This is a genomic window from Streptomyces chilikensis (assembly GCF_001642695.1).
Lineage (GTDB): Bacteria > Actinomycetota > Actinomycetes > Streptomycetales > Streptomycetaceae > Streptomyces > Streptomyces chilikensis.
The window spans coordinates 2530901-2586538 of record NZ_LWCC02000005.1; the positions used below are offsets into that span (position 1 = coordinate 2530901).

Annotated in this window: 55 protein-coding genes, 1 tRNA gene, 1 pseudogene and 1 riboswitch (1 of these 58 running past the window's edge); of the genes and pseudogenes, 30 read left to right on the top strand and 27 right to left on the bottom strand. The window is 74.0% G+C overall.

Annotated elements, in window-relative coordinates; all coding sequences use genetic code 11:
* A partial coding sequence (locus A2U95_RS11375) for a diacylglycerol kinase family protein (RefSeq protein WP_476756103.1) occupies nucleotides 1-492 on the bottom strand: 492 nt, incomplete at its 3' end.
* 205 nt (nucleotides 493-697) lie between these two features.
* Here A2U95_RS11375 and A2U95_RS11380 point away from each other — a divergent pair.
* Entirely contained in the window at nucleotides 698-1981 is a 1284-nt protein-coding gene (locus A2U95_RS11380; protein WP_166022018.1) for an adenylosuccinate synthase, read from the top strand.
* Nucleotides 1982-2009: 28 nt separating this feature from the next.
* Nucleotides 2010-2297 (top strand): annotated as a pseudogene (locus tag A2U95_RS11385) (diacylglycerol kinase); the annotation flags it as partial.
* A 46-nt stretch (nucleotides 2298-2343) separates the two neighbouring features.
* On the opposite strand, the gene A2U95_RS11390 reads toward A2U95_RS11385, so the two are convergent.
* On the bottom strand, nucleotides 2344-2844 hold the full coding sequence (locus A2U95_RS11390) for a GbsR/MarR family transcriptional regulator (RefSeq protein WP_166022019.1): 501 nt from the start codon (nucleotides 2842-2844) through the stop codon (nucleotides 2344-2346).
* An 87-nt stretch (nucleotides 2845-2931) separates the two neighbouring features.
* On the opposite strand from A2U95_RS11390, the gene A2U95_RS11395 reads away from it, so the two are divergent.
* The 4 genes from A2U95_RS11395 (at nucleotide 2932) to A2U95_RS11410 (ending at nucleotide 7578) form a co-directional block, all read left to right on the top strand.
* Nucleotides 2932-3948, top strand: a complete 1017-nt coding sequence (locus tag A2U95_RS11395; protein WP_166022020.1) for an ABC transporter ATP-binding protein — start codon at nucleotides 2932-2934, stop codon at nucleotides 3946-3948.
* Nucleotides 3945-5597, top strand: coding sequence for an ABC transporter permease (locus tag A2U95_RS11400; RefSeq protein ID WP_166022021.1), 1653 nt, complete (start codon nucleotides 3945-3947; stop codon nucleotides 5595-5597). The genes A2U95_RS11395 and A2U95_RS11400 overlap by 4 nt, the downstream gene beginning before the upstream one ends.
* A 149-nt stretch (nucleotides 5598-5746) precedes the next feature.
* A complete protein-coding gene (locus A2U95_RS11405) occupies nucleotides 5747-7189 on the top strand; it encodes a PP2C family protein-serine/threonine phosphatase (protein WP_166022022.1) in 1443 nt (480 codons plus the stop codon).
* Nucleotides 7190-7194: 5 nt separating this feature from the next.
* The gene (locus A2U95_RS11410) at nucleotides 7195-7578 is read left to right on the top strand and encodes an STAS domain-containing protein (protein ID WP_166022023.1); all 384 of its coding nucleotides are present in this window, start codon (nucleotides 7195-7197) and stop codon (nucleotides 7576-7578) included.
* Between the two features lie 21 nt (nucleotides 7579-7599).
* Here the strand turns inward: A2U95_RS11410 and A2U95_RS11415 are convergent, their stop codons facing one another.
* Nucleotides 7600-8823: a cytochrome P450 gene (locus tag A2U95_RS11415; protein ID WP_166022024.1), complete on the bottom strand. Its 1224-nt coding sequence runs from the start codon at nucleotides 8821-8823 to the stop codon at nucleotides 7600-7602.
* A 30-nt stretch (nucleotides 8824-8853) separates the two neighbouring features.
* The gene (locus A2U95_RS11420; protein ID WP_166022025.1) at nucleotides 8854-9726 is read right to left on the bottom strand and encodes an alpha/beta hydrolase family protein; all 873 of its coding nucleotides are present in this window, start codon (nucleotides 9724-9726) and stop codon (nucleotides 8854-8856) included.
* A 240-nt stretch (nucleotides 9727-9966) separates the two neighbouring features.
* On the opposite strand from A2U95_RS11420, the gene A2U95_RS11425 reads away from it, so the two are divergent.
* Nucleotides 9967-10806 carry a tryptophan 2,3-dioxygenase family protein gene (locus A2U95_RS11425; protein WP_166022026.1) on the top strand — a complete coding sequence of 280 codons (840 nt, stop codon included), beginning with the start codon at nucleotides 9967-9969 and terminating at the stop codon, nucleotides 10804-10806.
* The gene (gene kynU, locus A2U95_RS11430; RefSeq protein ID WP_166022027.1) at nucleotides 10799-12001 is read left to right on the top strand and encodes a kynureninase; all 1203 of its coding nucleotides are present in this window, start codon (nucleotides 10799-10801) and stop codon (nucleotides 11999-12001) included. Before A2U95_RS11425 ends, kynU begins: the two co-directional genes overlap by 8 nt.
* 80 nt (nucleotides 12002-12081) lie before the next feature.
* Here the strand turns inward: kynU and A2U95_RS11435 are convergent, their stop codons facing one another.
* From A2U95_RS11435 to A2U95_RS11450, 4 genes are all read right to left on the bottom strand, one after another.
* A complete protein-coding gene (locus A2U95_RS11435; RefSeq protein ID WP_166022028.1) occupies nucleotides 12082-12555 on the bottom strand; it encodes a hypothetical protein in 474 nt (157 codons plus the stop codon).
* Nucleotides 12555-13205: a hypothetical protein gene (locus A2U95_RS11440; RefSeq protein WP_166022029.1), complete on the bottom strand. Its 651-nt coding sequence runs from the start codon at nucleotides 13203-13205 to the stop codon at nucleotides 12555-12557. The genes A2U95_RS11435 and A2U95_RS11440 overlap by 1 nt, the downstream gene beginning before the upstream one ends.
* Nucleotides 13206-13310: 105 nt before the next feature.
* Entirely contained in the window at nucleotides 13311-14051 is a 741-nt protein-coding gene (locus A2U95_RS11445; protein ID WP_166022030.1) for a GntR family transcriptional regulator, read from the bottom strand.
* Between the two features lie 170 nt (nucleotides 14052-14221).
* Nucleotides 14222-15595, bottom strand: a complete 1374-nt coding sequence (locus A2U95_RS11450; protein WP_166022031.1) for an aspartate aminotransferase family protein — start codon at nucleotides 15593-15595, stop codon at nucleotides 14222-14224.
* 191 nt (nucleotides 15596-15786) lie between these two features.
* Between A2U95_RS11450 and A2U95_RS11455 the strand changes: the two genes are divergently transcribed.
* Nucleotides 15787-17691: a serine/threonine-protein kinase gene (locus A2U95_RS11455; RefSeq protein WP_166022032.1), complete on the top strand. Its 1905-nt coding sequence runs from the start codon at nucleotides 15787-15789 to the stop codon at nucleotides 17689-17691.
* 54 nt (nucleotides 17692-17745) lie between these two features.
* Here the strand turns inward: A2U95_RS11455 and A2U95_RS11460 are convergent, their stop codons facing one another.
* Nucleotides 17746-18594, bottom strand: coding sequence for an SLATT domain-containing protein (locus tag A2U95_RS11460; RefSeq protein ID WP_166022033.1), 849 nt, complete (start codon nucleotides 18592-18594; stop codon nucleotides 17746-17748).
* A gap of 551 nt (nucleotides 18595-19145) precedes the next feature.
* Here A2U95_RS11460 and A2U95_RS11465 point away from each other — a divergent pair.
* The 6 genes from A2U95_RS11465 (at nucleotide 19146) to A2U95_RS11490 (ending at nucleotide 24731) form a co-directional block, all read left to right on the top strand.
* Nucleotides 19146-19490, top strand: a complete 345-nt coding sequence (locus A2U95_RS11465; protein WP_166022034.1) for a YbaB/EbfC family nucleoid-associated protein — start codon at nucleotides 19146-19148, stop codon at nucleotides 19488-19490.
* Nucleotides 19491-19563: 73 nt separating this feature from the next.
* Entirely contained in the window at nucleotides 19564-20163 is a 600-nt protein-coding gene (gene recR, locus A2U95_RS11470) for a recombination mediator RecR (RefSeq protein WP_151773441.1), read from the top strand.
* Nucleotides 20156-20815, top strand: a complete 660-nt coding sequence (locus A2U95_RS11475) for a DUF5063 domain-containing protein (RefSeq protein ID WP_166022035.1) — start codon at nucleotides 20156-20158, stop codon at nucleotides 20813-20815. Before recR ends, A2U95_RS11475 begins: the two co-directional genes overlap by 8 nt.
* Before the next feature lie 266 nt (nucleotides 20816-21081).
* Nucleotides 21082-22374 (top strand): aspartate kinase, encoded by a 1293-nt coding sequence (locus A2U95_RS11480; protein ID WP_166022036.1) that lies wholly within the window; start codon nucleotides 21082-21084, stop codon nucleotides 22372-22374.
* Between the two features lie 438 nt (nucleotides 22375-22812).
* Nucleotides 22813-23517, top strand: a complete 705-nt coding sequence (locus A2U95_RS11485; RefSeq protein ID WP_166022037.1) for a SigE family RNA polymerase sigma factor — start codon at nucleotides 22813-22815, stop codon at nucleotides 23515-23517.
* 161 nt (nucleotides 23518-23678) lie between these two features.
* Complete coding sequence (locus A2U95_RS11490) at nucleotides 23679-24731, top strand: hypothetical protein (protein ID WP_206282862.1); 1053 nt, start codon at nucleotides 23679-23681, stop codon at nucleotides 24729-24731.
* 55 nt (nucleotides 24732-24786) lie between these two features.
* Here the strand turns inward: A2U95_RS11490 and A2U95_RS11495 are convergent, their stop codons facing one another.
* Nucleotides 24787-25695 carry an SURF1 family protein gene (locus A2U95_RS11495; RefSeq protein WP_206282863.1) on the bottom strand — a complete coding sequence of 303 codons (909 nt, stop codon included), beginning with the start codon at nucleotides 25693-25695 and terminating at the stop codon, nucleotides 24787-24789.
* Between the two features lie 211 nt (nucleotides 25696-25906).
* On the opposite strand from A2U95_RS11495, the gene A2U95_RS11500 reads away from it, so the two are divergent.
* Nucleotides 25907-27742 (top strand): S9 family peptidase, encoded by a 1836-nt coding sequence (locus A2U95_RS11500; RefSeq protein ID WP_166022039.1) that lies wholly within the window; start codon nucleotides 25907-25909, stop codon nucleotides 27740-27742.
* A 183-nt stretch (nucleotides 27743-27925) separates the two neighbouring features.
* The gene (locus A2U95_RS11505) at nucleotides 27926-28423 is read left to right on the top strand and encodes an ATP-binding protein (protein WP_166022040.1); all 498 of its coding nucleotides are present in this window, start codon (nucleotides 27926-27928) and stop codon (nucleotides 28421-28423) included.
* 238 nt (nucleotides 28424-28661) lie between these two features.
* Here A2U95_RS11505 and A2U95_RS11510 read toward each other — a convergent pair whose 3' ends face one another.
* From A2U95_RS11510 to A2U95_RS11550, 9 genes are all read right to left on the bottom strand, one after another.
* Nucleotides 28662-29543, bottom strand: a complete 882-nt coding sequence (locus A2U95_RS11510) for an energy-coupling factor ABC transporter ATP-binding protein (RefSeq protein WP_166022041.1) — start codon at nucleotides 29541-29543, stop codon at nucleotides 28662-28664.
* Nucleotides 29540-30286, bottom strand: coding sequence for a cobalt ECF transporter T component CbiQ (gene cbiQ, locus A2U95_RS11515; RefSeq protein ID WP_166022042.1), 747 nt, complete (start codon nucleotides 30284-30286; stop codon nucleotides 29540-29542). Before cbiQ ends, A2U95_RS11510 begins: the two co-directional genes overlap by 4 nt.
* Nucleotides 30287-30291: 5 nt before the next feature.
* The gene (locus tag A2U95_RS11520) at nucleotides 30292-30663 is read right to left on the bottom strand and encodes an energy-coupling factor ABC transporter substrate-binding protein (RefSeq protein ID WP_166022043.1); all 372 of its coding nucleotides are present in this window, start codon (nucleotides 30661-30663) and stop codon (nucleotides 30292-30294) included.
* Complete coding sequence (locus A2U95_RS11525; RefSeq protein ID WP_166022044.1) at nucleotides 30660-31358, bottom strand: energy-coupling factor ABC transporter permease; 699 nt, start codon at nucleotides 31356-31358, stop codon at nucleotides 30660-30662. The genes A2U95_RS11520 and A2U95_RS11525 overlap by 4 nt, the downstream gene beginning before the upstream one ends.
* Nucleotides 31359-31388: 30 nt before the next feature.
* Nucleotides 31389-31574, bottom strand: a riboswitch (cobalamin riboswitch).
* 136 nt (nucleotides 31575-31710) lie between these two features.
* On the bottom strand, nucleotides 31711-32259 hold the full coding sequence (locus A2U95_RS11530; protein ID WP_166022045.1) for a GNAT family N-acetyltransferase: 549 nt from the start codon (nucleotides 32257-32259) through the stop codon (nucleotides 31711-31713).
* A gap of 203 nt (nucleotides 32260-32462) precedes the next feature.
* Entirely contained in the window at nucleotides 32463-33452 is a 990-nt protein-coding gene (locus A2U95_RS11535; RefSeq protein WP_166022046.1) for an RNA polymerase sigma-70 factor, read from the bottom strand.
* 39 nt (nucleotides 33453-33491) lie between these two features.
* Nucleotides 33492-33965 (bottom strand): carboxymuconolactone decarboxylase family protein, encoded by a 474-nt coding sequence (locus A2U95_RS11540; protein ID WP_166022047.1) that lies wholly within the window; start codon nucleotides 33963-33965, stop codon nucleotides 33492-33494.
* A 151-nt stretch (nucleotides 33966-34116) separates the two neighbouring features.
* On the bottom strand, nucleotides 34117-34398 hold the full coding sequence (locus A2U95_RS11545) for a twin-arginine translocase TatA/TatE family subunit (RefSeq protein ID WP_166022048.1): 282 nt from the start codon (nucleotides 34396-34398) through the stop codon (nucleotides 34117-34119).
* 83 nt (nucleotides 34399-34481) lie between these two features.
* Nucleotides 34482-34748, bottom strand: coding sequence for a GlsB/YeaQ/YmgE family stress response membrane protein (locus A2U95_RS11550; protein ID WP_166022049.1), 267 nt, complete (start codon nucleotides 34746-34748; stop codon nucleotides 34482-34484).
* Between the two features lie 198 nt (nucleotides 34749-34946).
* Here A2U95_RS11550 and A2U95_RS11555 point away from each other — a divergent pair, with 198 nt between their 5' ends.
* Both A2U95_RS11555 and A2U95_RS11560 read left to right on the top strand, forming a co-directional pair.
* Nucleotides 34947-35333, top strand: coding sequence for a BlaI/MecI/CopY family transcriptional regulator (locus A2U95_RS11555; protein WP_166022050.1), 387 nt, complete (start codon nucleotides 34947-34949; stop codon nucleotides 35331-35333).
* A 4-nt stretch (nucleotides 35334-35337) separates the two neighbouring features.
* Nucleotides 35338-36273 carry a M56 family metallopeptidase gene (locus tag A2U95_RS11560; protein WP_166022051.1) on the top strand — a complete coding sequence of 312 codons (936 nt, stop codon included), beginning with the start codon at nucleotides 35338-35340 and terminating at the stop codon, nucleotides 36271-36273.
* A 166-nt stretch (nucleotides 36274-36439) separates the two neighbouring features.
* Here A2U95_RS11560 and A2U95_RS11565 read toward each other — a convergent pair whose 3' ends face one another.
* Complete coding sequence (locus A2U95_RS11565) at nucleotides 36440-37456, bottom strand: sporulation protein (protein WP_166022052.1); 1017 nt, start codon at nucleotides 37454-37456, stop codon at nucleotides 36440-36442.
* A gap of 318 nt (nucleotides 37457-37774) precedes the next feature.
* On the opposite strand from A2U95_RS11565, the gene A2U95_RS11570 reads away from it, so the two are divergent.
* Both A2U95_RS11570 and A2U95_RS11575 read left to right on the top strand, forming a co-directional pair.
* On the top strand, nucleotides 37775-39130 hold the full coding sequence (locus A2U95_RS11570) for a hemolysin family protein (RefSeq protein WP_166022053.1): 1356 nt from the start codon (nucleotides 37775-37777) through the stop codon (nucleotides 39128-39130).
* Nucleotides 39127-40146: a hemolysin family protein gene (locus A2U95_RS11575; RefSeq protein WP_166022054.1), complete on the top strand. Its 1020-nt coding sequence runs from the start codon at nucleotides 39127-39129 to the stop codon at nucleotides 40144-40146. The genes A2U95_RS11570 and A2U95_RS11575 overlap by 4 nt, the downstream gene beginning before the upstream one ends.
* 208 nt (nucleotides 40147-40354) lie before the next feature.
* On the opposite strand, the gene A2U95_RS11580 is transcribed toward A2U95_RS11575, so the two are convergent.
* From A2U95_RS11580 to A2U95_RS11590, 3 genes are all read right to left on the bottom strand, one after another.
* Nucleotides 40355-40428 (bottom strand) — tRNA-Pro (locus tag A2U95_RS11580).
* Between the two features lie 35 nt (nucleotides 40429-40463).
* Nucleotides 40464-41237, bottom strand: coding sequence for a Pr6Pr family membrane protein (locus A2U95_RS11585; RefSeq protein ID WP_166022055.1), 774 nt, complete (start codon nucleotides 41235-41237; stop codon nucleotides 40464-40466).
* A 279-nt stretch (nucleotides 41238-41516) separates the two neighbouring features.
* Nucleotides 41517-42452: a metallophosphoesterase gene (locus A2U95_RS11590; protein ID WP_166025079.1), complete on the bottom strand. Its 936-nt coding sequence runs from the start codon at nucleotides 42450-42452 to the stop codon at nucleotides 41517-41519.
* 78 nt (nucleotides 42453-42530) lie between these two features.
* Between A2U95_RS11590 and A2U95_RS11595 the strand changes: the two genes are divergently transcribed.
* A complete protein-coding gene (locus tag A2U95_RS11595) occupies nucleotides 42531-42992 on the top strand; it encodes a GatB/YqeY domain-containing protein (RefSeq protein ID WP_166022056.1) in 462 nt (153 codons plus the stop codon).
* A gap of 78 nt (nucleotides 42993-43070) precedes the next feature.
* Here A2U95_RS11595 and A2U95_RS11600 read toward each other — a convergent pair whose 3' ends face one another.
* Nucleotides 43071-45410 carry a transglycosylase domain-containing protein gene (locus A2U95_RS11600; RefSeq protein ID WP_166022057.1) on the bottom strand — a complete coding sequence of 780 codons (2340 nt, stop codon included), beginning with the start codon at nucleotides 45408-45410 and terminating at the stop codon, nucleotides 43071-43073.
* Between the two features lie 416 nt (nucleotides 45411-45826).
* On the opposite strand from A2U95_RS11600, the gene A2U95_RS11610 reads away from it, so the two are divergent.
* A complete protein-coding gene (locus A2U95_RS11610; protein ID WP_206282967.1) occupies nucleotides 45827-46168 on the top strand; it encodes a WhiB family transcriptional regulator in 342 nt (113 codons plus the stop codon).
* A gap of 100 nt (nucleotides 46169-46268) precedes the next feature.
* Here the strand turns inward: A2U95_RS11610 and bagB are convergent, their stop codons facing one another.
* Together bagB and bagA are read right to left on the bottom strand one after the other, a co-directional pair.
* The gene (bagB, locus tag A2U95_RS11615; RefSeq protein WP_240957286.1) at nucleotides 46269-47750 is read right to left on the bottom strand and encodes an ATPase BagB; all 1482 of its coding nucleotides are present in this window, start codon (nucleotides 47748-47750) and stop codon (nucleotides 46269-46271) included.
* Complete coding sequence (bagA, locus tag A2U95_RS11620; protein ID WP_166022058.1) at nucleotides 47747-48724, bottom strand: ATPase BagA; 978 nt, start codon at nucleotides 48722-48724, stop codon at nucleotides 47747-47749. The genes bagB and bagA overlap by 4 nt, the downstream gene beginning before the upstream one ends.
* A 116-nt stretch (nucleotides 48725-48840) precedes the next feature.
* Here bagA and A2U95_RS11625 point away from each other — a divergent pair, with 116 nt between their 5' ends.
* The 4 genes from A2U95_RS11625 to A2U95_RS11640 all read left to right on the top strand — a co-directional run bounded on the left by A2U95_RS11625 (nucleotide 48841) and on the right by A2U95_RS11640 (nucleotide 51599).
* Nucleotides 48841-48999, top strand: a complete 159-nt coding sequence (locus A2U95_RS11625) for a Sp36 family protein (RefSeq protein WP_107473408.1) — start codon at nucleotides 48841-48843, stop codon at nucleotides 48997-48999.
* Nucleotides 48996-49460, top strand: a complete 465-nt coding sequence (locus A2U95_RS11630) for a RidA family protein (RefSeq protein WP_166022059.1) — start codon at nucleotides 48996-48998, stop codon at nucleotides 49458-49460. The genes A2U95_RS11625 and A2U95_RS11630 overlap by 4 nt, the downstream gene beginning before the upstream one ends.
* A 433-nt stretch (nucleotides 49461-49893) precedes the next feature.
* Nucleotides 49894-50772 carry an NUDIX hydrolase gene (locus A2U95_RS11635; RefSeq protein ID WP_166022060.1) on the top strand — a complete coding sequence of 293 codons (879 nt, stop codon included), beginning with the start codon at nucleotides 49894-49896 and terminating at the stop codon, nucleotides 50770-50772.
* Complete coding sequence (locus A2U95_RS11640) at nucleotides 50769-51599, top strand: MBL fold metallo-hydrolase (protein WP_166022061.1); 831 nt, start codon at nucleotides 50769-50771, stop codon at nucleotides 51597-51599. Before A2U95_RS11635 ends, A2U95_RS11640 begins: the two co-directional genes overlap by 4 nt.
* A gap of 33 nt (nucleotides 51600-51632) precedes the next feature.
* Here the strand turns inward: A2U95_RS11640 and A2U95_RS11645 are convergent, their stop codons facing one another.
* Complete coding sequence (locus A2U95_RS11645; protein ID WP_108956964.1) at nucleotides 51633-52307, bottom strand: Crp/Fnr family transcriptional regulator; 675 nt, start codon at nucleotides 52305-52307, stop codon at nucleotides 51633-51635.
* A gap of 329 nt (nucleotides 52308-52636) precedes the next feature.
* Here A2U95_RS11645 and nth point away from each other — a divergent pair, with 329 nt between their 5' ends.
* The 3 genes from nth to A2U95_RS11660 form a co-directional block, all read left to right on the top strand.
* A complete protein-coding gene (gene nth / locus A2U95_RS11650; RefSeq protein WP_240957287.1) occupies nucleotides 52637-53521 on the top strand; it encodes an endonuclease III in 885 nt (294 codons plus the stop codon).
* Between the two features lie 331 nt (nucleotides 53522-53852).
* Nucleotides 53853-54569 (top strand): NUDIX hydrolase, encoded by a 717-nt coding sequence (locus A2U95_RS11655; RefSeq protein WP_166022063.1) that lies wholly within the window; start codon nucleotides 53853-53855, stop codon nucleotides 54567-54569.
* An 83-nt stretch (nucleotides 54570-54652) separates the two neighbouring features.
* Nucleotides 54653-55638 carry the 5' portion of a MarP family serine protease gene (locus A2U95_RS11660; protein WP_166025085.1) on the top strand. Its footprint extends 214 nt past the window's final position, so only the first 986 of its 1200 coding nucleotides appear in the window; its start codon is at nucleotides 54653-54655; its stop codon lies beyond the right edge, outside the window.

Genomic DNA, 55638 nt, shown 5'->3' on the forward strand with positions numbered 1-55638 from the left:
ATACCGGCGCCGCCGCACCGGGCCCCCGCCCCGGGACGGCGCCGGGGCGTCCGCCGCCGGGATGCGCAGCGCCCCCAGCACCAGCCCGCCCGCGTCGTCCGCCAGCAGGTCCAGCCGCCGCGGCGTCCCCTCCAGCACCGCCCGCGCCGCCGCCACCGTGCCCGGCGGCACCCCGAGCGAACGGGCCACCGACAGCGTGGCCGGCCGGGCCCCGACCGGCACCACCGCCAGCGCGCACCCGCCCAGTTCGCCGTGCCGCTCCAGCACGGCCACCGCCCGCAGCAGCGCGTGGTCGTCACCGACCACCACCGGACGCCGCGAGCCGCGGCGCTCCAGCTGCCGGACGAACTCCTCCGGCCCCTCCGGCAGGCACCACTTCACCCGTGCGCCCGCGCACAGCACGTCCTTGGCGATCCGGACGGACTCCCCGTCCGTCCTTCGGGCAAACGGGTCGACGACCACGAGAAGCTGGTCCGAAGCCACCTCGGTCATGCCTCGCTTCCTCGGGTCCTCGGGTAGCATCTTTGTGCAAGAGCCCCTTGCGCCGCGTTCCTCGTGCCAGGGGCTTCGTCTATTCCGGGGCATCCGGTCCGACGGGAACCGCGGCCGACGAGGGCCGCCGGGCGCACGGGGCACGGCATGGTCGTGCCGCGCGCCCCGACCCAGGACATGCCCCGCCCGGAAGGGGTGTACGCCTGTGCCCGCACTTGTGCTGCTCGGTGCTCAGTGGGGTGACGAGGGCAAGGGAAAGGCCACCGACCTGCTCGGCGGCTCCGTCGACTACGTGGTGCGTTACCAGGGCGGCAACAACGCCGGCCACACGGTCGTGGTGGGCGACCAGAAGTACGCGCTGCACCTGCTGCCGTCCGGCATCCTCTCCCCCAACTGCGTGCCCGTCATCGGCAACGGCGTCGTCGTCGACCCCTCGGTGCTGCTCTCCGAGCTGAGCGGCCTCAACGAGCGGGGCGTCGACACGTCCAAGCTGCTGCTCAGCGGCAACGCGCACATCATCACCTCGTACAACGTCACGCTGGACAAGGTGAGCGAGCGGTTCCTGGGCAAGCGCAAGATCGGCACCACCGGTCGCGGCATCGGCCCCACCTACGCCGACAAGATCAACCGCACCGGCATCCGCGTCCAGGACCTGTACGACGAGTCGATCCTCCAGCAGAAGGTGGAGGCCGCGCTCGAGGTCAAGAACCAGATGTTCTCCAAGCTCTACAACCGCCGCGCCATCACCGCGGAGCAGGTGGTCGAGGAGCTGCTCGGTTACGCGGACCAGCTGCGTCCGTACGTCGCCGACACGGTGCTGGTGCTCAACAAGGCGCTCGACGAGGACAAGGTCGTCCTCTTCGAGGGCGGCCAGGGCACGCTGCTGGACATCGACCACGGCACCTACCCGTTCGTCACCTCCAGCAACCCGACGGCCGGCGGCGCCTGCACCGGCGCGGGCGTGGGCCCGACGCGCATAAGCCGTGTCATCGGCATCCTGAAGGCGTACACCACGCGGGTCGGTTCGGGTCCGTTCCCGACCGAGCTGTTCGACGAGGACGGCGAGGCGCTGCGGCGCATCGGCGGCGAGCGCGGTGTCACCACCGGCCGCGACCGTCGCTGCGGCTGGTTCGACGCGGTCATCGCGCGGTACGCCACCCGGGTGAACGGGCTGACGGACTTCTTCCTCACCAAGCTGGACGTGCTCACCGGGTGGGAGCAGATCCCGGTCTGCGTCGCCTACGAGATCGACGGCGAGCGGGTCGAGGAACTCCCCTACTCCCAGAGCGACTTCCACCACGCGAAGCCGGTCTACGAGTACCTGCCGGGCTGGAGCGAGGACATCTCCTCGGCGAAGTCCTTCTCCGACCTGCCGAAGAACGCGCAGGCGTACGTGAAGGCGCTGGAGGAGATGTCGGGCGCGCCCATCTCCGCGATCGGCGTCGGCCCCGGCCGCGACGAGACGATCGAGATCAACTCCTTCCTGTAGGACCCGCGGGACGGAACGCCACGGCGGTCCGGGCCCGTCCCGCCTGCGCGTCGAGACCGACGGGTCCACCCTGGTCGACCTGGACCAGCCGGTCCGCGCGGTCACCGTGACCCCCGGCTTCACCGGCCGCGCCGACGTCGAGGTCCGCCCCGTCTCGGTGGGCGCCGAGGCCGCCCCCCTCCAGGCCGCGGCCCGCACCGTCACCGTCTCCGGCGCCGACTTCCGCTACCGCGCCGACGCCACCGTCGCGGGCCCGGTCCGCACCCGCACCTGGACGGTCCGCCCGGGGGCGTGGAACCTGACCCTTCCCCGCTGACGGCGGCGGCCGGCGGCTGATGGCGGCGTCCGCCGGTGGGGCGGTGTCAGCGCCCGGCGGCGGCCTCCCGCTTCTCGCGCCACCGCCGCATCATGTCGGTGAGCTCGACCTCGATGAATTCGAAGAACTCCAGCGTCTCCCGCAGCCGTCGCTCGGCCGGGGAGCCGGCGCCGACGGCCGTGACGCCCTCGCGGAGGGCGGACTGCCAGTGGCGGAGCAGGGCCTCGCGGTTGGTGACCGCCTCGTACCACTGGTCGCTGTGGACCCGGTACCGCTCCCGCCGCGAGCCCGGTTCGCGCTCGCGGGAGACCAGGTGCGTCTGGGAGAGGTAGCGCACCGCGCCGGAGACCGCCGCGGGGCTGACCCTCAGCTGGTCGCCCAGCTGGGCCGAGGTGAGGACGCCGTCGTCGGAGGCGAGCAGCGCGGCGAAGACCCGGGCGGGCATCCGGGCCATGCCGGCGTCGGTCAGCCGGCCCGCGAAGAGTTCCACGAACCGCGACACCGCCTCCGGGTCCCGTTCCTTCGGGGACTTCCCGGCCTCCGTCATGCGCAACCTCGTTCCTCGTCCTGGACCCCCGAGTTTATACGGTTCCTTAACTTCACAACTTTTTGAAGAAAGCGTAGCTTCAGAAGCATGACGCAGGAATCCCTCGCGATCGAGGTGTCCGGACTCCGGAAGTCGTTCGGCTCCACCCGCGCCCTCGACGGACTCGACCTGTCGGTCCGCACCGGGGAGGTGCACGGCTTCCTCGGCCCCAACGGGGCCGGCAAGTCGACCACCCTCCGCGTGCTGCTCGGCCTGCTGCACGCCGACGCCGGCGCCGCCCGCGTGCTCGGCCTGGACCCGTGGGACCGGGCCGTCGAGGCGCACCGCCGCCTCGCCTACGTGCCCGGCGACGTCGAGCTGTGGCCCAACCTCAGCGGCGGCGAGGCCATCGACCTGCTGTCGCGGCTGCGCGGCGGCACCGGCCGGCGGCGCCGGGACGAGCTGATCGACCGGTTCGACCTGGACCCGCGCAAGAAGGGGCGGGCCTACTCCAAGGGCAACCGGCAGAAGGTCGCCATCGTCGCCGCGCTCGCCTCCGACGCCGAGCTGCTGCTCCTCGACGAGCCCACCTCGGGCCTGGACCCGCTGATGGAGGTCGTCTTCCAGGACGTGGTCCGCGAGGCCAAGGAGGCCGGGCGGACGGTGCTGCTCTCCAGCCACATCCTGGCCCAGGTGGAGAAGCTGGCCGACCGCGTGTCGATCGTCCGGCGCGGCCGGACCGTCCAGTCCGGCACCCTCGCCGAGATGCGCCACCTCACCCGCACCACCGTCGAGGCCGAGACCGACCGGCCGGCCACCGGCCTGGAGGCGCTGCCCGGCGTGCACGACGTCACCCTCGACGGGGCACGGGTCCGGTTCGCGGTGGACGGCGGGCGGCTCGACGCCGCCGTGCGCCTCCTCGGCGAGGCCGGCGTCCGCAGCCTGGTCAGCCACCCGCCCACCCTGGAGGAGCTGATGCTCCGCCACTACGGGGACGAGCTCGCCGCCAACGGCCACCGGGGCGCCGACGGCCACCGGGACGCCGACGGCCGGACCGGCGCGGCGTCCCCGGCCGACGCGGCCGGTGCGGCCGGGGACGCCGGAGAGGCCGGGGCCGTCCGGTGACCACCACGGCGACCCGCCCCGCGGGCGTGACCGCGCACCCCGCCTCCCGCCCGGCGTTCACCGGCACCGGCACCCTGCTCCGCTTCGCCCTGCGCCGGGACCGCGTCCGCCTCCCCGTCTGGCTGCTGGCCCTGCTCGCCGGCACCCTGGCCACCGCCGACAGCTACGCCGCCCTCTACGACTCCCCCGAGGCCCGGGCCACCGCCGCCAGGACCATGGGGACCCCCGCCGCGCTGGCCATGACCGGCCCCCGCCACTACCTCGACGACTACACCTACGGCGCCATGCTCGGCCACGGGATGATCGGCTTCGCGGGCGTGCTGGTCGGCCTGATGAGCGTCCTGATCGTCACCCGGCACACCCGCGACGAGGAGGAGACCGGCCGCGCCGAGCTGATCCGCTCCACCGTCGTCGGACGCCACGCCCCGCTCGCCGCCGCCCTCGGCCTCGCCGTGCTGGCCGACCTGGCGCTCGCCCTGCTGCTCACCGCGGGCCTGGCCGGACTCGGCGTCGAGTCGCTCGACCTGTCCGGCTCGCTGGTCTACGGCTTCGCCCACGCCGCGGCCGGCGTCGTCTTCGCCGGTGTCGCCGCGATCACCGCCCAGATCACCTCCTCCACCCGCGGCGCCTCCGGGCTCGCCCTGGCCGTGATCGGCGGGGCGTACGTCCTGCGGGCGGCCGGCGACACCGGGAACGAGGCGCTGAGCTGGGCGTCCCCGATCGGCTGGGCCCAGCGCGCCTACCCGTACGTGGACGACCGCTGGTGGCCGCTGCTGCTCTGCCTGGGCGCGGCGGCGGCCTGCGCGGCCACCGGCTTCCTGCTCTCCGCCCGGCGCGACGTGGGCGCCGGACTGCGCCCCGCCCGGCTGGGCCGCACCACCGCCTCCCGGGCGCTGGCCGGCCCGTTCGGCCTCGCCCTGCGGCTCCAGCGCGGGCTGCTGGCCGGCTTCGGCGCCGGGCTGTTCGTGATGGGGGCGATGTACGGGTCGATCATCGGCGACATCGAGGAGATGCTCGGCGGCGTCGACCAGATCCAGGAGGCCCTGGCCGAGATCGGCGGGGCCACCCTCGCGGAGTCGTTCGCGGCGATGGTGATGGTGGTCATCGCGGTGGTCTCCATGGTCTACGTGGTGATGGCCACCCTCCGCGCCCGTGCCGAGGAGACCGGCGGGCGGGCCGAGGCGCTGCTGTCCACCGGCCTCTCCCGGACCGCCTGGCTGGGCGGCCACCTGGCGGTCGCCCTGCTCGGCGCCGTCGTGACGCAGCTGCTGGCCGGGCTCGGCTTCGGCCTCGCGGCCGCCGCCGCGACCGGCGACCACGCCATGACCGGCGACCTGGTCGCCGCCGCCCTGGTACACGTGCCGGCCCTGTGGACCGCGGCGGGCGTGGCCCTGGTCCTGTTCGGCTGGCTGCCCCGGGCGACGGCGCTGGCCTGGGCGGTGCCGCTGTACGCCTTCGTCGTCGGCTACCTGGGGCAGATCCTCCGGTTCCCGGAGTGGACCGGTGACCTGTCCCCGCTGGGCCACGTGCCCCGGCTCCCTGCCGCGGCCATGGACTGGACGCCGGTGACGGTGCTCACCCTGGTCGCCGCAGGCCTCTGCCTGACCGGGCTGAGGGGTTTCCGGCGGAGGGATCTGGACACGAAGTAGAGACCCGGGGAATGACCCGGGACGACGCCCCATGCGATCTTCACGGCACCGGAACCGTCCGCGTTCCTCTAGCCTTGGGGGTTCCGGTGCCGCCGCCCCGGCGGCACCGAGGGGGAAACGGCGATCAGAACGAGGAACCGAACAGGCCCATGCTGCGAGAGAATGCCGTGGGACCGGACTCGGAGACGGAGTCCGCACGGGTCGCGGCGGTGCGCCGCTACGAAATCCTCGACACGCCCCCGGACGGCTCCTTCGACCGCGTCGCCCGCCTCGCGGCCCGCGTCTTCCAGGTCCCCCTCGCCGCGGTGACCTTCGTCGACAGCGACCGCATCTGGTTCAAGGCCCGGCACGGTCTGGACGACGTCACCGAGGTGAGCCGGGCCGACGGGCTGTGCGGCCTGGCCCTCCTCCACGACGGCCCCATGGTCATCCCCGACACCCGGCTGGACCCGCTGGCCGCGACGAACCCGATGGTCACCGGCCCGCTGGGGATACGCTTCTACGCCGCCGCGCCGATCGTCAGCGCGGACGGCCACAAACTGGGCACCGTCAGCATCTTCGACACCCGCCCCCGCACCCTCGGCGACGAGGACCTCACCGCCCTCCAGGACCTGGCGCAGGTCGTGCTGGACGAGATGGAGCTGCGGCTGACCGCGCTGCGCGCCCTGCGCCGGGAGCAGGAGCGGCGCCAGGCGGTGGTCCGCCAGGTGGAGGACGAGCGGGCCGCCCGGCTGCGCGCCGAGAAGGACCGCAGGGTCCTGGAGTCCCTGACCAGCACCCTGCAGCGGACCCTCCTCCCGCCCGCGCTGCCCGCCGTCCCCGGCCTGGAGCTGGCCTGCCACTACCACGCGGCCTCGGTCCACGACCTGGGCGGCGACTTCTACGACGTGTTCCCGCTCGACGGCGACCGCTGGGCCTTCCTGCTCGGCGACGTGTGCGGCAAGGGCCCGGACGCGGCCACCGTCACCGCGCTGGCCCGGCACACCCTGCGCGCCGCGGCCCACCACGCGCCGGACCCGGTGGCCGTCCTGGACACGCTGAACACCGAACTCCTCGGCGACAGCCTGACCAGCAAGTTCTGCACGGCGATCTTCGGCGTCCTCACCCCGCGCGAGGAGGGCGGCTTCGAGGTCGAGGTGGCCACCGGCGGCCATCCCCCCGCGTACCACGTGGCGGGCGGGCCCGACGGCGTGCCGTCGGTGAGCGCCGTGAGCCTGGAAGGAGGCATGCTGATAGGGGCGCTTCCCGAGGCCCGCTTCCGGTCCCGTACGGTCGTCCTGGCCCCGGGCGAGGTGCTGCTCCTGTACACCGACGGGCTCATCGAGGCCAGGGCCGGCGAGGACAGACAGATGATCGGTGACGAGGGACTGGCCGCCTTCCTGGCGCGCCGCCGGGGTCTCGGCGGCGCCGCCGGACTGGTGGAGGACATCGTGGACCTGCTGGACTCGCTCCCCGAAGGGGCGGAGGACGACGTGGCGCTCCTGGCGCTCTCGGTGCCGACCGCCGAGGAGGCCGAGCGGCGCACCCCGGGCGTGACGTCCACCGCGCACACCACGACTTTGCCCACGGACGCTACGGACGAGGAGCACTGAACGACGTGTCCGAGCAAGAGCTGCTCCTGACCGTGGAGGAGACCCACGGTCCGCTGGCCGTCGCCAAGGTCGGCGGCGAGATCGACTTCCACACCGCGCCGATGCTCCGCTCCCGGGTGCTCGAGCTGATCGAGCAGGGACGCAACCGTCTCGTCCTGGACCTGTCGCGGGTCGGGTTCTGCGACTCGGCCGGCCTCAACGCGCTGATCAACATCTGGCACGCCGCCCAGTCCGTGGGCGGCGCCATGGCGCTGGCCGCGGTGCCGCCCCGGCTGGACCGGATGCTCAAGCTGACCGGCCTGGACACCGTCCTGGCCATCCACCCCACCGCCGCCGACGCGATCGCCGCGGTCGGCCCGCGACCGGGCGGGGAGCAGGTCGCCGGCTGACCCCCGCCGCCGGCCCCGGGCTCAGCGGGTCTCCACCCGCAGCTCCGCGAGGCCCCGCATCACCAGGTTCGGCCGCCGGACCGGCTCCGCGGCGAGCCGCATCCGCGGCGCCCGCTCCAGCAGCGCGGTCAACGAGGCGGCCAGCTCCATCCGGGCCAGCGGCGCCCCGATGCAGTAGTGGATCCCCGCGCTGAACGAGATGTGCGGATTCTCCCGCCGGGCCAGGTCGAGCCGGTCCGGCCGCTCGAACGCCGCCGGATCACGGTTGGCGGACCCGAACAGCAGCGCCAGCTCCGCGCCGCGCGGGATCACCGTCCCGTCGATCTCGATCTCCTCCAGGACCCAGCGCTCGAAGAGCTGCAGGGGCGTGTCGAAGCGCAGCAGCTCCTCCACCGCGGACGGCACCAGCGAGTGGTCCGCGCGCAGCGCCGCCAGCTGCTCCGGATGGCCGAAGAGCGCCGCCCAGGCGTTGCCCGTGCCGTTGACGGTGGCCTCGTGGCCCGCGTTGAGCAGCAGCACGCAGGTGGAGACCATCTCCTGCTCGGTGAGCCGGTCGCCCTCGTCGTGGGCGGCGATCAGGGCCGAGATCAGGTCGTCCCCGCCGGGCCGGCGGCGCCGCTCGGCGATCAGCTCCCGCAGGTAGTCGCCGAACTCCACGGAGGCGCGCACCGCCCGCGCCGCCGTCTCCCCGGACGGGTTCAGCTCGTACATCCCGCAGATCGCCGCCGACCAGGGCCGCAGCGGCGCCCGGTCGGCCTCGGGCACGCCCAGCATCTCGGCGATCACCGCCACCGGCAGCGGTTCGGCGACCTCCGCCAGCAGGTCGCCGCCGCCCGCGTCCACCAGCCGCCCGGCCAGCTCCCCGGCCAGTGAGCGCACGTACGGCCGCAGCCGCTCCACGGTGCGCGGGGTGAACGCCTGGGAGACCAGCCGCCGGATCCGGGTGTGGTCCGGCGGCTCCAGGTCGAGCATCCCGTGGTCGTTGAGGGTGTGGAACGGCTCGTGCTCCGGCGGGGGAGGCGTGCGGCCGAACTCCTCGTCGGTGAAGCGGTGCCGGTAGGTCCGCCCCAGCCGCCGGTCGCGCAGCAGCGCGGACACGTCGGCGTGGCGCGGCACCAGCCACTGGCCGGTCTCCTCGCACCACAGCACCCGGCCGCGCGCCCGCAGCGCGCCGTAGGCCGGGTACGGGTCGGCGACGAAGTCCGGGTCGGAGGGGGAGAAGACCGGGGCGACGGGGGAGTTCACCCGTTCACCATGCCATTCGGGGCACCCCGTTCACCACGCCAGCTGGGCGATCTCCTCCGCCACCACGGCGCACGCGTCGGCGGCCGGGTCGATCAGCGGGAAGTGGCCGACGCCCTCCAGCAGCGTCACGCCCACCACCTCGCCCGCGAGGGCCGCGGCCCTCGCGTACGACTCGGCGACCGGCGGCGGGACGTCGGCGTCCTCCCCGCCCTGCACGACGGCGGTGGCGATGCCGGTGGGCACCAGCAGCACCGGGTCGGCGTGCGGGCGCCGCTCCTCGAAGAGGTCCGGACCGCCCAGGAACTGCAGCGCGGCGTGACCGCAGACCTCCAGCTTCTCGGCGGCCCCGAGGTCGGCGATGGGCGCCAGCGCCACCACCCCGCGGATCCGCGGCGGGGCCGCGGCGCGCCAGGGGCTGCCCTCGGGCAGCAGGTGGCGGGCGGCGGCCCACAGCACCAGGTGGCCGCCGGCGGAGTGCCCGGTGAGCACCGTGCGGCCGGTGTCGGCCCGCCCGCCGAGCGCCTCGGCGGCCAGCCGGGGCAGCGCGTCCAGCGCGGCGGCGACGTCGTCCAGCGTCTGCGGCCAGCGGCCCGCCTCGCCCTGCGCCGCACCGCCGCGCCGGTACTCGGGCACGGCCACGGCGAAACCGCGGCGGGCCAGGAAGCGGGCGAAGGGGGTGACGTGCAGCCGGTCGTACGGGGCCCGCCAGGCCCCGCCGTGCACCACCACGACCAGCGGCGCGGGCGCCGGCCCGGCGGGCGGCGCGTAGAAGTCGACCACCTGGTCCGGGTGGTCCCCGTAGGCGCGGGTGGCGTCCGGGGCGACGGGCTTGTGCGAGAAGACGGATCTCTCCTCGGCGGCGGCCCGCTCCCGGGCGGCGGCCGTCCTCTCCTCGTCGGTCATGCGTTCCAGCCTCTCTCGGCAGCCTCCCTCGGGAGGTCCGGTCGTGCGGGTGTCCGCCGGTGCGGCGGTTTCCCGGCGCGGGAGTCCCGGCGGGTCCGTCCGGGCGTCGTCCGGAAGGGTCCCACCAGGCGGGTATTGCCCGACCGGGGGATCATTGCGGAGGATTGCCGCGGGGACCGGGGCCCCCGTGCCGGTATCGGCAGGGGCGGACCGCTACCCGGAGTACAGCAGGAGACAGCGATGTCCCGACAGGCTCAGCAGACCCACGAGCCGGAGACCCCGCATCTCGAGTTCGACGGCTCGACGCCCTACGAGGACTACGTCCGGGCGGACGTGCTGACCCACCTCCAGCAGCCCCGCTCGGACGACCCGGGCGAGATGGTGTTCCTGGTGACCACCCAGGTCATGGAGCTGTGGTTCACGGTGATCGTCCACGAGTGGGAGACCGCTTCGCAAGCCCTCCGCCGTGACGACGTCCCCACGGCGGTCGACGCGCTCAAGCGCTCGGTGCGGGAACTGGAGGCGCTCAACGCCTCCTGGACCCCGCTGGGGCAGCTCACCCCGGCGCAGTTCAACTCCTACCGGGGCGCCCTCGGCGAGGGCTCCGGCTTCCAGTCGGCGATGTACCGCCGCCTGGAGTTCCTCCTCGGCGACAAGTCCCGCTCGATGCTGGTCCCGCACCGCGGCACGCCCCGCGCCCACGCGGAACTGGAGAAGGCGCTCCACGAGCCCTCGCTCTACGACGAGGTGCTGCGGTTCCTCGCCCGCGGCGGCCACGCCGTGCCGGAGGCGGTGCTGCGGCGCGACGTCTCGGAGAAGTACGAGCCGTCGCCCGAGGTCGAGCGGGTGTGGGCCGAGATCTACACCGGGGACCAGAACGACCCGCTGGTCCGTCTCGGCGAGGCGCTGACCGACGTCGCCGAACTGGTCTGGCGCTGGCGCAACGACCACCTGGTCGCCACCCGGCGCGCCATGGGCTCCAAGACCGGCACGGGCGGCTCCGCCGGGGTGGCCTGGCTGGAGAAGCGGGCCCGCAACACCGTGTTCCCCGAGCTCTGGACGGCGCGCTCCCATGTCTGAACTCCTGTCGAAGGCCACGGAACTGGACGCCGCCGACCCGCTGGCCGCCCTGCGCTCCCGCTTCGTGCTGGACGACGTCGTCTACCTGGACGGCAACTCCCTCGGCGCGCTGCCGGCGGGGGTCGCCGAGCGGCTGCAGGACGTCGTGCGGCGCGAGTGGGGCGAACTGCGGATCCGGTCCTGGGACGAGAGCGGCTGGTGGACCGCGCCCGAGCGGATCGGCGACCGGATCGCGCCGCTGGTCGGCGCGGCGCCGGGCCAGGTCGTGGTGGGCGACTCCACCTCGGTCAACGTCTTCAAGGCGCTGGTCGCGGCGGTGCGGATCGCCCGCGAGGGCGACGGCGCGGTCGAGCGGGACGAGATCCTGGTCGACGCCACGACGTTCCCCACGGACGGCTACATCGCCGAGTCGGCGGCGCGGATGACGGGCTGCGCGCTGCGGCCGGTGCGGCCGGAGGAGGTTCCGGCGGCGCTCGGTCCGCGCACCGCGGCGGTGCTGCTCAACCACGTCGACTACCGCTCGGGGCGGCTGTTCGACCTGCCGGGCCTCACCGCCGCCGTCCACGCGGTGGGCGCGGTGGCCGTCTGGGACCTCTGCCACAGCGCGGGCGCGCTGCCGGTGGAGCTGGACGCGCACGGGGTCGACCTGGCGGTCGGCTGCACCTACAAGTTCCTCAACGGCGGCCCCGGCGCGCCGGCGTACCTGTACGTCCGGCACGGCCTCCAGGAGCGGTTCGACACACCGCTGCCCGGCTGGAACTCGCACGTCGAGCCGTTCGGGATGCGCCCCGGCTACACACCGGCCGCCGGTGCGGTGCGGGGGCGGGTGGGAACGCCGGAGATCCTCTCCCTCCTCGCCCTGGACGCGGCGCTGGACGTCTGGGAGGGCGTGGACATCGCCGCGGTCCGGCAGAAGTCGCTCGCGCTCACCGACTTCTTCCTGGAGTGCGTCGCGCGGTACGTGCCCGAGGGCGCGGTGGAGTGCGTGACGCCGCTCGCGCACGAGGAGCGGGGCAGCCAGATCGCCCTCCGGCACGAACGGGCCGGCGAGGTCATGCGGGCGCTGACCGCCCGCGGCGTGGTCGGCGACTTCCGCCACCCCGACGTCCTCCGCTTCGGCTTCACCCCGCTCTACGTCGGCTTCGCCGACACGGAGCGCGCCGCCCGCACCCTGGCGGAGACCCTCCCCGCCTGACCCGGCGGCGGCCCGCGGGTTCCCTCCCGCGGGCCGCCGCGCCGTGCGGGCCGCCCGCCCCGAGGGCCGGGCGGTGCGGTTCAGGGGGACGGGTACGGGGCCGGGGGGATCCGGCCCACCACGACGGGGGAGCCCCAGCGCGCCTCGACCAGGACGTCGCCGTCGAGCGGGTACGTCCAGAACTCGGGCCCCACGTCCCACAGTTCGGTGCCGCGCCGCACCGCGACCTCCACCGGCATCACCACCGTGGGGACCGACAGGTCGCCCCAGAAGACGACCACCCCGTCCGCCCCCGCGCCGTACCGCCGCAGCACCGACGCGAACCCGGCCCCGTCGTCCCACTCCACGGACTCCACCGGGGGAACCGCCGACCAGTCCAGGCTCGCGCTGTTCCACGCCGGGAACCGCGAGAGGCTGAGCCGCGCCAGCTCCCGCGACTCCTCCCACCGCAGGACGACGACCTGCCGCCCGTCCTCGCCCCGCGCGTCGCGGACGAATCCCGGAAGCAGCTCCGGATGCCGCCCGTACGCCCGGGCGGCCTCCGCCTCACCCATCAGCTGAACACGATCATCGACCCCTGCCCGAGGCTCCGCACCGCCGCCGCGTGCAGCCCCAGCCACACGTGACGCTCACGGGCGAACGGGCTCGGGTCGTAGGGCGCCGGTTCCGCCGGCTGCTCCAGCTCCGTGGGCGCGGACGGCGGCGCGGGCGCGGCGGGCGGGTTGGCGGGGTCGATGCCCAGCGCGGGCCCGATGAACTCCAGGTCCCGCAGCAGCCCGTGCGAGGACCCCAGCGGCCCTCCGTTGTCGAGGAGTTCGTCGTTGACCAAGGGGTGCGGGAAGTCCACCGGGAGGTAGGCCCCGGCGTGGTCGTAGTGCCAGACCAGGTGCGACCGCTGCGCCGTGCTCTCGAACATCTCCAGCAACTGCTCGTAGTCGCCGCCCAGTTCGTCCACCGGCGTCACCGGCAGCCCGCAGGCCTGGAGCAGGTAGACCCGCCGCAGGAAGTGCAGTGCCTCGTAGTCGAAGCCGGCGACCGGGGCGACGTCGCCCGAGATCCCCGGCATGTACTGGTGGATCGGCACCGGCTGCGCGCCGCTGGCCATCAACGCCCGGTCGTACAGGGCGAGTTCCTCGGCGAAGGGATTGTCCGGGGTGTGGCACAACACGTCGACGAGCGGGACCAGCCACAGGTCACAGGCCAAAGGACGGCTCCTCGGGTCGGAGGTGGAAAGGGAAGCGTAGTGCGAGTGCGTGCGGTGCGGGCCCGGTCCGGCCCGTGCAGGTGTGGTCCCCCGTGGAAGGGACCTCTATCCGTCCCCGGGCCCCCGGGTGCCCTCCGCGCCGTCCGAGGCGGTGAGACGCTCCACCAGTTCCAGGGAGAAGGTGTTGCTCTCCGCGACCAGCCGTCGCGACTCCGTGGTGTCGCCGCGCCCCAGTGAGTCCACCAGGGACGTATGCCCGGCCCACATGTGCTCACGCAGGTCGGAGAGCCTCCGCAGATGCTGCACGGTGCACACCCAGGCCTGGACGCGCAGCCGGTGCAGGAAGTCCGTGAGGTACGGATTGCCGAAGAGGCTGCTCAACTCCCGCCAGAACCGCAGGTCGTAGCCGATCAGCACGGACAGCTCCCCGGACTGCGCGGCCCGCTGGCACTCCTCGCCGCGCCGCCGGACCGCGAGCAGCGAGGCCGCCTCCGCCTCGTCGGGGAAGGCGTGGCCGGCGGCCCGCGCCCGGGCGGTCAGCCGGTCGAAGATGCCGTCCGACACCAGCACCCGCGCCTGCACGATGTGCCGGAAGTCCTCGACGCCGAAGGCCCGCACCTGGAAGCCGCGGTGCTGCACCGCCCGCAGCAGTTCCTGCGCGGCCAGGTCGACCAGCGCCTCGCGGACGGGGGTGGCGGAGACGCCGTACTGCTCGGCGATCTCCTTGACGGTGAACTCCTGGCCGGGGTGCAGCCGGCCGGCCAGCACCTCGTCGCGCAACGCCTCGGCGATCTGCTGCCGCAGCGTGCTGCGGGTCACGGGGCCGGGGGCGCCGGTCGCTCCCATCGGCGCTCTTCCTTCCCTGGTGCGCCCGCGGCACCTCCGCGGTGGGCCTGCGGTCACCTTAACCAGCGGGCGGGGAGCGGGCGCCGGGCCCCTCCCCGCCCGGCACCCGGGGCGACGCGGTCACGCGGCGGGCGCGGTCATGCGGCGGGCATGCTCATGTGGCGGGGTGGTCACACGGTGTACGAGTCCGCCACGGCCAGCGCCGCGTCCAGCGCGGCCAGCCCTTCCTTGAGCTCGCTCCCGGTGGCCGTGCACGGCGGCGCCACATGGGTCCGGTTCATGTTCACGAACGGCCACAGCCCGTTGGCCTTGGCCGCCGCGGCGAAGGCGGCCATCGGCGCGTTGGCCTCCCCCGACGCGTTGTACGGCACCAGCGGCTCACGGGTCGCGCGGTCGCGGACCAGTTCCACGGCCCAGAACATGCCGACGCCGCGGACGTCGCCCACCGAGGGGTGCCGCTCCGCCAGCTCCCGCAGCCCGGGACCCAGGACCTCCGCGCCCATCCGCGCGGCGTTCTCCACGATGCCCTCCTCCTCCATCACCCGGATGGTCGCGACGGCCGCCGCGCAGGCCAGCGGGTGCCCGGAGTAGGTGAGACCACCGGGGTAGGGGCGCCGCGCGAAGGTCGCGGCGATCTCCGCGGAGATCGCCACGCCGCCCAGCGGCACGTAACCGGAGTTGACGCCCTTGGCGAAGGTCATCAGGTCGGGCACCACGTCGAACAGGTCCGCGGCGAACCAGGTGCCGGTGCGGCCGAAGCCGGCCATCACCTCGTCCAGGATGAACACGATCCCGTGCCGGTCGCAGATCTCCCGGACGCCCCGGAGGTAGCCCGGCGGCGGCACCATGATCCCCGCGCCGCCGGGGACCGACTCCAGGATCACCGCGGCGATCGTCGCCGGGCCCTCGAAGGCGATGGTGGTCTCCAGGTGCTCCAGCGCTCGGGCGCACTCCTGCTCCTCGTTCTCCGCGTAGAAGCGGGAGCGGTAGAGGAACGGGGCCCAGAAGCGCGCCACGCCGGCCTGCCCGGTGTCGGAGGCCCAGCGGCGCGGGTCGCCGGTGACGTTCACCGTCTGCTGGGTGCCGCCGTGGTAGGAGCGGTAGGCGGAGAGGACCTTGTGGCGGCCGGTGTGCAGGCGCGCCATCCGGATCGCGTGTTCGACGGCCTCGGCGCCCGCGTTGGTGAAGAAGATCTTGTCGAGGTCGCCGGGCGTGCGTCCGGCGATCAGCCGGGCCGCCTCCGAGCGGGACTCCACGGCGAACGCGGGCGCGAAGGTGGCGAGCTTCCCGGCCTGTTCCTGGATCGCGGCGACCACCTTGGGGTGCTGGTACCCGATGTTGGTGAAGACCAGGCCGCTGGAGAAGTCCAGGTAGCGCCTGCCCTCGTAGTCCCAGAAGTACGAACCCTCCGCGCCGGCCACGGCGAGCGGGTCGATGAGTTCCTGCGCCGACCAGGAGTGGAAGACGTGGGCGCGGTCCGCGGCCTTGACGGCGGCACCGGTCTCGGGGTCGGGCTGAGGGCTGTGCGGCGTCGTGGAGGTCATGCGGCAGAGCGTAGATCGCCCGCGCCGGGCGGCGACAGGGCCGGCCTGCCGGCGACGGGTGCCACCGCGCCTGGTGCGCGGGCGTGGCCCGCCCGTGGCACGGCGGGGCGGAACCGCCGTTACTCTTCGGAGTCCGGGCCGGAGGGGGCCGCGGGGGGCGCGGCGTCCGGTCCGGGGGGAGGACGACGGCGATGGAGATGCTGGGCGCGGGCGACCCCGAGCGGATCGGGTCGTACCGGCTGCTGGCGCGGCTGGGCGCGGGCGGCATGGGGCGGGTGTACCTGGCCCGGTCGGACCGGGGCCGCACGGTGGCCGTGAAGCTGGTGCGGCCGGAACTCGCCGAGCGCGAGGAGTTCCGGGCCCGGTTCCGCCGGGAGGTGCGGGCGGCGCGGCGGGTCGGCGGTGACTGGACGGCGCCGGTGCTGGACGCCGACACCGGGGCCGCGGTGCCGTGGGTGGCCACCGGGTACGTGGCGGGACCGTCGCTGGAGCGGGTGGTCGGCCGGGACCACGGGGCGCTGCCGGAGCGGACGGTGCGCATCCTGGCGGCAGGGCTGGCGCGGGCGCTGCGCGACATCCACGGCGCGGGGCTGGTGCACCGGGACCTCAAGCCGTCCAACGTGCTGATCACCATCGACGGGCCGCGGGTGATCGACTTCGGGATCGCCCGGGCGCTGGAGGCCCCGGACGACGACAGCGGGCTCACCCGGGCCGGCGCGGTGGTCGGGTCGCCCGGCTTCATGGCGCCGGAACAGGTCCGGGGCGAGCGGATCACGGCGGCGGTGGACGTCTTCAGCCTGGGCTCGGTCCTGGCCTACGCGTCCACCGGCCGGCTTCCGTTCGGCGACGCGGCGGGCGGGGCGCACGCCCTGATGTACCGCATCGCCCAGGACGAGCCCGACCTCACCGGCGTCCCCGAGGGGCTGTCCGGCCTGGTCGGCGACTGCCTCCGCAAGGACGCGGCGGCGCGGCCCTCGCTGGAGGACGTGCTGGAGCGGGTGGGCGCGGAGCACGCCACGCTCACGGGCGGCCGCACCCGCGACCCGTGGCTCCCCGCGGCGCTGGTCGCGCAGCTCGGCAGGCACGCGGCGGAGCTGCTGGAGGTGGAGGACCCGGGCCCGCGGGGCGACCGGTTCCCCACGGCGGCGACGGTCGCGGGAGCTCCACCCCTCGCGCCGCCGGCACCGTCCCCGCCGGCGGGGACGGCCCCCGTCCCGCCGGCCCCTCCGGCGCCCGGTCCGTCCGCGTCCGGTCCGTCCGCGTCCGGTCCGTCCGCGCCCGGTCCCTACCCGCCGGGGCCGTCCCTCCCGGCGGGGGCCGCTCCCCCTCCGCCGGGCTCCCCGGTGCCCGGTCCCTTCGCACCCGGCCCGTCCGCGTCCGGTCCCTTCGCACTCGGCCCGTCCGCGTCCGGTCCCTTCGCACCCGGCCCGTCCGCGTCCGGTCCCCACCCGCCCGGGCCGTACGCGCCCGGTTCCCACGGCTCACCCCCGCCGGGCCCCACGGCGGTGGACCGCACCCCTCCGCCGGACAGCGGCGGCGGCGCGCGGACCGCGGTGGTCGTCGCGGCGGCCACGCTGGCCGTCGCGCTGGTCGCGGGAGGCGCGGTGTACGGCCTGATGCGCGGCGACGACCGCCGCTCCCGCGCCGACGGGGGCACCGGGACCTCGTCCTCCGCCTCCCCGTCCCCCTCCGCCTCGGGCGCCGGTCCGGTGACGACGGAGACCACCGGGGCGTCCCGGCCGGGCGCGGTGCCGGAGGCCTTCCTGGGCGAGTGGAGCGCGGTGATCGAGAACGCGTCCGGGTCCAACCCGCGCCGCATGACCCTGAGCCAGGGCGAGGTGGGGGACCCCGTGCTCAGGCTGGTGGCCGAGGGGCCGCTGGCGGGGACGTCGTCCTCCTACCGCTGCGTCTTCGAGGCCGACCTCGCCGAGGCGCCGGGCGACGGCGGCGGCCTCCGCCTCGGCCCGTCCCGCGTCGTCGACGGAGCCCCCCTCAGCTCCTGCTCCCCGGGCGACCCCTCCACCCTCACCCTCACCACCGACGGCTCCCTCGACCGCCGCATGACCACCGGCGACACCCTCACCTACCACCGCTGACCCCCCGCGGGCCCGGCACCCCCGCGGGCCCGGCACCCCCGCGGCCCGGTCCGCTCACCGCGGCTCCGGCGGACGCTGCCGCGGCATGTTGGGGCGGGGCGCGGCCAGGGAGAACCGCCCGGCCCCGCCCACCGGTACCGCCGCCTCCGCCCGGCCCGCGTCGGCGACCCCCCGCGCCACCGCGGGCACGTCGCCCCGCCGGAACTCGCCCATCCAGTCCGCCGTCTCCGCCCGCACCAGCTCCGTCACGTCCTCGGAGAACCGCCGCAGCACCCCCAGGCACCGCTCCGCCGCCTCACCGGCCGTGCCCTCCGCGGGGCCCAGCACCTCCCGCACGTTCTCCGACGCCCAGTCGAACTGCAGCGCCTGCAGCCGCCGCTGCACCGCCTGCGCCGTGGCCATGTCCCGCATCCACCCGGAGGTCACCCCGAAGAACCGGTCCGCGCCCACGCAGGTGAGGGAGAGCAGCAGCGACAGGTACCCCCACGGCGCCGCCCCGTCGACGACCTCGGCGAGGTCCAGCAGCGGCAGGCCCCCGGCCAGCACCGCGCCCGCCGCCGCGCCGCCCCGCAGGGCCCGGGCGGCGCGGCGCTTCCAGACCCGGTCGGCGAGGTACCACGCGGAGGTCTCCAGCGCGCACCGCTCGACCCACCGGTACAGCTCGTCCAGCCGCCGGGCCGGCACGTCCCAGTCCCCCTGGGGGAACGGCCGCCCCAGCAGGTCCCCCGGCAGGCCGGGCCCGCCGCCGGACCGTCCGGCGCCCGCCCGCGCCCCGGCCGCCGTCCCGCCGCGGAGCCGTCCCGGCGCCCGCCCGCGCCCCGGCCGCCGTCCCGCCGCGGAGCCGTCCGCCGCCCCCCGGCCGTCCGCCCGAGCCCGACGGCCCCTCGGACCGCCCGCCCTCACGCGGCGGCGACGGCGGCGGCTCCTCGGACCCGCTCCCCGGCATCTCCGGCTGACTCACCCGGCCACTCCCCAAAACCTGTCAAACGATCACTGCGACCCGCCGGCCGGACCGGCCGGACCGGTCCGGCCGGCGGGTCGTCCGGCAGGCGGACCCGGCACCCGCCCGCACCTGCCCCGCGGCCCGGGTCGCCACCGGCCACCGCCGGGCACTCTCCGTGACGAACCGGTCACGTGACGTGCTCCGGGTGTCGGCACCTTTCCTACCCCCCAACGAGTGGCGCAGGCACCGGTTTGAAACCGGCAACCCCCCGGAAGTGGCCCGCCATCAGGTGGAGGGCCGTCGACACACTCACCCGAAAGTGTGACGGCGCGCCCTCCGCGTCGACCGCGTAGGCTCATTCAAGAGGGGTGAATCTTTCGGCCCGCTCAGGACAGACGTGTCGTTGGCGTGTGTCGTACGACCGCACGAACGGCGCAAACCGCACATGTCGCGCAGATCACACGGATCGCGCGAGCCCGGCGTCAAGCCCAGCGAGTTCAGGAGCTGAATCGTGTTTCCCGGTGGTGGCCAGCCCAACATGCAGCAGCTGCTCCAGCAGGCCCAGAAGATGCAGCAGGATCTGGCCCGCGCCCAGGAGGAGCTGGCGAACACGGAGGTCGAGGGGCAGGCCGGCGGCGGCCTGGTCCGGGCCACGGTCACCGGCTCCGGTGAGCTGCGCGCCCTGGTGATCGACCCCAAGGCGGTGGACCCGGAGGACACCGAGACCCTCGCCGATCTGGTGGTCGCGGCGGTGAAGGCCGCCAACGACAACGCCCAGCAGCTCCAGTCCGAGAAGCTGGGCCCGCTGGCCGACGGTCTGGGCGGCGGCAGCGGCATTCCCGGTCTGCCTTTCTGACCGGGTCGGCGGCGACTACCGTACGCAGGGAAGGGCGGCTCCGCCGGGAGCCCCGAGGAAAGCAGGCAGGGCGTTGTACGAGGGCGTGGTCCAGGACCTGATCGACGAGCTGGGAAGACTGCCCGGCGTCGGTCCCAAGAGCGCGCAGCGCATCGCCTTCCACATCCTGCAGGCCGAGCCCACGGACGTCCGCCGCCTCGCTCAGGCCCTGATGGAGGTCAAGGCCAAGGTCCGCTTCTGCGTCACCTGCGGGAACGTCGCGCAGGAGGAGCAGTGCGCGGTCTGCCGTGACCCCCGCCGGGACCCCTCCGTCATCTGCGTGGTGGAGGAGCCGAAGGACGTGGTGGCGATCGAGCGGACCCGCGAGTTCCGCGGCCGGTACCACGTCCTCGGCGGCGCCATCAGCCCCATCGAGGGGGTCGGCCCCGACGACCTGCGGATCCGTGAGCTGCTCGCGCGGCTCGCCGACGGCAGCGTGACGGAGCTGATCCTCGCCACCGACCCCAACCTGGAGGGCGAGGCCACGGCGACGTACCTCGCCCGGATGATCAAGCCCATGGGCCTCAGGGTCACCCGCCTGGCCAGCGGCCTCCCGGTGGGCGGCGACCTGGAATACGCGGACGAGGTCACCCTCGGCCGCGCCTTCGAGGGGAGACGACTCCTAGATGTCTGACGCGACGCTGCACTCCACCGCACTGGACCCCGGCGACTTCGCCGTCCAGATCGCCGACCAGATCGAGAGCTTCCTGGTCGCGGTCACCGAGGTCGCCCGGGGCGACGAACCGGACTCGGCGGTTCCGTTCCTCCTGCTGGAGGTCTCCCAGCTCCTGCTGGCCGGCGGCCGCCTCGGCGCGCACGAGGACATCGTGCCGGACGAGCCGTACGAGCCCGACATGGGCCCGGAGCCCGACGTGGACGAGCTGCGCGAGCGGCTGGCCGCGATGCTGGAGCCGGTCGACGTCTACTCCGAGGTCTTCGACCCGTACCAGCCGCGGCGCGCGCCGGTCCCGGCCCGGATCTCCGACGACCTCGCCGGGGTCATCACCGACCTGCGGCACGGCATGGCCCACTACCGCGAGGGCCGGGTGTCCGAGGCGCTGTGGTGGTGGCAGTTCTCCTACCTGTCCAACTGGGGAGCGATGGCCTCCGGAGCCCTGCGGGCGCTCCAGTCCGTGGTGGCGCACGTCCGGCTCAACCAGCCGCTGGAGGCGCTGGACGGCCTGGACACCGACGAGCACCTCGAGGAGGAGGCGCTGGCGGAGGCCGCGGGCGAGGTGATGGTCCAGGAGATCGCCGGCCCGCTGGGCCTGCGCCGGGTCAAGTAGGGACGAGCCGGGCCGGCCGGCCCGTGCGGTCGGTCCGAAGCGGCTGCCCAGGTGTTTACCGTCACCCGTTCGGGGGAGGTGCGCCTCGGCCGGGGCGGTGCGGGAGCCGCCCCGGTCGCCTGCGGGCGGCCGTACGGGAAGAAGTACGCAAAAAGGACATCTCATCATCCGGTTCACCGGATGGGATTTTCAGCCGCTCGTTAGACTGAATCGACCGCCGCACACCTGTGCGCGCGGAGAGAAACGGAAGCGAGCGAGGAGCGCACGTGGGCCTTGTCGTGCAGAAGTACGGAGGCTCCTCCGTAGCCGATGCCGAGGGCATCAAGCGCGTCGCCAAGCGGATCGTGGAGACGAAGAAGAGCGGCAACCAGGTGGTTGTCGTCGTCTCCGCGATGGGCGACACGACGGACGAGCTGATCGATCTCGCCGAGCAGGTGTCACCCATCCCTGCCGGACGCGAGCTCGACATGCTGCTGACCTCCGGAGAGCGGATCTCCATGGCGCTGCTGGCCATGGCGATCAAGAGCCTGGGCCAGGAGGCCCAGAGCTTCACCGGCAGCCAGGCGGGTGTCATCACCGACTCGGTCCACAACAAGGCGCGCATCATCGATGTCACGCCGGGCCGCATCCAGGCCTCCGTGGACGAGGGCAACGTCGCGATCGTCGCCGGTTTCCAGGGCGTCAGCCTGGACACCAAGGACATCACCACCCTCGGCCGCGGCGGCTCCGACACCACCGCCGTCGCCCTCGCCGCCGCGCTGAACGCGGACGTCTGCGAGATCTACACCGACGTGGACGGCGTGTTCACCGCCGACCCGCGCGTGGTGAAGAAGGCCCGGAAGATCGACTGGATCTCCTTCGGCGACATGCTGGAGCTGGCCTCCTCCGGATCCAAGGTGCTGCTCCACCGGTGCGTGGAGTACGCCCGCCGTTACAACATCCCGATCCACGTCCGGTCGTCCTTCAGCGGGCTGCCCGGCACCTGGGTCAGCAACGAGCCGTTGGTTCACGAGACGCAGCAGCAAGGGGAGCAGCAGGTGGAGCAGGCGCTCATCTCCGGTGTCGCCCATGACACCTCCGAGGCCAAGGTCACCGTCGTCGGCGTGCCCGACAAGCCGGGCGAGGCCGCGGCGATCTTCCGCGCGATCTCCGACGCGGAGATCAACATCGACATGATCGTGCAGAACGTCTCGGCGGCCTCCACGGGCCTGACGGACATCTCCTTCACGCTGCCGAAGGCGGACGGCCCCAAGGCCATCGAGGCGCTGGAGAAGGCGCGCACCGCGATCGCCTTCGACTCCCTGCGCTACGACGACCAGATCGCCAAGATCTCGCTCGTCGGGGCGGGCATGAAGACCAACCCGGGCGTCACCGCCGACTTCTTCGACGCGCTCAGCCGGGCCGGCGTGAACATCGAGCTGATCTCCACCTCGGAGATCCGCATCTCGGTGGTCACCCGCGCCGACGTGGTCAACGACGCGGTGCGCGCCGTGCACACCGCCTTCGGCCTCGACTCGGACAGCGACGAGGCCGTCGTCTACGGCGGCACCGGGCGCTGACGCGACCGCTTCGGCGGCCGCTCGCGGCGGCCGGCGGCGGACGGGCCGGCGAAGAGGCCCTCCGCGGTGGAACTGAGAGCCCCCTTCTCCTCGTCCCTTCGGGCGGGAAGGGGGCTCCTCCATGCCGGTTCCGTGCCGGCGGTGCGAGGAATCCCCTGGCCAGAGGTCGTTCGATTTATATGATCGGGATCGGACGTGTGCGGGTCCCGCCGAAGGCACTTGCCGGGGCCCTTGCCTCCGTCCGAAGATTCTCCCTTCCCCTCCGGCGACGGACGGAGCGGGAGCCGGGGGCTCCGTGGGGGACGCCGCGCCTTCCCGTCGTGGGAACGGTCGGGGGGACGGTCGAGGTCGTGAGGGGAAGAGCGGGGCGATGGAAAGTTTCGGGAAGCGGTCGACGGGGGCGTACAACCCTCACGGGGTCCGGCGCGTCCAACGGGCGTGGCAGAGGTTCTCGACTTCCCAGCGGCGGCGCGCGGCGCCGGTCTGCGCCCCCACCGCCGGCCCTCCAGGCCCGGCGGTGCGCCGGGCGGCATGCCGGTGATCGCGCCCATGCCTTCGGCGCGCCGTGCACGCGTCCCCGCCCCCCGGCAGGGTGACGGCGGTGCCGCGCCGTCCCCCGCCGCCGTCACCGCCGAGGCGCCGGCCCAGGCCGGCACCACGGTCGACCACCTGACCGCGACCTACCGGGAGCACTACCGTTCGCTGCTGCGCCTGGCGGCGCTGCTGCTGGACGACACGGCCTCCTGCGAGGACGTGGTGCAGGAGGCGTTCATCCGCGTCCACTCGGCGCGCCGCAGGGTCCGTGACCCCGAGAAGACGCTCGCCTACCTGCGCCAGACGGTCGTCAACCTGTCCCGCTCCGCGCTGCGCCGCCGCATCCTGGGCCTGAAGCTGCTGTCGAAGCCGATGCCCGACATGGCCAGCGCCGAGGAGGGCGCGTACGACCAGCTGGAGCGCGACTCCCTGATCAAGGCGATGAAGGGCCTCCAGCGCCGTCAGCGCGAGGTCCTGGTGCTGCGGTACTTCTCGGACATGACCGAGGCGCAGGTCGCCGAGACGCTGGGGATATCCGTCGGCTCGGTGAAGGCCTACGGCTCGCGCGGCATCGCCGCCCTGCGCGTCGCGATGGGAGCGACCGCATGACCGGGCCCGAGGACGCACCGCGGTTCGGTTCCGGCCGTTCCCGGCCGTCCCGTGCCCGCAGAACCCGCCACTCCTGGCATCCTTGGCTACCGGCGGACGCCGAACGGCCCGCCGGCCGGAGCCACTTCAGCCCGCACGAACCGCATGGTGGGAACGAACCTGTGAACGAACGCCCCGACGAACAGAGCCTCGGGTCCGGGCTCGGTCCGGACGAGGCGGAGCTGCGGCGCCTGCTGCACCAGGCCGTCGAGGACCTCGAGCCCGGGGACCGGACCCTGGAGTACCTCCGGCAGGCCGTGCCCGCGCGCCGGGCCCGCAAGCGCCAGGCGCTGGTCGGCGTGGCCGCGGCGGCGCTCATCGCCGGCACCGCGCTCCCGACCGCCCTGCACGTCTCCTCGGCGGGCTCCGCCGAGGACGTGCGGGCCGGCAGCGTGGCGGGCAGCGCCGAGGTGCAGGGCGGCCAGGGCGACGACCTGAACGCGGGCGCCGCCGGCGGTTTCGGCAAGGAACTCCCCGGCCTGCCCGGCGTGACCGAGGACGCCGGCGACAAGGGCGCCGACTCCAAGGGCGGTGAGGACGGGGCCGGTGCGGCCACTCCGGCCACGGCGCCCGCCTGCACGGCGGGACAGCTGACGGTCTCCGGCGCGGAGGTCGGCGCGGTCGCCCAGGACGGCAGCGTCCAGGGCCTGTTCCGGATCTACAACTCGTCGATCGTGGGCTGTGCGGTGAGCGACCCGGGCACCGTCTCGGTCACCGCGCAGGGCGCGGCCGACCCGGCCCGGATCGGCGTGGCCCGGCAGGCCGCAGGCCAGGAGGTCGAGCGGCTGCTGCTCGGCCCGGGCGCGTCCTACGAGATCCGCTTCTCCTGGGTGCCCTCCGCCTCCTGCCCCACCGGCAGCGAGCCGTCGACCCCCCCGGCCTCGGGCGGCACGGACGGCGGCGGCTCCTCGGGCGGCACGGACGGCGGCACCACCACGCCCCCCGCCACGGAGGGCACGACCGCCGGGGACCGGGGCACCGGCACCACCGGCGGCGAGAGCACCGCGGACGGCATGACACCGCAGCTGGGCACGGAGCAGACGGGTTCCGACGGCAGCGTGGCCGTGACCTACCGCCCCCAGGGCGCGGACGGCGCGGGCACGCCGGCCACGGTCAACGTCGCCGGCGCCTGCGCGGGCACCGTGTACCGGACGGGCATCCTCGCGGGCGTGTGACGTCCGGACCGGCCGGGCACCGGCCCGGTCCGGCCCCGGTACCTCGGCGGGTGCCTCAGGAAGCGGTGGGAGCGGCGGGAGCGGACTCCCGCCGCTCCGGCGTTCCCGGGGCGCCGTCGGCTCCGCCGACGGCGGCGGTGTCGTCCGGGGCGGCCGGGGCGGTGTCGTCCGGGATGGTGCCGTCCGGGGCGGCGTCCTCGGGCAGGATGCCCAGCTCGGCGTCGCGGGCGAACTCCACCTCGCGCCGCAGCAGCCGGAACCACATGAAGACCACGAAGCCGGCGAAGACGAACCACTCGCCGGTGTAGCCGAGGTTCTGGAACGCCTTCAGGTCCAGTCCGCTGTCCGGCGCCGCCGCGGGCGGCACCGCGGCCATCCCCGCGTCGCCCTCGTTGAGCGTGACCCAGGCGTCGTGCACCTCGTACGGCACCAGGTTCACCAGCGACGCGGCGCTGATCGCACCGGTCTGCCCCTCGGGGAGCCCGCCGGCCGCGGGAACGCCGTCCTGGCCGGGGACCTCGGAGACCTGCAGCGCCCCCGTCACCGTGACCTCGCCCCGGGGCGGGGCCGGCGCGGCGGCCGGGTCGGGATCGCCGGGCAGCCACCCGCGCACCACGGGGAGCGCCTTGCCGTCGCCGGCGCGGAGCATGGTCAGCACGTAGTAGCCGCGCCGCTCGTCCAGCTCGCGGTCCGGCACCAGCAGCTGCTCCGCGTACCGGCCGGTGGCGGTGGTCTGGTCGCCGACCGTCTCCTTGTCCACGGGCAGCAGCTCGTCCAGCGGACGCGCGGTGCTCGGATCGGCCTCGCGGTCCTCGGCGGCGCGGGCCGTCGCGTCCCGGTGGCCCTCGACCCGGGACTCGAACCGGTCCAGCTGCCATGTCCCCATGAACACGCAGAACGGCACGGCGAGCAGCACGAAGACGTTGATCCCCCACCAGCGGGGCGTCAGCAGGAACCGGTACACGCCGTCCACGGTACCGGTGCGCCTCCCGGAGCCGCCCTCCGCCCTCCGGACGCCCGCCCCGTGCGCCGCGTGACCGCACCGGGGGCGGGACGCGGCCCAGGCCCCGCCGGAGGCCGCGGCCGCGGGGCGCGGGCGCGGGCCCGGCCGGGAGTTGTCCACAGGCGGGGGACGCGCGCCGCACGCCACCCCCTCGACCAGGCACCATGGGGCCATGACTGACAGCAACGGGCCGGCCGACACGCCGACGAGGACGACGCCGGAGACCATGCCGGCGTGGGAGAAGCGATTCAGGGCCCCCCGGGTGTCCCTCCCCGACTGGGCGGAGGACGCCCCGGACCGCTCCCTGTTCGTCTCCAACGCGACAGGAACCTACGAGCTCTACGCCTGGGACCGCGCCACCGGCGCCCAGCGCCAGGTCACCGACCGCCCCAACGGCACCACCGACGGCGTGCTGTCCCCGGACGGCGCCTGGATCTGGTGGTTCGACGACACCGACGGCGACGAGTTCGGCGTCTGGCGCCGCCAGCCCTTCCACGGCGGCCCGGACGAGGAGGCGGTCCCCGGCCTGGAGCCCTCCTACCCCGCGGGCCTGGCCATCGGACGGGACGGCCGCACCGCCGTCGTCGGCCGCTCCGCCGACGAGGAGGGCACCACCATCCACCTCGCCCGCACCGGCGAGGAACCGGTCGAGATCTACCGCCACCCCGAGTCCGCCGGCGTCGGCGACCTCTCCCACGACGGCTCGCTGATCGCCGTCGAGCACACCGAGCACGGCGACGCCATGCACTCCGCCCTGCGCGTGCTCCGCCCCGACGGCCGCACCGTGGCGGAACTCGACGACACCAAGGGCGGCACCGTGGAGCTGGGCCTGGAGGTCCTCGGCTTCGCCCCGGTCGACGGCGACACCCGCCTCCTCGTCGGCCACCAGCGCCGGGGCCGCTGGGAGCCCATGGTGTGGGACGTCGCCACCGGCGAGGAGACCGACCTGGCCCTGGAGCTGCCCGGCGACGTGAGCGCCGAGTGGTACCCGGACGGCTCCGCCCTGCTGATCGCGCACAGCTTCGAGGCCCGCAGCGAGCTGTTCCGCTACTCCCTGGCCACCCGCTCCCTGGAGGAGATCGCCACCCCGCCCGGCACCGTCTCGGGGGCCACGGCCCGCCCCGACGGCAGCGTGGAGTACCTGTGGTCCTCCGCCGCCGAGCCGCCGGTGGTGCGCTCCACCTCCGGCCGCGTGGTGCTGGACCCGCCCGGCATGAAGGCCCCCGCGTCGGTTCCGGTGGAGGACGTCTGGGTGGAGGGCCCCGGCGGCCGCATCCACGCCCTGGTGCAGAGGCCGGCCGGCGCGACCGGTCCGCTGCCCACCGTCTTCGACATCCACGGCGGCCCCACCTGGCACGACAGCGACGCGTTCGCCGCGGGCCCGGCCGCCTGGGTCGACCACGGGTACGCGGTGGTCCGGGTCAACTACCGCGGCTCCACCGGCTACGGCCGGGAGTGGACGGACGCCCTCAAGCACCGCGTCGGCCTGATCGAGCTGGAGGACGTCGCCGCGGTCCGCGAGTGGGCGGTCTCCTCCGGCCTCGCCGACCCCCGCCGCCTGGTCCTCACCGGCGGTTCCTGGGGCGGCTACCTCACCCTCCTCGGCCTCGGCACCCAGCCGGACGCCTGGACGCTGGGCATCGCCGCCGTCCCGGTCGCCGACTACGTGACGGCGTACCACGACGAGATGGAGGCCCTGAAGTCCATGGACCGCACCCTCCTGGGCGGCACCCCGGAGGAGGTCCCTGAGCGCTTCGAGGCGTCCTCCCCCCTCACCTACGTGGACCGGGTCAAGGCGCCGGTGTACATCTCGGCCGGGGTCAACGACCCGCGCTGCCCGATCCGGCAGGTCGAGAACTACGTCAAGCGCCTGGAGGCGCGCGGCGCGGTCCACGAGGTCTACCGCTACGACGCGGGCCACGGCTCCCTGGTGGTCGACGAGCGGATCAAGCAGGTCCGGCTGGAACTGGACTTCGCCGCGCGGCACCTGCCGGGGGCGGAGGACTGACCGCCCGGCCGCCGGCCGGGCGGTCGGTCCCGCCCTCCGCCCGCCCGGCCGGCGGCCGTGATCCGTCCCCCCCTCGGCGGTCCGCGACTGTCCGTAGTGGCCATGACGCCCGGGTGTACGCAACGTCACGATTCCTTCACCCTCCGATGCGTCAACGCCCTCGGGACGGGATACGGATAGGCCGTGCTCACAGATACGACCAGCTCCAACGACGACCCCCGGCCGCAGGGGACCGAGCGGTACGCGCCGGTGGCCAAAAGCCCCGTGTGCCCGGAACCCCAGGTCTTCGCCGCCCAGTTCAGGTCATCGCCCCGGGGAGCCCGGCAGGCGCGGCACTGCGCGGTGCGCCGGCTCGCCGAGTGGGGGCACCCCCCGGCCTGCGACCTGTCCTCCACGGTGGCCCTGCTGGTCGGTGAGCTCGCCGCCAACGCCGTGCGCCACGGACGCGTCCCCGGACGGGACTTCGCGCTCCGCCTGACCCTCGACGAGCCCGCCGGACTGGCCCGCGTGGAAGTGGTCGACGCCTCCGAGACCCCACCGCCCCGGACCGCCGGCCAGGCCCCGGTGGACGACGAGTCGGGCCGCGGCCTGGTCCTGGTCGACGCCCTCGCCACCCGCTGGGGATCCTGCCCCCGCGAGCCCATCGGCAAGACCGTCTGGGCGGAACTGAAGATCAACTGACCACCGGGACCACGGCCGCCGGCGGCGCTCGGACGAGCGCCGCCACCACGACCACCCACGACCACCCACGGTCACCACGACCACCACGGCCACCACCGGCACCGTGCCCGCCACCGCCTCGGCGGGCGGGCCGCCCGGACGCCGCGCCCGGACGCCGCGCCCGGACGCCGCGCCCGGACCCGTGCGGCCTCGTCGCCGAGTCCGTCCGTGGCCCTCCCCTCCCGCCGTGGGGCAGGACCTACCCGGCGGGGGCCGCCGACGGGCCGCCCTCCGCCGCCCACCGCGCCAGCTCCTCGGCGGTGCGCGGAACGACGCCTCCCGCCGGGGCCGCGCCCCGCGAACGGAGGGCCGCCGCCACCGCCACCCCCCACGGCAGCCGCAGTCCCGCCTCCGCCAGCGCGTCCGTCCGCGCCAGCACCTCCCCGGCCGTCCCCGTCCGGACCCCGCCCGGCGTCAGCAGCGCCACGTCGTCCGCCCACCGCAGCGCCAGGTCCACGTCATGCGTGGCCATCACCACCGTGGTGCCCCCGCCCCGCAGCTCCTCCAGCGTGGCGAGGAGCCGTTCCTGTCCCTCCGGATCCAGCCCCGCCGTCGGCTCGTCGAGGACCAGGACCCGCGGCCGCATCGCCACCGCCCCCGCGATCGCCGCCCGCTTGCGCTGCCCGTAGGACAGCAGGTGCGTGGGCCGGTCGCCCACGCCCGTGATGTCCAGCGCCGCCAGCGCCTCGTCGACCCGCGCCCGCACCTCCTCCTCCGGCAGCCCCAGGTTCAGCGGACCGAACGACACGTCCTGCGCGACCGACGCCGCGAACAGCTGGTCGTCCGGGTCCTGCACCACCAGCTGCACGGTGGTCCGCAGCCGGGTCAGTCCCGCCCGGTCGTAGGAGACCGGCCGGCCCGCCAGCTCCACCCGGCCCGAGCGGGGCCGCAGCCCGCCCCCGAGCAGCCGCATCAGCGTCGTCTTCCCGCTGCCGTTGCGTCCGAGCAGGGCCAGCGCCCGTCCCCCGCAGACCTCGAAGTCCAGGCCCTCCAGCACCAGGGGCCCGTCCTCGTACCCGAAGGAGACGCCCCGCAGGGCGACCAGCGGCGACGGCGTCCCGTCCACCGGAATCCCGTTCATGACAGAGGTCCTTCCAGTGCGGTGCCGAGCACCGCGATCGCCACCAGCAGTGCGAGACTTCCGCCCACGAATCCCCCGGACACCCGGGTCGGCGGCACCAGGACCCGCAGGGTCCCGTCGTACCCCCGTCCCGCCAGCCCGGACTGCAGCCGCCCCGCCCGGTCGAAGGCCCGGACGAAGGCGGTGGCGCCGAGCCCGCCCAGCGACCGCCAGGCCGCGGCCCGCGTGGTGTGCCCGAGCCGCGCGGCCTGTGCCTGCCGGACCTGCCGCACCGCGTCGAGCAGCAGGAACGCCATCCGGTACGTCACCACCGCCACGTCCACCACCGCCGCCGGCACCCCCGCCCGCACCAGCCGGGGCAGCAGGTCCGACATCGGCGTGGTGAACGCGAACACCAGCACCCCCAGCGAGGCCGCGGAGCTCCGCAGCAGCAGCTCCCCGGCCCGCACCGCCCCGTCCGGCGCGAGCCCCACCAGGTCCGGGCCGCCGACCCGCACCAGCAGCGTCACCGCTCCGGTGACGCAGAACCCCAGCGGCACCCGGTACGCCCGCCACAGCCGCCCGGCCGGCACCCGCGCGGGTCCCAGCAGCACGGCCAGCGCCGCCGCCAGAACCAGAGCCGCCCCCGGCCACGGCGGCAGCACGACGGCGAGCAGCGTGAGCCCGAGCCCGAGCACCGCCTTGTCCACAGGATGACGGCGGCGCCAGCGACTGCTGTGCGCCGCCGCGTCGATCGACAGCACAGGCGTCAGACCCGCCCGGGATCCGCGTCGTCCGCGGGCGGGGGCCCGGAGGCCGCACCGCTCGCCGCCGCCGCGGCCCGCGCCTCGCCCTGACGCCGGCCGCGCCACAGCCCCAGGCAGTACGCGACGACCCCCGCGCCCACCGCCGCCTGCACCGCGAACAGCCCCGACTCGACCTCGCCGGACGGCGGTTCGTAGACCGGCGAGAACCAGGGGCGGTAGTCCGGGTCGATCTCCGTGATCGCCGTCTCCGCCTCGGCGTCCGCCCCGGCGAACGGCTCGGCCTTGTGATCGCCCAGCCCCAGCACCACCGGCAGCACCGCGATCAGCACGACGGCCAGCACCAGCAGCACATTGACGCGCGCGTTCCGCCTCATCGGGTCACCGCCTCGGCGCCGGCCTTGCCGCGCCCGCCCGCCTGCAGGCCCAGACGGGCCAGTTCACCCGCGTTCGACTGCAGGAGCAGCCGCACGACGAGCACCGTGAGCAGTCCTTCGCTCACCGCCAGCGGGATCTGCGTCACGGCGAAGATGGACCCGAACTTGCCCAGCGCGCCCAGGAATCCGCTGACCGGGTCCGGGAACGCCAGCGCGAGCTGCACGCTGGTGACGCAGTAGGTGCTGAGGTCGGCGACGAACGCGGCGCAGAACACCGCCACTTCCAGCCGCGCCCCGAGCCCGCGGGCGAGCCGGTACACCCCGTACCCCGCCCAGGGCCCCACCACGGCCATCGAGAAGACGTTGGCCCCGAGCGTGGTCAGCCCGCCGTGCGCGAGCAACAGGGCCTGGAACAGCAGGGTGACGGTCCCCAGGACCGCCACCACAGGGGGCCGGAACAGCACCGCCCCCAGCCCGCTCCCGGTGGGGTGCGAGCAACTGCCGGTGACGGACGGCAGCTTGAGCGCCGACAGGACGAACATGAACGCACCCGAAGCCCCGAGCAGCAGGGTGCTCTCCGGATGTTCCCGCACTTCACGGGTGAGTTGGCGAACTCCGTGGACGACGAACGGAGCTGACGCGGCGACCCAGGCGATCGCGTGCGCCGGAGGAAGGAAACCCTCGGCTATGTGCATGGCTCAGCAGACCCTCTCCAGCACCTCGTGGATGGACGACGCGCCTTGGCCGGTCTCCTGGCTGACGGGTACCACACGCCCGTGCTCCGCCTTCCCGGGTCCGTGAGGACCCAGTGGCTGCCCGCGAGGGCCGGAGCCGGACTTCCCGATCACAGTGGCGAGGGCCGCACCGGCATCACACCGGATTTCCCGTTCACCAAGGCCTTGTGACAGTAATCCGGCGTCCCGTCCACTGACAAGGCGACCCCTTCCGGCCCCGGCCCCCGGGCCGTGGCTCCTGGACGCGGGATGCGTGACGCGGGACGCCGGGAGCGAGGGGAGGCGGGCCCGCCCCGGCCGGGCCCGGCCCGCCTCAGCCGCGGTCCCGGTCCAGCCCCCACGTCTGCAGGGCGTACGGCCGCCCCTTCTCCACCCCTGTGATCAACGGCACGTCGAGCAGCCGGAAGCCGGCCCGGGCCGCCACGGCGGCACTCGCCGCGTTCTCCGCCTCCAGTTCGAGGATCACCCGCTCCGCCCCCAGCTCCTCGAAGGCGTACCCGGCCATCACCCGCACCGCCCGCGCCGCCAGACCCCGCCCCCGGTGCGCCGGCCCCACCGCGTACCCCAGCTCCGTCCCCTCCGGGGCGCGCCGCAGCATCACCTCACCGAGCGGCGCGCCGCCGTCGACCGTGATGGCGAGCAGGATGCTCGTCCCCTCCGCCCGCAGCTCCCGGGACCGCGCCAGCCGCGTGCGCCCGGCCGCCTCGTCGAACGGCGAGACGATCGGGGTCCAGTACGCGATGTCCGGGTGGTCGAACAACGCGGGCATCGCCGCCAGGTCGTCCTCCGTCCAGTCCCGTAGGACGAGCCCTTCCCCCCGCAGCTCCATGCGTGCGGGAAAGGGCGACGTGTCGTTGCTCATGGGGACGACCTCCTGGCCTGGAACGCGCGGCTGCGCCGGAACCGAACTTCCCGCACATCCTTTCGCCCGCCGGCGGGCACTGTCAGGCCGATATCCGGCGCGCGCCGGGAGGCACGCGGGCCCCGGCCGCGCACGGGGCGGCACGCTCCGGCGCCGCCGCCGTGCCACCGTGCCGCCGGGGCCGCCGGGGCCGGCGGCAGGCTTCACGGCCTTGCCGCCCGGCGGGCCCGTTTCACCTCCCGGTCCAGCGCCCACGCGTCGGCGACCGGCCCGAGGTGGCCGAGCTTGTCGGGGTTGATCACCGCGCGGACGGTCCGGATCCGCCCGTCGGCCACGTCGAGGACCAGGGCGTGCAGGACCCTGCCGTCCCGGTCGCGGAAGATCGCCCCCGGCTGCCCGTTGACCTCGCGCCGCTGGAACGTGATGCCGACCTCGGCCATGAGCGGGTACACGGCGGCGAGCAGCCGGGCCGCGTTCTCCGCGCCGGCCACGGCCCTGGCCAGTCGAGGCGCCTTCCCGCCGCTGTCGCCGACCATCCGCACGTCCGCGGCGAGCAGCTGCCGCAGCCCGGCGACGTCGCCCAGGGACAGCGCCCCGAAGAACCGCTCCGCCAGCTCCTGCCGTTCCCGCCGGTCGGCCTCGAAGCGGGGACGGCCCTCCGCCATGTGCCGCCGCGCCCGCACCAGGAGCTGCCGGCAGGCCGCCTCCGAGCGCCCCACCGCCGAGGCGATCTCGTCGAACCCGAAGGCGAACACCTCGCGCAGCACGAACACCGACCGCTCCAGCGGACTGAGCCGCTCCAGGAGCAGCAGCGCCGCCATCGACACCGAGTCGGCCAGCTCCGCGGCACGTGCCGGGTCCTGGTACGGGTCGTCCAGCAACGGCTCCGGCAGCCACGGCCCGACGTACTTCTCCCGCCGTACCCGGGCGGAACGCAGGACGTCGATGGAAATCCGGGTGACGGTGGCCGACAGGAACGCCCTGACCGACTCCGGCCGGGTCGTCGAGGCGTCGAAGCGCAGCCACGCCTCCTGCACCGCGTCCTCCGCCTCGCCGACGCTCCCCAGGACGCGGTACGCGATCGAGAACAGCAGCGGCCTGAGCTCCTCGAACTCCGCGACCCTGCCGTTCCGGTCGGTCCCGTCGGCCCGGTCGGCCCGGTCGGCCGTGCCGGTCCCGTCGACCCCGTGCATGTCCGGCTCCCCTCGTCGGAACGGGCGTGGCCCGGTGGCTCAGTGGAACTGACCGGCCTGGTAGTCCCCGGCCGGCTGCCGGGTGACGATGTTCAGCCGGTTGGCCGCGTTCATGAACGAGATCGCCAGCACCAGGGCGGCGAGCTGGTCCTCGTCGAAGTGCTCGGCGGCGCGCGCCCACACCTCGTCGCTGACGCCCTCGCCCGCGTCGGCGACCCGCGTCGCCCGCTCCGCCAGCTCCAGCGCCGCCCGCTCGGCCTCGGTGTAGACGGTCGCCTCGCGCCACACCGCGACCAGGGCGAGCCGCACCGCCGACTCCCCGGCGGCGGCGGCCTCCTTGGTGTGCATGTCCACGCAGACGGCGCACCCGTTGATCTGGCTCACCCGCAGGGCCACCAGCTCCTGCAGCGCGGCGGGCAGCGGCGCCTCCTTGATCGCCCGGCCCGCCGCCATGAAGTGCCTGAGGACCTTGCCGGCGCCCGGGTTGGTCAGGAAGTCCAGTCGCGCGTCCATCGTGTGCTCCTCCGTGCTCGTCGGTGGGTGGTTCCGTTCCCTGGACGAGACAGCCGCGCTCCCCGTGACATCACCCCGCCTGTGACCTACGTCTCGGCCGGGCGGACCGGGGCCGGCGTGGCACCGGGCGGGCCCCGGGCACGGACCACCCCTACCTCGGCGGCGCGGTCCCCCGCCCCGGTTCCCCGGTGCGGTCGGAGGCGGGCGGAAGCACCTCTCCCCGGACGATCCGGGGAGGGGAGGAGGGCGCCGTCTCCGCGGGACGCGGCTCCGCCCGCGCCTCCTTGCGCCTCTCCTCCTTCATGGCGCGGGCCTCCGCCTTGAGGATGCGTGCCGACCTGCCCGCGGAGCGGGCCAGTCCGGGAAGCTTCCTGGCGCAGAGGAGGACGATCACGACGATGAGGACGACGGCCAGTTCGCTGAGACCGAGCATGGTGTCCGTGCTCCTTGGGGAGTGCCCGGGCGGGCCGGTGGAGGGGAGGGCGAAGGCGCCGGTGACGACCCCGGTGGGCCGGGTCAGCCCCGGGCGCGGCCGAACAGCAGGCGGTAGGCGATCAGCAGCAGCAGGGCGCCCGCGATCGCCGAGCCCCAGGTCGCGAGGTCGAAGAACGCGCGCTGCACGGGCCGGTCGAAGAGTTCGGAGGAGAGCCAGCCGCCGAGGAAGGCTCCGGCGATGCCGATGGCGGTCGTGCCGAGGCAGCCGCCCGGGTCGCGTCCGGGCAGGAGGGCCTTGGCGACGGCTCCTGCCAGCAGTCCCAGCACCAGCCATGCGATGACGCCCATGTCGTGCGCTCCTCTCGGTCCCCGTCGTCGGTCCGGGCGGGCGCGCCCTCGGGGACGAGCCTGAATCTACATGCATGTAGAACATCGGTCGAGGGGGGTGGCCGCCGGCCGCGGGCCTCCGCCGGCGGCGGTGGGTTCCGCGGAGGTCTATACGATGTCGGCCCGGGAAACGGGCGGCGGCGGAAGGGAGATCGGGACGTGGCGGAGCAGCGGGCATCCCGGCGGCGGGGGCAGGGGGAGCTGGAGGCGCTGGTCCTGTCGGCCCTGCAGGAGGCGGACGGTCCGGCGACGGCCGGCTGGGTGCAGGAACGCCTGGGCGGCGGCCTCGCCTACACCACCGTGGTCACCATCCTGACCAGGCTGCTGGCCAAGGGCGCGGTCACCCGGGAGCGCGCCGGGCGGTCGTTCGCCTGGACGCCGGCGTCGGACCACGCCGGTCTGGCCGCCCGGAAGATGCGCCGGGTGCTGGACGCGGAGAACGACCGGGAGGCCGTGCTGGCCAGCTTCGTCACCGGTCTCGGACCGGACGACGAGCGCCTGCTGCGGGAGCTCCTCGACCGGCCGGGGAGCGAAGGGGACGACTGACCTCATGGGGGTGTTCGTCTTCCTGCCGCTGGTGCTGCCGCTGACGGCCTGGCCGGTGGCCCGCCTCGCCGAGCAACGGCTGCACCCGCGGACCGCGACACGGCTGCTGACCGTGGTCGCCGCGGTGATGGCGGCCTGCAGCACGGTCTGCCTGGGCCTGCTGATGGTGGTCGGCACCGCGCAGCTGCCCGGGAACCCGCTGCCGGACGGCTGGTCGGACCCCGAGGTGCGGGAGGCGGTCCCCTACGACGAGGTGGCCGGGAAGGCGGCGATTCCCGCCCTGTGCGCGGTGCTCGTCCTGTGCGGCCGGACGCTGTGGCGGCACGGCCGGACGCGGTGCCGCGCCCACCGTGCGCTGGCCGGTCTGCCGGACACGGAGGTCGCGGTGCTGCGGGACGACGCCCCGTACGCGTACGCGCTTCCCGGCGGCGGCCGGAGGGGCCGCGTGGTGGTCACCACCGCCCTCCTCGACAGCCTGCGGTCGGCCGAGCGGCGGGCGCTGTTCGCCCACGAGCGGTCCCATCTCGCGGCCCGCCACCACCGCTTCCTCCTCGCGGTGCGCCTGGCGGCGCAGGCCAACCCGTTCCTGCGGCCGCTGCGCACCGCGGTGTCGTACACGACGGAGCGGTGGGCGGACGAGGACGCCGCGCAGGCGGTCGGCAGCCGCCGGACCGTGGCCCACGCGATCGGCAGGGCGGCCCTGGTCTCCCGCGGCCCGTCACCGGCCGCCCTGCCCGGCTTCGCCGTCGCGGGACCGGTGCCGCGCCGGGTGGCGGCCCTCCTCGGCCCGGCTCCGGCCGCACGCCGCTGGCCGTCGCTCTTCACCACCGTCGGGCTCGCGGCCTGGGGAGCGGCCGCGGCGACCGCCGTGTCGGCGATGTCCTCCGCCAACGCGGCCGTCACCATGACCCTCATCCTGTACGCCGCCACACCCCTCTGACCGCCTCCCTTCCCCGGCCGGGCGCCGGCCCGGCCTGGGAAGGGCGCGTCGTCCGCCCGGGGCCGGAGGCCCCGCCGTGCGGCGGGGCCTCCAGGGCGCGGCGCGCGCCACCGGCTGCCCGGCCTCGTCGAGGTCCCCGCCGGCTCCGCCGATCACGACGCCGGCGTCACGCCTCTTCCTCCTCGTCCCCCTCGAAGAAGTCCCCGATCTCGTCGACGACCTCGGCCGCGACCATCCCGCCGGCCACGCCGACCGCCAGTCCCGCGGCTCCGGCGGCGACGGCGGCGCCCGCCCCGGGCCCGGAGCGGTGGTGGTCACCGTCGTCGTGGTGGCCGTGGTGGCCGTGGTGGTCCGAGAGGTGGCCGGGGTCCGGGTGGGACGCCGCGTGGTCGTACCCGCCGTGCGGGGCGTACGCCGCCCGGCGCCCGAGGAGCTGCCGGATCCAGCCGTCGACCTCGGCCTCCCAGTCGCGGGCGTCGTGGTGGCCGACGGTGAACCGGGCGAGCGCGCCGTGGCCGGGGGAGAGGAGGCCGCCGCGCCTGTCGGCCTCCAGGACGACCTCCACGCCGCCGGGGTTCGCCAGGAAGGTGATCTCGATCTCGCTCACCTGGTGCGCGTGGCCGGGCGGCGGGGTGATCTCGATCTCCTGGTGGAAGGGCAGCCGCTGTCCCGTGCCGCCGATGCGGCCGTACTCCAGGTCGGCCGAGCGGAAGCCGAAGCCGAGCCGGCCGAAGGCCTCGAGGATTGCCTCCTGGACGTGCAGGGGGCCCACCGCGAGGGGGTCGAGATCGCCCTTGTCCCTGGCGCCCGCCACCGCCAGCTCCGTGCGCACGCCCAGCGCGATCCCCAGCGGCTGCCCGTACAGTTCCGTGACCGGCGTCTCCCACGGCAGCGTCACGCTGAACGGCACGCTCCGCCGCTCGCCCGCCGCGAGCCGGAAACCGCCGCCGACGGTGTACCGGGCGAAGGTGACGGTTCCCTCGCCCTCCCCCTCGGCGTGCTCCGCCTCGACGCGGGCCACCAGCTCCAGCGAGATGTGCTCGATGTCGAAGTCGGCGCCGCCGCCCTCGACGTGCACCTGCCCGGTGAGCTCCGAGCCGGGCAGGGCGGGTCCGGGGGTGAGGACCGTGTCGACGGAGGGTCCCCCCACGCCGAGCGAGCCGAGCAGTCGTCTGAACACCATGCGAGCGTCCACTTCCTCTGGGTGTCGTTGTGATGTCGCCGTTCGCCCGGACAGGGCTGACGCACGGCGGTTCGTCCGCCGTCCCATCTTCTACAGGCGAGTAGAAGCATAGGATGTCCCGGTACGAGGCGGAGCCGCGTCGTACGGGCACGGAGGTGACGGCGGGGAACGCGGCCCCGGCCGCAACCGTCGTCCCGGAACAATCCGGAAGGAAAAGGAGCCACTCTTGTCCGCCAGACCGACGGACCCCCCGGGGCACAGTCCCCGACCATTCCGCCAGGCACTTCCTGAGCACGGCACGCGGCGGGATGGTGTTCGATGAGTGCCGCAAACGCTCTCCTGGGCCTGCTGGCCGTCTTCGTCCTGACCGCGGGCACCGGCTACTTCGTCGCCCAGGAGTTCGCCTACGTCTCCGCCGACCGCCTCGCACTGGCCCGTGACGCCGAAGCCGGGGACCGGAAGGCCGCCCGCGCGCTGAAGGTGCTGGAGCGGCTGTCGTTCATGCTGTCGGGCGCCCAGCTCGGCATCACCGTGACCGGACTGGTCGTCGGCTTCATCGCCGAACCGTCCGTCTCCGCCCTGCTCAGGCCCGCCCTGACGGGTGCGGGCCTGCCCGACGCCGCGGTGGGCGCGGTCTCCGTCGTACTGGCCTTCGTGCTGGCCACGGTCGTGCAGATGGTGCTGGGCGAACTCGCCCCGAAGAACCTCGCCATCGCCGTCCCGGAGCGCCTGGCGAAGTCCCTCGCGCGCTCCACGCTGCTCTACCTGAGGATCGTCGGCCCGGTGGTACGGATCTTCGACGGCGCCGCGAACCGGCTGCTCCGCAGGGTCGGCATCGAACCGGTCGAGGAACTGCACCACGGCGCCACGCTGGAGGAACTGGGCCACCTGATCGGCGAGTCCCACGAGCGGGGCGCCCTGCCGGAGGACACCGCCGCCCTCCTCGACCACGCCCTGGAGTTCTCCGACCGGACCCTCCACCAGGTGATGGTGCCCCGGGTGGACGCCGTCTTCGTCCGCGAGGACGCGACGGCCGCCGAGGCCGTCGGCCTGATCGCCCGGCACGGCCACTCCAACTACCCGGTGCTGGGCGACCACCCCGACGAGATCATCGGCGTGCTCGGCGTCAACGAGCTGATGCGTGAACCGGCCGGCCGCCTCCGGGACGCCACGGCGGGCGCGCTCGCCCGGCGTCCGCTGCTCCTGCCGGACACCCTCCCGCTGCCCGACGCCGTCACCCGGATGCGCGAGCGGGACGACGAGTTCGCGGTCGTCCTCGACGAGCACGGCGGCGTGGCGGGCATCGTCACGTACGAGGACATGGCGGAGGAACTGATCGGCGACATCGCCGACGAGACCGACACGGTCACCGAGGTCGCCGTGGCCGACGGCGGAGGCTGGCTGGTGGACGCCGGGCGCCGCCTGGACGAGGTGGCCGAGGCCACCGGCGTCGAACTGCCCGAGGAGGAGGACTACGACACCGTGGCCGGCCTGGTCGTCGACCGCCTCGGCCGCTTCCCGGCCGTCGGGGACCGGCTCACCGTCGACCTGCCCAGGGGTGGCGCGGCGCTGATCGAGGTCCGCACCCTCGACCGGCACGTCCCCGACCGCGTGCGGATCGAACTGCCCGAGGCCGAGGCCGGGGCCGGGGCGGAGACGGAGGTCCCGGCATGAGTTTCCCGATGGCGATCCTCGTCACCGTCCTGCTGCTGGTCGGCAGCGGCTTCTTCGTGGCCGCCGAGTTCGCCCTGGTCGCCGCCAAGCGGCACCGGATGGAGAAGGCGGCGGCCGAGAACCGGCGCGGAGCCGGGGCCGCCCTGGCCGGCATGCGGGAGCTGTCCCTGATGCTGGCCGGCGCCCAGCTCGGCATCACCGTCTGCACCCTGGGCCTCGGATCGGTGTCCAAGCCCGCGATCTCCCACGAACTCGACCCGCTGCTCCACCGCCTGGGCCTGCCCAGCGGGCTCAGCTACGGCATCGCGTTCGCCGTGGCGATGATCGTGGTGGTGTTCCTGCACATGGTGGTCGGTGAGATGGCGCCCAAGTCATGGGCCATCGCCCACCCGGAGCGCTCCGCCATGCTGCTCTCCCCGCCCTTCCGGGGCGTGGTGAAGGCGGTACGGCCGCTGATCCGCCTGCTCAACGCCCTGAGCAACGGCCTGGTGCGGCTGTGCCGGGTCACCCCGCGCGACGAGCTGGCCTCGGTCCACAACCGGGAACAGCTCACCCACCTGGTGACGGAGTCCCAGCGGCTCGGCCTGATCAGCCAGACCGACTCGGAACTGCTGACCCGTTCGCTGACGGAGCCCGAGACCCCGGTCGCCGAGCTCCAGGTGCCGACCTCCCGCATCACCTCGGTCGACGCCGGCGCGGACGTCGACGAGATCCTGCGGGTCGCGGCGGCGAGCGGCCGCACTCGGCTCCTGGTCCGCGCGCGGGACTCGTTCACCGGCTCGGTCCACGCCCGTGACGCCATGGTCGCCCGCTCCCGCGGACGCGTCACCGACGCCAGGGCCCTGGCCCGCCCGGTGCCCGAGCTGCCCGGCCACGCCACCGTCGCCGACGCGATCGACCTGCTGCGCCGGCACCGCGCGTCGCTGGCCGTGGTCCGGGACGACTCCGGCCGCCTCACCGGCATGGTCAGCCTGGACGACCTCCTGGCCCGGTTCCTCCAGCCCCGGACGAGCTGACGCCGCCCCGGCCCGAGCCCTCGGCCCCTCGCCGGGGGCCCGGGCCCTCGCCGGGGGCCCGGGCCCGGCCCGGACGGACGCCCTCGCCGGACCGGTCGACCACCACGGCCGCTCGGCCGACGCCGGCCGTGGACCGAGGACGAGGGCTGATCGGCAACACGTCAGAGGGCCTGGTGCGCAACGTGCGCACCAGGCCCTCTGATCACTGTCGGGGTGGCGGGATTTGAACCCACGACCTCTTCGTCCCGAACGAAGCGCGCTGCCAAGCTGCGCTACACCCCGATCATCTCCGCGTTCCCGCGGCGACGACGTTTACTTTAGCCCACCGGTGGCCTGAGGCGAAATCCGGTTTTCGGGCGGCTGCGGACGACCCCGGGGCAGAGGCGGTCGACGGTGACCAGGAGGACGCCGAGGCCGTAGGCGGCGAGGGCGGTCAGGAGGCTGTTGCCGACGGCGCCGAGGGTGTCCTCGCGGCCGGCGTCGAGGAAGGGGAAGGGGGCGCGGCCGGGCGCGTCGGCGGGGAGCAGGACGGTGCGGACCAGGGTGAGGCCGAGGTAGGTCAGGGGATGGACGAGCCAGACGGTGGCGTGGCGCAGCCGCAGGGTGCGGGGGGCGGTCAGCAGGAGCCAGTCCAGCAGGGCGGCGAGCGGGGTGGCCACGGTGAGCAGCAGGGCGACCACGGTGGCCCAGGGGGCGCCCGGCCCGGGGTCGGAGAAGACGGGGCGGCCGGGGACGGCGAAGGCGTGGGCCAGGGCCGCCAGCAGGACGTAGAGGAGGGCGGCGCCGGTGAGGGCCGGCCTGACGGGGCGGCCGGCGCTCCAGGCGCGCTGGGCGGAGACCAGGGTGACGGCGGCCAGGAGGATGTTGGCCTGCACCGTGAAGTGGGTGAGGGCCTGCAGGGGGCGGCCGAGCGCCAGGCAGACGGCCACGCCGCCCGCCGCCGCCGTCGCGGTGCACAGGCGGAACAGTGCGGTGAGGGGGCGGCGGGTCAGGGGTATGACGGCTGTCGGGGGGACGTAGGAGGACCTCGGCCTGGTCCTGCCCGGTACCGGGGGGAGGCCCGGGATGTCCCTGGGTAGGGGAGCGGTCATGCCTTCACGCTAGGCAGCGCGGGGGCGGACCGGGCGATTTCGCGCGTCCGAACGGGGGACGGAAGGGGCGCGGCACGGTTCGCGACACGGGTCGGTCCGGTTCGCCGCCCGGTCCGGTCCGCGGCTCGGCACGGTCCGGTCCGCGGCTCGGCACGGTCCGGTCCGCGGTACGGCACGGTGCAGTCCGCGGCACGGCACGGTGCCGGCCCGGTGCGCCGCGAGCGCCTCCCGGGGCGGCCCCGGGAGGCGGGTGAGCGGCGCCGGGCCGCCGCGCCGCCGTCAGAGCGCCCAGTCGCTGCTGACCAGCGTCAGCAGCGTCGCCTCCGGCGGGCAGGCGAAGCGGAACGGGGTGTACCGGTTGGCTCCGCAGCCCGCCGACACGTGCAGGTAGGACGTGTTGCCGCCGGCCGTGTGGGTGGACAGGCCCTTCACCCGGTCGGTGTCCAGGTCGCAGTTGGTGACCAGGGCGCCGTAGAAGGGGATGCAGAGCTGCCCGCCGTGCGTGTGCCCGGCCAGGACCAGCGGATAGCCGTCGGTGGTGAACGCGTCGAGCGACCGCAGGTACGGGGCGTGCACCACACCCATGGAGAAGTCACCGGCTCCTGACGGGCCGCCCGCGACCTCCTCGTACCGGTCCCGCTTGATGTGCGGGTCGTCCAGGCCGGTCAGCTCGATCGAGACGCCGTCGACCTTCAGCGTGCCGCGGGTGTTGGTGAGGTTCAGCCAGCCCGCCTCGTCGAACGCGTCCCGCAGCCCCTCCCAGGGGTTGTGGATCGCGCCGGTGACGGGCTCGTTGCCGTTGAGTCCGTGCTTGCCCTGGACCTTCTCGACCAGGTACTTGGCGGGGTTGCGGAGCCGCGGGCCGTAGTAGTCGTTGGAGCCGAACACGTAGGCGCCCGGGAACTCCATCAGCGGCTCCAGCGCGTCCAGCACCTCCGGCACGCCCTCGGTGTCGGAGAGGTTGTCGCCGGTGTTGATGACGAAGTCGGGCCGCAGCCCCGCCAGCGAACGCAGCCAGCGCTGCTTCTTGCGCTGCCCGCTCACCATGTGGATGTCGGAGACCTGAAGGACGCGCAGCGGACGCATTCCGGGGGGCAGGACGGGAACGGTCACCCGGCGGAGCCGGAACGAACGGGCCTCGAACCCGGCGGAGTAGACGAGACCGGCGGCGGCGACCGCCGTGACGCCGAGGGGGACCTTGTAGAGCGCGCGCATGCCTTCCATCGTGTCAGGGTGCCCCGAGGACCGTAAATCAAGGGGCGTCCGCTGCGACACACCTGCGACAATCAAGCCATGACCACGCTCAAGTCGAAGCTGCAGGAAGACCTCAACGCGGCGATCAAGGGGCGCGACGAGCTGCGCTCCTCGACGCTCCGGCTCACCCTCACCGCGATCACCAAGGAGGAGGTCGCCGGTACGGAGAAGCGCGAGCTCTCCGACGACGAGGTCCTCAAGGTGATCACCCGTGAGGCGAAGAAGCGCCGCGAGGCCGCGGAGGCGTTCGCCCAGGGCGGTCGCGCGGAGAGCGCCGAGCGGGAGAAGGCCGAGGGCGAGGTGCTCGCCGAGTACCTGCCCCAGCAGCTGAGCGACGACGAGCTGGACGAACTGGTGGGCCAGGCGGTCGAGGAGGCGCGGGCGGCCGGTGCCGAGGGACCGAAGGCCATGGGCCAGGTCATGAAGATCGTGAACCCGAAGGTGGCCGGGCGCGCCGAGGGCGGCCGGGTGGCCGCCGCGGTGAAGAGGCGCCTGCTCTGACCTCACCGCCCCACGACGCCGTTCGGCCCCCTTCCCGCACCATGCGGGAAGGGGGCCGAACGCTGTGCGTGAGGGGCGTCAGGGCCCGTTGCCGCCGCCGTTGTCGTTGCCTTGGACGAAGCCGCCCAGGACGCCACCGCCGTTGGGGTTCCCCGTGGTGCCCCCGGTCAGGTCCCCGGTGGTGCCGCCGGTCAGACCGCCGAGGGTGAGGCCGCCGTCGGTCGTCCCGCCGTCGGTGCCGATGGTGGTGACGCCGCCGTCGCCGTTGCCGCCGCCGGTGAACAGACCGGCGATCAGGCCCTCGCCGGGCCTGCCCTCACCGCGGCCCTCGCCATCGCCCTTGTCCTTGGGCTTGTCGGCCGGTATCTCCACCGTGTGGAAGGACGGGGCCTCCTTGCCCTGCAGGGCGCCGGACATCGCCTGCCGCCAGATCGGGCCGGGACCCGCGCCGCCGGAGACCTTGGCGAAGTACGTGCCGCCGATGGTGATGTTCACCATCTTCACCTGCTGCATCGGGTCGCCGAGCCACACGGCGGTGGACAGGTTCGGGGTGTAGCCGACGAACCAGGCGTTCTTGCGGAAGTCCGTGGTACCGGTCTTGCCGGCGTTGTCGCGGTCACTGAGACCGGCACGGGCGCCGGTGCCGGAGTCGGTGACGCCGGAGAGCAGGGTGTTGACCGCGTCCGCGGTCCGCTCCGACATCGCGCGCCTGCAGGTCGACTTCGGCACCTCGAGGCTCTTCTTCTTCTCACCGATCTTCTGGGTGACCGACTCGATCGCGACCGGCGAGCAGTACATGCCCCGCGAGGCGAAGGTGGCGTACGCGGAGGCCATGGTCAGCGGGGAGATCGACGGAGTGCCGAGGACGATGGAGGGCTTGCCGTCGGGGAGCTTCTTGCCGTCGCCCGTGCGGATGCCCATCTTCTCGGCCATCTCCAGGGTGGGGCAGAGGCCGAGGTCGCCGACCATCTGGACGAAGTAGGTGTTGATCGAGAGCTTCATCGCCTCCTGCAGCGAGTACGGCCCGACCTCCTCCGGCGTCTCGTTCTGCGTCATCTCGCCCTGGTTGTAGGTCTCCTTGCAGCCCCGCACCTTCGGGTACGGCATCTTGTTCGGGGACGGGTAGACCTTGCCCAGCGGCAGGCCGCCCTCTATCGCGGCCGCGGCCAGGAAGGGCTTGAAGGTCGAACCGGTCTGGAAACCGGTGCTGTTGCCCATCTTCTGGTCGACCGAGTAGTTGATGACCGTCTCGTGGTCCTTGGCGTTCGAGCCGTACGGCCTCGACTGGCCCATCGCCAGTATCTTGCCGGTGCCGGGCTCGACCATGGTGGCCGCGGCCGCCACCTCGTCGTCCTTGTTGACGTGGCCCTTCAGCGAGGCCTGCGCGGACTCCTGCGCCTGCGGGTCCAGGGTGGTGCGCACCGTCAGGCCGCCCTGGTTCCACAGCTTGGCGCGGGTCTCGCGGTCCTTGCCGAACGCGGGGTCGGTGAGGAAGACGTTGCGCACGTAGTCGCAGAAGAAGGCGGCGCCCTTCACGGCGGTGATGCAGCCGTTCTTGGGGGCGCTGATCTCCAGCCCCAGCGGCTTCTCCTTGGCCGCCGCGGCCTCGCCCTTCGAGATGTCCCCGACCTGCGCCATCCGGTCCAGGACGACGTTGCGCCGCTGCTCGGCGGTCTTGGGGTTGTTGACCGGGTCGTAGCGGGTCGGCGACTGGACCAGGCCGGCCAGCAGGGCGGCCTCCTGCAGTTCCAGGTCGTCGGCGGACTTCGAGAAGTAGCGCTGCGAGGCCGCCTCGACGCCGTAGGCGGACTGCCCGAAGTAGGTGATGTTGAGGTAGTTCTCGAGGATCTTCTTCTTCCCGAGCTCCTCCTCCACCTGGATCGCGTACTTCAGCTCCTGGATCTTGCGGCCCAGGGTCTGCTGGGTGGCCTGCGCCACCTTGTCCGGGTCGTCGCCCGCCTCCTCGACGAAGACGTTCTTCACGTACTGCTGGGTCAGCGTCGACGCGCCCTGGGTGACCTCGCCGCTGCGCGCGTTGCTGTTGAGCGCGCGCAGGATGCCCTTCAGGTCGACCGCGCCGTGCTCGTAGAAGCGGGCGTCCTCGATCGCGACGATCGCCTTCTGCAGGTGCGGCGACATCTTCTTCAGCGGCACCACGGTGCGGTCCCGGGAGTAGACGGTCGCGATCTTGCCGCCGTCGGCGTCGAGGATGGTGGTGCGCTGACTGAGCGGTGGCGTCTTCAGGTTCGCCGGGATCTCGTCGAAGCTCTCGACGGACCCCTTCGCCGCGAGCCCCAGGGTTCCGAAGGCGGGCAGGGCGATACCGGCCAGCACGCCTCCGGCGAGGACGCTGACTCCGAGGAACTTCGCGGCCTGCTGGACTGGCGACAGGCCTCCACCCGAGCGCTTGTTTGGCATGAGGGCAGCCTACGTTCTCGTTTGCCGGACAGAGGTAAATGCCTTGGCCTAAGCTGCTCCCGGCTGTCACGACAGCGGGTGAGCCGCAGACCCGTATATCGGGACGCCCGGCGGCCCCGGATCGTTCCGGAACCGCGAGATCTCCTTCCCGGGGGATGCCCGAATCATCCCTCCGTGAGGCCGGAACCCCTTTCGCGGGGGACGGTCCGCCCTGATCTGCCTCGATGATCCTATTTGTCGCCAGGCCACTCCTCCGGGTGATCTGCCGCTTACCCATAGTCCGTTCGGACCATTCAAGATTGGGCCCGACGGGGGTGTTGCACTCTGTCCACCTTCCGTAACGTCCTCAACTGGCGGCGGTGAATATGCCGCTGCCGCCGTGGGGGAGCCTCGATTCGGGAGAGGACGGCGCCGGTATGGGCTGGGTAACCGACTGGAGTGCGCAGGCGGCCTGCCGCACTACCGATCCGGATGAACTGTTCGTTCAAGGAGCAGCGCAGAACAGGGCCAAGGCGGTGTGCACCGGATGCCCGGTGCGGACGGAGTGCCTGGCCGATGCGCTCGACAACCGCGTCGAATTCGGCGTGTGGGGAGGCATGACGGAGCGGGAGCGCCGAGCGCTGCTGCGCCGCCGGCCGACCGTGACCTCTTGGCGTCGCCTGCTGGAGACGGCGCGCATGGAGTACGAGCGGGAGGCGGGAATCCTGCCGCTCGACGAGGCCGGCGAGGCGTACGAGAGCTACGCGGCGGTGGGCTGACCGGCCGAGGTGCGGTGAGTGACCGGCCCAGGTGCGGTGAACCGACCGCGTGGGTGCGGTGAGTCGCCGCCGGAGCGGCCGTGGAGGGCGGGAGCCGGGGTCAGGCAGTGACCCCGGGCCGCCGCTTCGCCGTTCCCGCCTGCTCGGCCGTCGCCGTCTGCTCTCCGGCGTCCGCCTGTCCGGAAGCGTCCGAGCCGTCGGACGCCGCGTGTGCGGAAGCCGCTTGCTCCGGCAGGTCGGCGGCCTGTGCGGTGACGCCGGCCGGTCCGGGGTGGTGCGCGTCGGCGGGGCGGGGAGCGGCCAGCCGCTCACCGATGTCCCGCAGTCCCGCCAGGTCGTGCACGTCACCGGCCAGTGCGGGCACCTCCGTCACCGGCACCTCCGGGTGGAGCGCCGTGAAGCGGTCCCGTGTGCGCTGCTCACGGGCTATCAGGCGCATGCGTTCGGCGTGCAGGCGCAGCAGACCGGCGGTGAGCCGGTCGATGTCCGTCGGGGTCTGCGCCGTGGGCCGGGAAGTGGCGGGGGAGCCTTGATCCGGTTGCCCGTCCGGAGCAGAGGAAGCTGAACTGCCTTGTGTATCGGGTGAGTTACCCGCTTCTTTCCCGCTCGTGTGATCAACAATGCCGTCGGGCGGGAAATTTTCCGCCACCAGCGTTTCCGCCGCGGCGATCGCCCGTTCGGCGGACAGGCGGGCGGCGTCGCTGTCGTGGACACGGTTGAGCACCAGACCGGCCAGCGGCATCCGCTCGGCGGCCAGTCGCTCCACGAAGTACGCCGCCTCACGGAGCGCGTCCCGCTCCGGCGCGGCCACCACCAGGAAGGCCGTACCGGGCGCCTGCAGCAGCCGGTAGGTGGCCTCGGCGCGGCTGCGGAAGCCGCCCAGGGTGGTGTCCATGGCCGCCACGAACGTCTGCACGTCCTTCAGCAGCGAGCCGCCCAGCAGCTTGCCGAGGGTGCCGGTCATCACCGACATGCCGACATTCAGGAACTTCATGCCCGCCCGGCCGCCCAGCTTGGCCGGCGCGGTGAGCAGCCGGATCAGCTTTCCGTCGAGGAACGAGCCGAGCCGCTCCGGGGCGTCCAGGAAGTCCAGCGCCGAGCGGGAGGGCGGGGTGTCCACCACGATCAGATCCCACTCGTCCCGCGCCCGCAGCTGGCCCAGCTTCTCCATCGCCATGTACTCCTGCGTGCCGGCGAAGCCCGCGGAGAGCGACTGGTAGAAGGGGTTGGCCAGGATGGCCGCGGCCCGCTCCGGGTCGGCGTGCGCCTCGACGATCTCGTCGAAGGTGCGCTTCATGTCGAGCATCATGGCGTGCAGCTCGCCGCCCGCGGCTCCGTCGACGCCCGGCACCCGGCGCGGTGTGTTGTCCAGTTGGCCGATGCCCATCGACTGGGCGAGCCGGCGGGCCGGGTCGATGGTCAGGACGACCACCTTGCGGCCCCGCTCCGCGGCCCGCAGCCCCAGGGCCGCGGCGGTCGTCGTCTTGCCGACGCCTCCGGACCCGCAGCAGACCACGATGCGGGTGTCCGGGTCGTCCAGCAGCGGGTCCAGGTCGAGTTCGCGCTCGGGGTCCAGGCTCATGACATCCCTTGGGTCCGCAGCAGTGCGGCCAGCCCGTAGAGGCCGGCCAGGTCGACACCGTCGGTCAGCAGGGGCAGTTCGGCGAGCGGCTGCCCGACGCGGTCCAGCGCCTCGCGCTGGCGCCGCTCCAGGCCGTACCGCTCCGCGTACTCCTCGGCCTGCCGCAGCAGGGGCTCCGCCAGGCGCTCCGCCGCTCCGCCCCGCCGGGCGCCGCCCAGGCCCGCCGCGGCCAGCGAGCGCGCCACCGACTCGCGCGGCACCGAACCGGCCAGCTCCAGCGCGTCGCCGTCGAGGAGGGCCGGACGGACCATGTTGACGACGACCCGGCCGGTCGGCAGGCCCGCCGCGCGGAGCTCGGCGATGCCGTCCGCCGTCTCCTGGACCGGCATCTCCTCCAGCAGCGTCACCAGGTGCACCTGTGTCTGCGGCGACTTGAGCACGCCCATGACCGCCTGCGCCTGATGGTGTATCGGACCGATCCTGGCGAGCCCGGCCACCTCGTCGTTCACATTGAGGAAGCGGGTCACCCGGCCGGTCGGCGGGGCGTCCATCACCACGTGGTCGTAGACGAAACGACCCGCCTTGTCCTTGCGGCGCACGGCCTCGCACGCCTTGCCGGTCAGCAGGACGTCCCGCAGGCCGGGGGCGATGGTGGTGGCGAAGTCGATGGCGCCGAGCTTCTTCAGCGCCCGGCCGGCGCCGCCCAGCTTGTAGAACATCTGGAGGTAGTCCAGCAGGGCGAGTTCGGGGTCGATGGCGAGTGCGTGCACCTCCCCGCCGTCGGGAGCCACCGCGATCTTCCGCTCCTCGTAGGGCAGCGCCTCCGTCTCGAAGAGCTGGGCTATGCCCTGACGGCCCTCCACCTCCACCAGTAGGGTGCGCTTCCCCCCGGTCGCGAGGGCGAGCGCGAGAGCGGCGGCGACCGTGGTCTTCCCGGTCCCGCCCTTGCCGCTGACTACCTGGAGCCTGCTCACGTCGTCGAGCCTAACCATTCGCGGTTCCTTCACGCCGGTGCCTGTGGACAACCGGACGCGCTCCGCGCCCTGTGGACAACTCAGGAGGCGGCGGCGCCAGCGGTTAGAGTCGCCCCATGAAGAAGTGGGAATACGCGACCGTGCCGCTCCTCGTGCACGCGACGAAGCAGATCCTCGACACCTGGGGCGAAGACGGCTGGGAGCTCGTCCAGGTGGTGCCCGGGCCCAACCCGGAGCAGCTGGTGGCCTACCTGAAGCGGGAGAAGCAGGCGTGAGCAGCGTCGAGGCCCGTCTCGCCGAGCTGGGCGTGACGCTGCCCGAGGTGGCCGCGCCGCTCGCCTCCTACCAGCCGGCGGTCCGCTCGGGTGCGTACGTGTACACCAGCGGCCAGCTCCCGATGGTCGAGGGCAAGCTGCGGGTCACCGGCAAGGTCGGCGCCGAGGTCACGCCGGAGGAGGCCAAGGAACTGGCCCGCCTCTGCGCGCTGAACGCGCTGGCCGCGGTGAAGTCCGTGGCCGGCGACCTCGATCGCGTCGCCCGGGTGGTGAAGGTCGTCGGCTTCGTGGCCTCCGCCCCCGACTTCACGGGCCAGCCCGCCGTCGTCAACGGCGCCAGCGAGCTGCTCGGCGAGGTCTTCGGCGACAAGGGCGTCCACGCCCGCAGCGCGGTCGGCGTGGCCGTCCTGCCCCTCGACGCCCCGGTCGAGGTCGAGATCCAGGCGGAACTCACCGACTGATCCCCTCCTGACCGTCCCGCCCCGCCCTGCTCCCGGCGCGTTGTGCCGCACCCGGCAGGGCGAGCGGATCCGTCGGTCCGTCCGTGGGCGATGCGCCCCGCGGGTCGCGGGTGACGGGGTGTCCCGGATGCGCTGGGCACCCCCGTCACCCCCTGGGCGGTCCAGCCGCCCGCAGGAGAACGAACAGGCGTCGCGCCGCCCCGGGACGGCTGGCCACGCGCCGCTCCGGGAAGGTGGGGCGGCGCGGCCGCAGGGCGCGGGCCCGGTGACCGCCGGGTCGCCGGACCGTCCGTCCCCGGCACGGGGAGCGAAGCACAGGGAGCGAAGCACGGGGAGAACCGCGGGCCCGGACGGACCGCGGGTCCGCCGACCGGGCGCCGGCGCGGGGAGGCCAGCCCTCGAAGATTCGTTCCGCTCCGGATAGCCTCCCCGCATGGCGAATGGTCAGTGGTATCCCCCGGAGTGGCCCGAACGCATACGCGCCCTCGCGGCCGGCACCCTCACACCGGTGACCCCCCGCCGCGCGGCCACCGTGATGCTTCTGCGCGACACCGGACAGGGCCCCGTGGTGCACATGCTCCGCCGCCGCGCCTCCATGGCCTTCGCGGGCGGTGCGTACGCCTACCCCGGCGGCGGCGTCGACCCGCGCGACGACGACCTCCTGGTCCGCTGGGCCGGCCCCTCCCTCGCCGACTGGGCCGCCCGCCTCGGCGTCGACGAGCCGGCCGCCCAGGCCGTCGTCTGCGCCGCCGTGCGGGAGACCTTCGAGGAGGCCGGGGTCCTGCTGGCCGGTCCGACCGCGGACACCGTGGTCGGTGACACCACCGGCGAGGAGTGGGAGAAGGACCGGGCCGCCCTCGCCGCCCACGAGTTCTCCTTCGCCGAGTTCCTCGACCGCCGCGGCCTCGTCCTCCGCTCCGACCTGCTCGGCGCCTGGGCCCGCTGGATCACCCCGGAGTTCGAGACCAGGCGCTACGACACCTTCTTCTTCGTCGCCGTGCTCCCCGAGCGCCAGCGCGCCCGCGACGTCTCCACCGAGGCCGACCGCACCGTCTGGACGCGTCCCGCGGACGCCGCGGCCGGGTACGACCGGGGCGAGCTGCTGATGATGCCGCCCACCATCTCCACGCTCCGCACCCTGGAGCCGTACACGACCGCCGCCGAGGCGCTGGCCGCCGCGCCGGAACGGGACATGGCACCGGTGCTGGCCCGGGCACGGCTGGTGGGCGGCGAGGTGGAACTGGCCTGGCCGGGACACGACGAGTTCACCAAGCGGGTGACCGCCGACGCGACGGAGGGGCCGACCGCATGACGAACGCAGCAGCCCTGCCGGGCCGGCCCCGCGGCGGCGTCCGCTCGGGACCCGCCACCGCCCGCGCCGTCAACGTGCTGGCGCCCAACCCGTCCCCGATGACCCTGGACGGCACCAACACCTGGATCGTCGCCGAGCCGGACTCCCGCCTGGCGGTCGTGGTCGACCCCGGGCCGCTGGACGAGGACCACCTGGCGAACGTGATCGCCACCGTGGAGCGCTCCGGCCGCCGCGTCGGGCTGACCCTGCTCACGCACGGCCACGCCGACCACGCCGAGGGGGCGAAACGTTTCTCCGAACTGACCGGAACCAAGGTCCGCGCCCTCGACCCCTCGCTGCGCCTCGGCGACGAGGGCCTGGCCGGGGGCGACGTGGTGGAACTGGAAGGGCTGGAGATGCGGGTGGTGCCCACCCCGGGCCACACCTCGGACTCGCTCTCGTTCCACCTGCCGGCCGACCGCGCGGTGCTCACCGGCGACACCGTCCTGGGCCGCGGCACCACGATGGTCGCCCATCCGGACGGGCGGCTCGGCGACTACCTGGACTCGCTGCGGCGCCTGCGGTCCCTGACGGTTGACGACGGCGTGCACACCGTGCTTCCCGGACACGGGCCGGTCCTCGACGACGCGCAGGGGGCGGTCGAGTACTACCTGGCGCACCGGGCCAGCCGGCTGGCGCAGGTGGAGACCGCCGTGGAGAGCGGCTGCCGGACCTCCGGGGAGGTCGTGGCGCACGTGTACGCGGACGTGGACCGCAGCCTGTGGCCGGCGGCCGAGCTGTCGGTGCGCGCCCAGCTGGAGTACCTGCGGGAGCACGGGCTGGTCTGACCGACCGGCCCGCGCTCCCGTCCGGCTGACGGGTCAGCGGCTCCGCTTCGCCAGGCGCTCGACGTCCAGCAGGATCACCGCACGCGCCTCCAGGCGCAGCCAGCCGCGGCCGGCGAAGTCGGCCAGCGCCTTGTTGACCGTCTCGCGGGAGGCGCCCACCAGCTGGGCCAGCTCCTCCTGCGTCAGGTCGTGGACGACGTGGATGCCTTCCTCGGACTGCACGCCGAAACGACGCGACAGGTCCAGCAGCGCCCGGGCGACGCGGCCCGGAACGTCGGAGAAGACCAGGTCGGACATCTGGTCGTTGGTCTTGCGCAGACGCCGGGCGACGGCGCGCAGCAGCGCGGCGGCCACCTCGGGGCGGGCGTTCAGCCAGGGCTGGAGGTCGCTGTGACCGAGGCCCAGCAGCTTCACCTCGGTCAGCGCGGTGGCGGTCGCCGTGCGCGGGCCCGGGTCGAAGAGCGACAGTTCACCGATCAGCTCACCGGGGCCGAGGACCGCCAGCATGTTCTCGCGGCCGTCCGGGGACGTCCGGTGGAGCTTCACCTTGCCCTCGGTGACCACGTAGAGGCGGTCGCCGGGGTCGCCCTCGTGGAACAGCGCGTCGCCGCGTGCGAGGGTCACCTCACTCATCGAAGCGCGGAGCTCCGCGGCCTGCTCGTCATCGAGCGCCGCGAAGAGCGGGGCGCGCCGCAGAACGTCGTCCACGAGATCTCTCCTATTCGACCTGCTCAGGGAATCCGGTCCCCCCGGGTTACCGTCCGCACCACCGGTAGTCCAGGGGTCCCAGTTCCCCAGTTTGCCGGACGGTCCAAACAGTGTGATCTGTCACAAGGATGCCGCACAGGTGTGCCAGACATCGCGCCAGGGGCCCAATTGGGCCGCGATCCCCTGGGTACGAGGCGGATGTCGGTGCGGGGCCTTAGGCTGGCCGGGTGTCCGAAACGCCGACGACTACACGGGCCGCGGGGGCCGACCGGGTGATCGGGCAGGGTGATTCCGCCGTCGGCGAACAGAGCACGAATGGAGCGACGAACGTGGCGGACGACGAGGCTCGCCGGCCGGACCGGGCCGCACCGGAGGCGCCGCGCAGGCGGACGAGCGCCCCCGCCGGGAAGGGCGCCGCCGCGCATCTTGCCGCGGGGAAACCGGAGTCCCGGGTGGCGCTGGTGAGGCGGGCCCGGAAGATGTACCGGGAGCTCGCCGAGGTGTACCCCTACGCGCATCCGGAGCTGGACTTCGAGAACCCGTTCCAGCTGCTGGTCGCAACCGTGCTCTCCGCCCAGACGACCGACCTGAGGGTCAACCAGACCACCCCCGCCCTCTTCGCCAAGTACCCCACCCCGGAGGACCTGGCGGCGGCCGACCCGGAGGCGGTCGAGGAGATCCTCCGTCCCACCGGATTCTTCCGCGCCAAGACCCGCTCGGTGATGGGCCTGTCCAAGGCATTGGTGGAGGAGTTCGGCGGCGAGGTCCCCGGTCGGCTCGAGGACCTGGTGAAACTGCCCGGTGTGGGCCGCAAGACCGCCTTCGTCGTGCTCGGGAACGCGTTCGGCCGTCCCGGCATCACCGCGGACACGCACTTCATGCGCCTGGTGAGGCGCTGGAAGTGGACCGGGGCCACCGAGCCGGAGAAGATCGAGGCCGAGATCAGCACGCTCTTCCCGAAGCGCGACTGGACCATGCTGTCCCACTATGTGATCTTCCACGGCCGCCGGATCTGCCACGCCCGCAAGCCCGCCTGCGGCGCCTGCCCGGTCGCCGAGCTCTGTCCCGCCTACGGGGAGGGCGAGACGGACCCGGAGAAGGCGAAGAAGCTCCTCAAGTACGAGAAGGGCGGCTTCCCGGGCCAGCGCCTCAAGCCTCCGCAGTCCTATCTCGACCACGGGGGCATCCCCGCCCCGCCCCTGGGCAAGGAATGAGGGAACCGGCCGGCGCGGTCCGGCGTGGAGAACCATGGGCCGGATGCGGGACGCCTCACCGCGGGACACCGCACCGCCCGGCGTCGGATCAGGCGGCGGCGAACCGTGCGGTGCCGAACCATGTGGCGGCGAGACACACGGAGTCGCTCCCCACGGCGTCGTGCCGTACGACGGTGTCCCAGGTGACGGCGTCCCGCGTGACGGGGCACCACATGAAGGGGCGCCACATGGTGGTGCACCGCGCCGCGTCGGCCCACGGGGCGTCGATCCACGGGGCGTCGACCGGGCCGGCGTCGACCGGAGGGGTGTCGACCGGGGAAGGAGGGCGGCGATGACACGGGCGAGCGATGCGGACCGCGCCGGGACGACCGTGTCCGGCGGCGAGATCCGTCTGTCCGCCGACGGCCTTCCCACCTGGCTCGACCCGCTGGTCCACGCCGTGGAGACGGTCGAACCGCGCCAGCTGAGCCGCTTCCTGCCCCCGGCGGACGGCGGCGGCCGCCAGTCCGCCGTGCTGGTCCTGTTCGGTGAGGGCGAGCAGGGCCCCGAGATCCTGCTGACCGAGCGCTCCGGGTCGTTGCGCTCCCACGCCGGCCAGCCCTCCTTCCCGGGCGGCTCCCTCGACCCCGAGGACGGCGACCCCCACACCGACGGCCCGCTCCGCGCCGCACTGCGCGAGGCCGAGGAGGAGACCGGCCTCGATCCGGCCGGCGTCCAGCTCTTCGGCGCGCTGCCCAAGCTCTACATCCCGGTCAGCGGCTTCGTGGTGACCCCCGTCCTGGGCTGGTGGCGTGAGCCCAGCCCGGTCCGCGTGGTCGATCCGGCGGAGACGGCCCGGGTGTTCAACGTCCCCGTCGCCGAGCTCACCGACGCCGGCAACCGTGCCGTCGCGGTGCACCCGAGCGGCTACCGCGGCCCGGCCTTCCTGGTGCGGTCCGCCCTCGTCTGGGGGTTCACCGCCGGGATCATCGACCGCCTGCTGCACTTCGCGGGCTGGGAGCTGCCCTGGGACCGCGACCGCGAGGTGACCCTCGACCGGAGGTCATGACCATGGCTCCGACGGGAAATGGATGACGTGGTGCCCTGGCGAGCGTGGCGCGGCCGGGAGAGGACGAGGCGAGGCGTGAAGCGGTGAACGTGCTGGACATTCTTTTGCTGATCGCCGCCGCCTGGTTCGCGGTGGTCGGATACCGCCAGGGCTTCGTGGTGGGCATCCTGTCGGTGGTCGGCTTCCTGGGCGGCGGCCTGATCGCCGTCTACCTGCTGCCGGTCCTCTGGGACGCCCTCACCGAGAAGTCCGAGGTCAGCACGGTAGCGGCGGTGGTCGCGGTGATCGTGGTGATCGTCTGCGCCTCCGTCGGGCAGGCGCTGACCACCCACTGGGGCGGCAAGCTGCGCCGCCGCATCACCTGGTCGCCCGCCCGCGCGCTCGACGCGACGGGCGGCGCGCTGGTCAACGTGGTGGCGATGCTGCTGGTGGCCTGGCTGATCGGCTCGGCACTGGCCGGTACGACGCTGCCGACGGTCGGCAAGCAGGTCCGCTCCTCCACGGTGCTCCACGGCGTCTCCCGGACCCTGCCGGAGCAGGCCGACACATGGTTCGCCGACTTCTCCTCGGTGCTCGCCCAGAACGGCTTCCCGCAGGTCTTCAGCCCCTTCGCCAACGAACCGATCCGCGAGGTCGACCCGCCGGACCCGGCGCTCGTGAACAGCGACGTGGCGGTGCGGGCCAAGCGGTCCATCGTGAAGGTCATGGGCACCGCGACTAGCTGCAGCAAGGTGCTGGAAGGCACCGGCTTCGTCTTCGCCGGGCAACGCGTGATGACCAACGCGCACGTGGTCGGAGGGGTGGACGAGCCCACCGTGCAGATCGGCGGCGAGGGCCGCCGCTACGACGCCACCGTGGTGCTCTACGACTGGCAGCGCGACATCGCGGTCCTCGACGTCCCCGGCCTGCCGGCCGACCCGCTGCGGTTCGCCTCCGCGCGGGCGGAGAGCGGGGACGGCGCCATCGTCGCCGGCTTCCCCGAGAACGGCGGCTACGACGTGCGCGCCGCCCGGGTGCGCGGACAGATCCCGGCCAACGGGCCCGACATCTACCGCCGCTCCACCGTCCA

Bases quoted from the DNA above. Each gene is read 5' to 3' on its own strand.
- A2U95_RS11435 (WP_166022028.1), bottom strand. From the start codon at position 12,555: ATGGGTGAGGCGGAGGCCGCCCGGGCGTACGGGCGGCATCCGGAGCTG.
- A2U95_RS11560 (WP_166022051.1), top strand. From the start codon at position 35,338: ATGGGGGTGTTCGTCTTCCTGCCGCTGGTGCTGCCGCTGACGGCCTGG.
- A2U95_RS11590 (WP_166025079.1), bottom strand. From the start codon at position 42,452: ATGCGCGCGCTCTACAAGGTCCCCCTCGGCGTCACGGCGGTCGCCGCC.
- A2U95_RS11540 (WP_166022047.1), bottom strand. From the start codon at position 33,965: ATGGACGCGCGACTGGACTTCCTGACCAACCCGGGCGCCGGCAAGGTC.
- A2U95_RS11565 (WP_166022052.1), bottom strand. From the start codon at position 37,456: ATGGTGTTCAGACGACTGCTCGGCTCGCTCGGCGTGGGGGGACCCTCC.
- A2U95_RS11575 (WP_166022054.1), top strand. From the start codon at position 39,127: ATGAGTTTCCCGATGGCGATCCTCGTCACCGTCCTGCTGCTGGTCGGC.
- A2U95_RS11550 (WP_166022049.1), bottom strand. From the start codon at position 34,748: ATGGGCGTCATCGCATGGCTGGTGCTGGGACTGCTGGCAGGAGCCGTC.
- A2U95_RS11570 (WP_166022053.1), top strand. From the start codon at position 37,775: ATGAGTGCCGCAAACGCTCTCCTGGGCCTGCTGGCCGTCTTCGTCCTG.
- A2U95_RS11625 (WP_107473408.1), top strand. From the start codon at position 48,841: ATGAAGAAGTGGGAATACGCGACCGTGCCGCTCCTCGTGCACGCGACG.
- A2U95_RS11475 (WP_166022035.1), top strand. From the start codon at position 20,156: ATGTCTGACGCGACGCTGCACTCCACCGCACTGGACCCCGGCGACTTC.
- A2U95_RS11535 (WP_166022046.1), bottom strand. From the start codon at position 33,452: ATGCACGGGGTCGACGGGACCGGCACGGCCGACCGGGCCGACCGGGCC.
- A2U95_RS11640 (WP_166022061.1), top strand. From the start codon at position 50,769: ATGACGAACGCAGCAGCCCTGCCGGGCCGGCCCCGCGGCGGCGTCCGC.
- kynU (WP_166022027.1), top strand. From the start codon at position 10,799: ATGTCTGAACTCCTGTCGAAGGCCACGGAACTGGACGCCGCCGACCCG.
- A2U95_RS11425 (WP_166022026.1), top strand. From the start codon at position 9,967: ATGTCCCGACAGGCTCAGCAGACCCACGAGCCGGAGACCCCGCATCTC.
- A2U95_RS11395 (WP_166022020.1), top strand. From the start codon at position 2,932: ATGACGCAGGAATCCCTCGCGATCGAGGTGTCCGGACTCCGGAAGTCG.
- A2U95_RS11405 (WP_166022022.1), top strand. From the start codon at position 5,747: ATGCTGCGAGAGAATGCCGTGGGACCGGACTCGGAGACGGAGTCCGCA.
- A2U95_RS11390 (WP_166022019.1), bottom strand. From the start codon at position 2,844: ATGACGGAGGCCGGGAAGTCCCCGAAGGAACGGGACCCGGAGGCGGTG.
- A2U95_RS11610 (WP_206282967.1), top strand. From the start codon at position 45,827: ATGGGCTGGGTAACCGACTGGAGTGCGCAGGCGGCCTGCCGCACTACC.
- A2U95_RS11520 (WP_166022043.1), bottom strand. From the start codon at position 30,663: ATGAGGCGGAACGCGCGCGTCAATGTGCTGCTGGTGCTGGCCGTCGTG.
- A2U95_RS11600 (WP_166022057.1), bottom strand. From the start codon at position 45,410: ATGCCAAACAAGCGCTCGGGTGGAGGCCTGTCGCCAGTCCAGCAGGCC.
- bagB (WP_240957286.1), bottom strand. From the start codon at position 47,750: ATGAGCCTGGACCCCGAGCGCGAACTCGACCTGGACCCGCTGCTGGAC.
- A2U95_RS11510 (WP_166022041.1), bottom strand. From the start codon at position 29,543: ATGAACGGGATTCCGGTGGACGGGACGCCGTCGCCGCTGGTCGCCCTG.
- A2U95_RS11655 (WP_166022063.1), top strand. From the start codon at position 53,853: ATGACACGGGCGAGCGATGCGGACCGCGCCGGGACGACCGTGTCCGGC.
- A2U95_RS11500 (WP_166022039.1), top strand. From the start codon at position 25,907: ATGACTGACAGCAACGGGCCGGCCGACACGCCGACGAGGACGACGCCG.
- A2U95_RS11525 (WP_166022044.1), bottom strand. From the start codon at position 31,358: ATGCACATAGCCGAGGGTTTCCTTCCTCCGGCGCACGCGATCGCCTGG.
- A2U95_RS11595 (WP_166022056.1), top strand. From the start codon at position 42,531: ATGACCACGCTCAAGTCGAAGCTGCAGGAAGACCTCAACGCGGCGATC.
- A2U95_RS11420 (WP_166022025.1), bottom strand. From the start codon at position 9,726: ATGACCGACGAGGAGAGGACGGCCGCCGCCCGGGAGCGGGCCGCCGCC.
- A2U95_RS11530 (WP_166022045.1), bottom strand. From the start codon at position 32,259: ATGAGCAACGACACGTCGCCCTTTCCCGCACGCATGGAGCTGCGGGGG.
- A2U95_RS11445 (WP_166022030.1), bottom strand. From the start codon at position 14,051: ATGGGAGCGACCGGCGCCCCCGGCCCCGTGACCCGCAGCACGCTGCGG.
- A2U95_RS11455 (WP_166022032.1), top strand. From the start codon at position 15,787: ATGGAGATGCTGGGCGCGGGCGACCCCGAGCGGATCGGGTCGTACCGG.
- A2U95_RS11450 (WP_166022031.1), bottom strand. From the start codon at position 15,595: ATGACCTCCACGACGCCGCACAGCCCTCAGCCCGACCCCGAGACCGGT.
- A2U95_RS11545 (WP_166022048.1), bottom strand. From the start codon at position 34,398: ATGCTCGGTCTCAGCGAACTGGCCGTCGTCCTCATCGTCGTGATCGTC.
- A2U95_RS11585 (WP_166022055.1), bottom strand. From the start codon at position 41,237: ATGACCGCTCCCCTACCCAGGGACATCCCGGGCCTCCCCCCGGTACCG.
- A2U95_RS11635 (WP_166022060.1), top strand. From the start codon at position 49,894: ATGGCGAATGGTCAGTGGTATCCCCCGGAGTGGCCCGAACGCATACGC.